Source organism: Pseudomonas sp. ICMP 561 (assembly GCF_002699985.1).
GTDB lineage: Bacteria > Pseudomonadota > Gammaproteobacteria > Pseudomonadales > Pseudomonadaceae > Aquipseudomonas > Aquipseudomonas quasicaspiana.
Window position 1 is genome coordinate 1 of record NZ_LKBT01000022.1, and the last position, 50,906, is coordinate 50,906.

A 50,906-nucleotide genomic window follows, 5' to 3' on the forward strand; every position below is an offset into this window, starting at 1 on the left:
CCTCGAATAGGCCTTATACATAGATGCAACCGGGTAGCAGTGTTCAAAAAGCGGGTTGAAAGTAGGGGCGAGTCCATACATAGGACCGGCTTCAGCCGGGAGAGGGCCCGCACTGCCGATGCAGGCGTGTCGGCGGGAATATCCCCTCGCGGCTGAAGCCGCTCCTACGACGGTGATCAGGCAACGTTTATCGTAGGACCGGCTTCAGCCGGGAGAGGGCCCGCACTGCCGATGCACGTGTGTCGGCATGAATATGCCCTCGCGGCTGAAGCCGCTCCTACGGAGATGTGTGGCGGTGCTGGTTAAGGTTTGACAGCCAATCATGTGATGATTAGCCTCAATTCGCGGAATGGCCGCGTAGTGAGGCGCATCACATGAGCAGTAATTTTCATGCGTCTACAGTCGATTGGCTGGGGGCGTGGATCGCGGCGGGTAATGTGCGGCCGGGTCAGGTGCTGAAAGTCGAAGCGGTGTTGGCTGAAGAATTGGGTGTAAGCCGTACGGTGATTCGTGAGGCGATCAAAACACTGGTTGCCAAGGGACTACTGGAAGTAGGGCCCAAGGTGGGCACACGGGTTTTGCCGTTGCGCAGCTGGAATCTGTTCGACCCACAAGTAGTGAGTTGGCTGGCGCGCAAAGGTCTGCCGGAAGATTTTGTGAAGGACCTGCTGGATTTGCGCAGGACTATCGAGCCCATGGCGGTGCGTTGGGCGTGCGAGCGGGCCAGCGCTGAGCAGATCAGCGAGATTCAATCGGCGTATGCGGCATTGGCAGTATCGGTAGCGGACATGGGCGATTACAACCTGGCTGACCGACGTTTCCATGAGGCGGTTCTGGCAGCCAGCCATAACCGCTTCATCGAGCAAATGCTGCCTGCGCTGGGGGCGTTGCTGGCCGTGTCGTTCGAAGTGTCGTCGGCGGTACCGGGTGAGCTGGGTAAAACCTTGCCACTGCATAAGGATCTTTCCGACGCGATTGCCAGTCGTGATGCAGCGCGCGGCGTGTGGGCCTGCATGACGTTGATCGAGCAGGCTGCCGGGGTGATTGCCGAATCGTTTGCCCGGCAGGCTTTGGCATCAAACAGCTTCACCGACTAACGTTGTACTGATGACCGAACACCCTGATGCATTTATAAGACGTACCAAGAAGCACCTATAAAAAACAAGAATAAAGGACACTTTCATATGCAATGGCTGCCTGTTTCAGCGCACCGTTTCATGCTGGGCGAAGGCTCGTTCTGGGACGCAGAAACCCAGACCCTGTATTGGGTCGACATCGCGGCCCGACTGGCCTGTCGCCTGTTCGAAGAGCAGTATCAGCAATGGCATCTGCCCGAACCTGTTTCGGCCTTTATCCCTACTCTTCGGGGCGATGCGCTGGTAACGCTGGCCAGCGGCGTCTACCGCCTTGACCTGGATTCTCCTGGCTATACGCCAAACCTCACCCTGTTTTGCAAGGCCGACCCGGTTGACGGTAATCGCGCCAATGAAGCCCGTTGCGATGACCATGGCCGCTTGTGGCTGGGGTCCATGCAGAACAATCTCGACGAGGAGGGCGGTGATCTGGCGATCACCCGGCGTTCTGGCGGTTTGTTCAGAATTGATACCGATGGCTCCGTCACGTCTTTGCTCGAAGGCCAAGGCATCGTCAACACCCTGTTATGGAGTGGGAAGGGCGATGAGCTTTACAGCGCCGACAGTCTTGATGGGGTGATCTATCGCTACCCGATCCTTGTCGATGGAAATCTTGGGGTGCGCTCGATCTGGGCTGCGGAGCATGCCCGCGGCGTTCCGGACGGCTCGGCGATGGACGTCGATGGCTACGTATGGAATGCACGCTGGGGCGGTAATTGCCTGATCCGCTTTGCGCCGGACGGCAGTGTTGACCGGATCGTAGAGTTGCCGGTCAGTCATCCCACCAGCTGCGTGTTTGGCGGTCCTGATATGACCACGCTGTATGTCACCAGCGCGGAGCCGGGCGATGCGCATGGTCAATTTGACGGTGCGCTATTGGCGACAAATGTCGGTATCAAGGGTTTGCCATCGACGCGTTTCGCTGGCTGACGGTTGTAAGCAAAAAGCTTGTTTTATTACCTGAAAAGGAGCGTTCCATGTCGGTGCTTTAGGAGGCGTGACACTAGGTTACATTCCGGTCATTGATAATATGATATGACTGTTTTGTTCTTGTTTTGATGTCGTTCCGGATTACCTTCGGGTGCGGATGACCTCAACACAACTCATTGCTGGACGCTGTAGCTATTCAATAAAAATAAGGAGTTAGCTATGTTGAGTCGTCATGGGATCCGTTCCCTTTGCTGTGCCGCTGTTGCCACTGCTGTGCTGGGTCTGTCGGGTGGTGTATCTGCCGCTGACAAAGTCAAAATCGGTTTCCTCGTGAAACAGGCCGAAGAGCCGTGGTTTCAGACCGAATGGGCCTTTGCTGAAAAAGCAGGCAAGGACCATGGTTTCGAAGTGATCAAAATTGCCGTGCCCGACGGTGAAAAAACCCTTTCCGCTATCGACAGCCTGGCCGCCAACGGTGCCAAAGGCTTCGTCATCTGCCCGCCCGATGTATCCCTTGGCCCTGCAATTGTTGCCAAAGCCAAAGCCAATGGCCTGAAAGTCATGGCCGTGGATGATCGATTTGTCGACGCCAGTGGCAAGTTCATGGAAGACGTCCCGTATCTGGGCATGGCCGCGTACGAGGTCGGCCAGAAACAGGGCGAAGCCATGGCCGCTGAAGCGAAGAATCGTAATTGGGACTGGAAAGAAACCTACGCGATTATCAACACCTACAACGAGCTGGATACCGGCAAGAAGCGTACCGAAGGCTCGGTGGATGCGCTGAAGAAAGCCGGCTTCCCGGAAGACCATATCCTCTTTACTGCGCAAAAGACCCTCGACGTACCTGGCAGTATGGATTCCACCGGATCGGCGTTGGCTAAACTGCCTGCAGCCGCGAAGAACCTGATCATTGGCGGCATGAACGATAACACCGTGCTAGGTGGTGTGCGTGCAACGGCTGGCGCGGGCTTCAAGCCTGCCAATGTGATTGGCATCGGCATCAATGGCACTGACGCTATCGATGAATTGAAGAAGAAAGAAAGCGGCTTCTTCGGCTCGATGCTGCCAAGCCCGGATAAAGAGGGCTACAACACCGCGCTGCAGATGTACAAGTGGGTAACCACCGGCGAGGAGCCTCCTAAATACACGGCAATGGATGACGTGACACTGATTACCCGGGCGAACTTCCAGGAAGTGCTGACCAAGATTGGTCTCTGGAAGTGAGAGTGTGCGAGGTGCGCACTCTCTAGCACCCGGAAACCCTGTAGGAGTGAGCTTGCTCGCGATAGCGGTGTATCAGCAAATGAAGTGTTGACTGACCCGGCGCCATCGCAAGCAAGCTAGCTCCTACAGGGAATCGCGGCTTGATCCGGACAGGAGGTTCCATGCAACCAGCAGCCATTGAGCAACAACTACCCGCAGGCAGCCTGCGCTTCAACGGCATCGGCAAGACCTTTCCCGGCGTGCGCGCACTGTCGGAGATTACCTTTGAAGCGCGTCCCGGCAGCGTTCATGCGCTGATGGGCGAGAACGGAGCGGGCAAGTCCACGCTTCTGAAAATACTGGGCGGCTCTTATCAGCCGAGTAGCGGCAATTTGTCGATAGGTGACCAGGCCTACAACTTTAAATCCACTGCCGACAGCATTGCCGCAGGTATTGCAGTCATTCACCAGGAGCTGCAACTGGTCCCCGAGATGTCCGTGGCCGAGAACCTGCTGCTCGGGCACATGCCGAGCCGCTGGGGCATGGTCAACCGCCGCGCCATGTTGCGTCAGGCGCGGGAGCTGCTCAAAGGGCTGGCCGACGAGATTGATCCGTCGACCCGGCTCGGTGACTTGTCCCTTGGCCAACGGCAACTGGTTGAAATCGCCAAGGCCATGTCGCGTAACGCCCATGTCATTGCATTCGACGAGCCCACCAGCAGTCTGTCGGCACGGGAAATCGATCGTTTGATGGCGATCATCGTCAAGCTGCGGGATGAAGGCCGGGTGATCCTTTATGTGTCCCATCGCATGGAAGAAATCTTCCGGGTCTGCGATGCGGTCACAGTGTTCAAGGACGGGCGCTTCGTGCGCACCTTCGAAGACATGGCTGAACTGGATCACGACCGGCTGGTGACCTGCATGGTCGGCCGGGATATTCAGGATATCTACAACTACCGGCCGCGACAGCATCAAGGGCCCGGCTTGCGGGTCACTGGATTGCTTGGCCCGGGTTTGCAGGAACCCGTCACTTTCGCCGTGCAAAAAGGTGAGGTGCTTGGCTTCTTTGGTTTGGTGGGTGCTGGTCGTACCGAGATGTTCCGCATGTTATCGGGCCTGACGCGCAGCAAGGCCGGCACGTTGCAGATTGACGGCAAGAACCTCGAACTGCGTTCCCCTCGTGATGCGATTGCCGCGGGAATCCTGCTATGCCCAGAAGACCGCAAGAAAGAAGGCATCGTGCCGCTCTCCAGCGTTGCCGAAAACATCAACATTGGTGCGCGTCCACGCCATGTGACGATGGGCTGCCTGATTCAGGGACGCTGGGAGAAGAGCAACGCCAAACATCAGATTCAGGCGATGAACGTCAAAACGCCTTCGCCGGATCAGCAGATGCTGTTTCTCTCCGGGGGCAACCAACAGAAGGCGATTCTCGGTCGCTGGCTGTCGATGCCCATGAAAGTCCTGCTGCTGGATGAGCCGACACGAGGCATCGATATCGGCGCCAAGTCCGAGATCTACCAGATCATTCATAACCTGGCAGCCGACGGTATCGCAGTGATTGTGGTGTCCAGCGATTTGATGGAAGTCATGGGTATTGCCGACCGGATTCTGGTCATGAGTGAAGGCGCTATCACCGGCGAGCTGAATCGCGACGAAGCGGATGAAGCGCGTCTGTTGCAACTGGCCTTGCCGCGAACCCGTGTCTGACATGGACCCGCTACGCGTAGCACAAGCAGAAAAACAAGAATGAAAAACAAGAAAGAGGTGCGTATGTCTACCGAATCCAGTCTGACGGCTCCACGTCAGGGCCTTAACGTGCGTCGTTTCATTGATGACTGGGCGATGCTGATGGCCGCCGTTGGCATCTTCGTGCTTTGCACGCTTCTCATCGATAACTTCATGTCCCCCCTGAACATGCGCGGCCTGGGGCTGGCGATCTCCACGGTGGGCATCGCTGCCTGCACGATGTTGTTCTGTCTGGCGTCAGGGCATTTCGATCTTTCGGTCGGCTCGGTGCTGGCCTGCTCAGGGGTGATCGCCGGGATTGTGATTCGCGATACCGACAGCCTGTTTCTCGGTATCTCCGCCGCCCTGGCCATGGGGCTGGTGGTGGGGCTGATCAACGGCATTGTGATTGCCAAGCTGCGCATCAACGCACTGATCGCGACCTTGGCGACGATGCAGATTGTTCGTGGCCTTGCGTATATCTTTTCCAACGGCAAGGCGGTGGGTGTTTCAAACGAAGACTTCTTCGTGTTCGGTAACGGCCAGCTGTACGGCGTGCCGGTGCCGATTCTGATCACCATCGTGTGTTTTGCGTTTTTCGGCTGGCTGTTGAATTACACGACTTACGGCCGTAATTCGCTGGCCATTGGTGGTAACCAGGAAGCAGCATTGCTGGCCGGTGTGCATGTTGATCGCACCAAGATCATTATCTTTGCGGTACATGGTCTGATCGGTGCGCTGGCGGGCGTCGTGCTGGCGTCGCGGATGACGTCCGGTCAGCCGATGATTGGCCAGGGTTTTGAGCTGACAGTGATTTCGGCGTGTGTGCTGGGCGGGGTGTCGCTGAGCGGCGGGATTGGCATGATTCGCCACGTGATTGCCGGCGTTTTGATCCTGGCGATCATCGAAAATGCGATGAACCTGAAGAATATCGATACGTTCTACCAGTACGTGATTCGCGGTTCGATTCTGTTGCTCGCGGTGATCATTGACCGGATGAAGCGGCGCTGAGGCGGTGATTGCAGATAGACCTTAGTGCCTGCATCGCTGGCAAGCCAGGCTCCAGCATGAGACCGCGTTCCTCCTGTGGGAAATTCCATGTTGGCCTGCAGGCTTGGTTTTGATCTCGTAGGACCGGCTTCAGCCGGGAGGGCGGCATTTCTGCCGAAGAATATCTGGCGAATGTCCCGACGTCCTCCCGGCTGAAGCCGGTCCTACGTGATTGCGCAGAACTTGTGAGCCTGGCTTGCCAGCGATTCAGGCTCCGCAAGTTCAGGCTCGCACTGCAAACTCCTTCTACAAACCCAACCCCCCTCAATAAATTAAAGTTGGCGCTCGCCTCTGAACTACTTAGAATGATTCTCATTTTAAGTAGTGACTCACAGTGAGCGGTTGACGATGAGGGAAGCAGCAGGGCCATTGGAGCCCACCCTGGAAAGTTTCTACCGCGATCACCGCAGCTGGCTGGAAAGCTGGCTGCGCGGTCGCCTTGGCAATGCATGGGATGCTGCCGATTTAAGTCAGGATACGTTCGTCAAGGTACTGGCCAGCCAGCACAGCGAACCTCTGGCTTCATTGCGTGAGCCGAGGGCCTACCTGTTGACGGTGGGCAAGCGCCTGTTGATCAACCATTACCAGCGTCGCAACGTCGAACAGGCCTATCTCCAGGCGCTGGCGACGTTGCCTGAACACGTGATTCCTTCACCTGAGCAACGCTGGGTCTTGCTGGAAACCCTGCAGGCACTGGATGAATTGCTCGATGCGCTGCCTTTGCCGGTACGCCGGGCGTTTCTCTGGGCGCAACTCGAGGGTCTCAGCTACGCACAGATTGCAGAACGCTTGCAGGTCTGCGAGCGAACGGTAAAACGTTACATGGCTCAGGCCTACACCCACTGTCTGATGGTCGAGCTATGAGCGGCGCGGTGCCGTCCCGGCAGATTGCTGAAGACGCAGCAGACTTTCTGGTCCTGCTGGAGTCCGGTAGCGCCAATGCCGACGACCGGGCGCGTTTACAGCGCTGGCGTGAGCAGTCCAGCCATCACGAGCAGACCTGGCAGAAAGCCCAGGGCTTGCGTCAGCGGTTTGCCGGGCTGCCACCTGAGTTGGCAATGGCCAGCCTTGACCGCCCTGACGCCGGACGCCGTGCCGTTCTCAAGCGCGCCTTGATTGTCGCCGCGCTGTTGCCTGCGGGCTGGTTGCTGGCTCAACAGACCCCGGTTGCCGCCTGGCGCGCTGATCTTCGCACTGCGTCGGGCGAGCGGCGGGATCTTCGTTTGCCGGATGGCAGCCTGCTGCAGCTGAGTACCGCATCAGCGTTGAACATGGATCTGGAGCAGGGCAGGCGGTTGCTGTCGCTGGTCGAGGGCGAGATGGCGCTTAACCTGGCCGATAATGTTCCGGCGATGACCATAAAGACGGCTCAAGGGCAGGTGTTCGCCACTGGTGCGGAGTTGTGTATTCGTCAATACGGGCAAAGCTGTCAGGTTTCCGTGTGGCGCGGCACGGTGGAACTCACGCCGCAACAGGGCCCGTCCATGCAACTACAGGCTGGCCAACGAGCCATCATGAGCGCCGAATCGATTACCTCTGTGCAGCCTTTTGATACCCGTCAGCCCGGCTGGCGTCAGGGCGTACTCAGCGTTGAAAATCAGCCACTGGGACGTTTTCTGGAGGAGCTCAGCCGCTACCGTCCGGGCGTTCTGCGTTGGGAGCCCGCGCTGGAGTCGCTAAAGGTCACCGGCACTTTCCGCCTTGATGACACCGACAAGATATTGTTCCTGCTTGCCGCCACCCTGCCATTGCGAGTGCAAACCCGGACGCGTTATTGGGTGACGCTGACCACCGGCAAGTCCACTGCGTGAATTGGAACGCTTTTCCTTTGGGCGTCGCGCTGTCGCGCATCTGACACTGGACCTGTAGGAGCGCGCTTGCCCGCGATAGCGTTGGCACAGCCGATACATTTATTGACTGACAGACCGAATCGCGGGCAAGCGCGCTCCTACAGTTAAAAAAGCATTCCAAATCATATGGTTGAATACTGTTTGATAGGCGTGTTTCAAGTCAGTATTGGGTATGCTCCTGACAACAACTACTATCCCGCACGATCAACACTGCCGGAAACCGATGCGACTGCACCGGTTCACCCGCTATGCGTTGCAGCAGGGTCTCAACCGCACGTACGCCTTGGGCATGCATGCTGGTGCTGATGCTTGTCAGTTGCAGGTGAGCAGCCAGTGGCGTGTCGTTGTAGCCGATCACGGCGATGTCCCGTCCGGCCACCAGGCCGCGGTTGCGCAGCGCACCGAACAGGCCGATGGCCAGAAAATCGTTGACGGCAAAAATCGCCGTTGGCGGTTGCGGCAGGTTCAGCAAATATTCTCCCGTACTGAACCCCACCTGGCTGTCGAACTGACCGGGGACAATGTATTTCGGCGCAATGTCGATGCCGCGCTCGCGGTAGTAGTCCACGAAGCTGGCGGTACGTTCGCTTGAGTTGCTGCTGTGCACTTCGCCGGCAATCACTGCGACGTTTGTATGGCCCTGTGCAAATAAATGCTCGGCCGCGAGGCGACCGCCCATTTCGTCGTCCGAGGTCACCGAGCAATGCTGACCGCGTCGGCGGCTAACCAGTACGAAGGGCACATGCCGCTCCGCCAGTTCCTCAAGAAACCCCGGCTCCGGGGTGCAGTGCACGTCACTGATGATCAAGCCCTCAACATTGCGCGCCAACGCGCGCTCTGCCAGTTCCCGCTGGCGTTCCGGACGGTCGAAGGTGTTGGCAACAAATGAGGTGTAGCGTCGCGCGCTGGCGGTTTCGTCGATGCCTTCATAGACCGTGGCCAGCACGAGGTCGGAAAGCCTCGGAACCAGAATCGCGATCTCGCGGCTGTGCCGCGTTTTCAGGGTGCGGGCGTGGGTGTTGGGTTGGTAATCAAGGCTGGCGGCGAGGGCGCGAATGCGTTCGATGGTGTCTTTGGACGCGGCCCTGCCTGCATGGTCAAGGGTGCCGTTGAGCACTCGCGAGACCGTTGAGACATGTACGTTGAGTTGCTGGGCAATACCGCGAAGTGTGGCGGGACGTCTGTTCATGGAGTAGGCCTCGTAACGCGTATTTCGCCGACGGGTATGCGCAGCATGACCTGTGCTTCCATGAGATCAGGACAGTTGCGCCAGCATGGAGCGCTGCGTACCAAAAGATTGCACGAACCGCTGCGCAACACTACCCAAACGTTTGGGTAATATTTTTCAGTGATTTTTAATGGTTTTTAACTTGCTGAAAGTAATCAGTTTTTTCTGCGCGATTGGTCTTTCACGATTTGCAGAGAAAAAAGTTGGTATGTCCATTGCGTTGCACCTGTCAGCTCTCCTTACCTGACTGATGGGAAACTCGCCATGACGCATGCTTCAGTAACCCGCGCACGTAGTTTTACCCGACTGGCACTGGCCTGTTCGGTAGCGATCGGTGCCTTGTCGCCACTGGCCGCGATGGCCGATAGCACCTTGCGGATCGCCATGACAGCAGCGGACATTCCGCTGACCCATGGCCAGCCGGATCAGGGGTATGAAGGCAACCGTTTTACCGGGATCACGATCTTTGACTCGCTGGTTGAGTGGGATCTGTCCCAGAGCGAGAAGCCCAGCGCGTTAGTGCCAGGGCTGGCTACCGAGTGGGCGGTCAATCCCGATGACCACACCAAGTGGATCTTCAAGCTGCGTCCGGGCGTGAAGTTCCACGACGGCTCGGCATTCAATGCTGATGCAGTGGTCTGGAACGTCAACAAGGTGCTCGACAAGCAGGCTCCGCAGTACGCCCCTGGGCAGATTGGCGTAACCGTTTCCCGTATGCCAACTCTGCGCAGCGCGAAGAAAATCGATGACCTGACCGTCGAGCTGACGACCAGCGAGCCGGATGCCGTGCTGCCGTACAACCTGACTAACTTGTTCATGGCTTCGCCCGTGGCCTGGCAGAAAGATTTCGCGGCCGTTCCAGCCGCCACGACTGACCCGGCCGAGCGCTCCAAGCAAGCCTGGACCGCGTTCGCCAGCCATTCTTCGGGTACCGGCCCGTTCAAGATGAACCGTATGGTGCCGCGTCAGGTACTGGTTCTGGACAAGAACCCGGACTATTGGGACCCCAAGCGTGTGCCCAAGGTTGATCGCGTCGAATTGATCCCGTTACCAGAAGCCAACGCCCGCACAGCGGCGCTGTTGTCCGGTCAGGTGGACTGGATTGAAGCACCGGCACCGGACGCCATGGACCAGATCAAGAGCAAGGACTTCAAGATTTATTCCAATGCTCAGCCGCATCTGTGGCCGTGGCAGTTCTCCTTTGCACCGGGTTCGCCGTGGCTGGACAAACGCGTGCGTCAGGCTGCCAACCTGTGCCTGGACCGCAGCGAACTGAAGGCTTATCTGGGCGGCTACATGCAGGAAGCCACGGGTACCTATGAGAAAGATTCGCCGTGGTACGGCAACCCGGCATTCAAGATCAAATACGATCAGGAAGCCGCGCAGAAACTCATGACCGAGGCGGGTTACAGCAAGGCTAAGCCGATCAAGGTCAAGGTCCTCACTTCGGCGTCCGGATCGGGGCAAATGCAGCCATTGCCCATGAACGAATACATTCAGCAGAGCCTCAAGGGTTGCTACTTCGATGTGGAAATCGCCGTCACTGAGTGGAACACCCTGTTCAGTGGCTGGCGTCTGGGCGCCAAGGATCCTGCGGCGCAGGGTGCTAACGCAATCAACGTCAGCGCAGCGGTCATGGACCCGTACTTCGGTATGGTGCGCTTCGCCAGCGAGAAGGCGTTCCCGCCGGTCTCCAATAACTGGGGCTACTTCGCCAACCCGGAAGTCGAGAAGTTGATCACCACCGTGCGCAACTCTTTCGATCCGAAAGCGCTGGATGAAGCGGCTGGCAAGCTCAATGCCGCCATCGTTGATGAGGCTCCGTTCCTCTACGTGGCGCACGACGTCGGGCCACGCGCCATTTCGCCAAAAATCAAAGGCGTTGTGCCTGCGCAGAGCTGGTTCATCGACCTGACGCTGGTCTCCAAACAGGACTGAGAAGCCTGAAGCAATACTTGTTGGAGCGAGGCTTGCCCGCGAATGGGTCGACGCGGTAAATCAGATACACCGCGTCATCGTTCTTCGCGGGCAAGCCACGCTCCAACAGGATTTTGTGTTTTACCTGTGTGAGGCGACCTTATGCTTTCCTATATCTTGCGGCGCATTTTGCTGGCGACGCCGATTTTGCTCGGCGTGGCGCTGGTGTGCTTCATGCTCGTGCAAATGGCACCCGGCGACCCGCTGGTTTCTGTGATGCCACCGGACGCGTCCGAAGCGCTGCGTATGCAGTTGATCCAGGCCTACGGGTTCGACAAACCTCTGCCGGTGCAGTTTGGCCTGTGGCTATGGCACGCCGTTCAGGGTGATCTGGGAATGTCGATTGCCAGCGGCCGTCCGGTCACTGCCGAAGTCATGGGCGCCGTGGGTTACTCCTTGCGGCTGGCGTTACTGGCAACGTTGATCGGCTTTGTCCTTGGCAGCCTGTTTGGTTTCGTAGGCGGCTACTTTCAGGACAGCTGGCTTGATCGTGTGGCATCGGCCATTTCCGCAGTGGGCGTCAGCGTGCCGCACTACTGGCTGGGCATGCTGATGGTGATCATCTTCTCATCACAACTGGGCTGGCTGCCGGCGACCGGTGGCGGACCGCTGGGGCAGGCCGCGTGGGCATGGGACTGGGCGCATCTGCAGTTCATGACTCTCCCTGCGATCACCTTGTCGGTCATCCCCACCGGGATCATTGCCCGTACCGTGCGGGCTCAAGTAGCGGAAACACTGTCGCAGGAGTTCATCATCGGTTTGCGTGCAAAAGGCCTCAGTGAGTGGGGCCTGTTTCGTCATGTGGTGAAAAACGCCGCGCCCACCGCGATGGCCGTCATGGGCTTGCAGATCGGCTATTTGATGGGCGGCTCGATTCTGGTGGAAACGGTATTCGCCTGGCCCGGTACCGGCTTGCTGCTCAACTCCGCGATCTTCCAGCGTGACTTGCCTTTGCTGCAGGGCACGATCTGGGTTTTGGCGCTGTTTTTCGTGGCACTCAATCTGCTGGTGGACATCCTGCAGACGTTGCTCGATCCACGTATCAAAAGGGGCTGAGCATGAACCTGTCGATATTGCGACCGGCCGCGCCGGTCATTGCACCCGTCGAGAGCTCGCCGGGTTACTGGAGTGAAGTGTTCGGCCGCGTGCGCCGGGATCCGGTGGCGTTATTCGTGGGCACGATCATTTTTGTGTTGCTGCTGCTGGCCGTGTTCGGGCCATGGATCGTTCCGGGGGACGCGTTTACCACCTCCATGTTCAAGCGCCTGAAGCCAATCGGCACCGAAAGCTTTCCGCTGGGCACCGATGAGTTGGGCCGTGATCTGCTGTCGCGGCTGATGCTGGGCGCGCGCTTGTCGCTGTTCATGGGCATCACACCGGTGATTTTCGCTTTTTTCATCGGTGGCGCGATCGGGGTGATTGCCGGTTACTTCGGTGGCTGGCTGAACAGCCTGATCATGCGCACGGTGGATGTGTTCTACGCATTTCCCTCGGTGTTGCTGGCGATCGCTTTTTCGGGCGCCTTGGGGGCCGGGGTCAACAATGCCTTGCTGTCACTGACACTGGTGTTCGTGCCGCAAGTGGCGCGGATTGCCGAAAGTGTCACTACTCAGGTGCGCAATCGGGACTACATCGAAGCGGCACGTGCCTCGGGGGCGGGTTCATTCACGATTATTCGCACCCAGGTGCTGGGCAACGTGCTGGGACCGATTTTCGTGTTCACCACCGGACTGATTTCCGTGTCGATGATCCTTGCTTCGGGCCTGTCGTTTCTCGGGCTGGGCGTCACGCCACCGGAGCCTGAGTGGGGCCTGATGCTGAACACCCTGCGTACTGCGATCTACACCCAGCCACTGGTTTCGGCGTTGCCGGGCGCGATGATTTTCATCACTTCGATCTCTTTCAACGTGCTCGCCGACCGTTTGCGGGCAGCCATGGCAATCAGGAGCTGACGATGACCAAGCGCGATATTGGCGGTCCAGCGCAGCCACTGCTGAAAGTGGAAAATCTGGTCAAGCATTTCCCGGTCAAAGGTGCGTTGGGTAAACGCAGCGTGGTTCGTGCCGTGGATGGCATCAACTTTGTGGTCCATAAGGGCGAAACCCTTGGTGTGGTCGGTGAGTCCGGCTGCGGCAAGTCCACCACGGCTCGGCTGTTGATGCAGTTGATTGAGCACGATAGCGGCGAACTGGTCTTCGACGCCATGAGCGTCGGTGGGCTCCAATTGCCGTTGCGAGACTACCGGCGTCAGGTGCAAATGGTTTTTCAGGACAGCTATTCCTCCCTGAACCCGCGCCTGACCATGGAGCAATCCGTAGCGTTCGGCCCGTCCGTACACGGCGTTAGCCAGAAGGATTCCTTGCTTCGCGCCCGCGACCTGCTGGGCCGGGTGGGACTGGAGCCGACGCGCTTTGCCGGTCGCTATGCCCACGAGCTTTCCGGCGGGCAGCGTCAGCGGGTAAACATCGCCCGGGCACTGGCGGTGGACCCGCGTCTGGTGATCCTCGATGAAGCCGTTTCGGCGCTGGACAAGTCCGTTGAGGCGCAGGTTCTGAACCTGTTGCTGGACCTCAAGGACAGCCTGCAACTGACCTACGTGTTCATCAGTCATGATTTGCACGTGGTGCGCTATTTATCCGACCGGATCATGGTCATGTACCTGGGCGAGATCGTTGAGATCGGCCCCGCAGAAGCGTTGTTCTCGGATGCCCAGCACCCGTACACCCAGGCGCTGCTGACGTCCATGCCATCCATGGATCCGGCCAGTCGAACGCTGGTATCGCCGTTGTCCGGCGATCCGCCCAGCCCGATCAATCCGCCGTCAGGCTGTCGTTTCCACACCCGCTGCCCACACGCGGAAGCGATTTGTGCGCAGACCGCTCCGGTGCTGACTGACACGGGGGACGAGCATCAGGCGGCATGCCTGATGGTCCAGCCGGGAGCAGGGCACAGCCGCAGTCCATCGGCGCAGTTGATTCACAGAGGAGCACTGGCATGAGCGAACAACCCATGGTTGCCGTGCGTGACCTCAAGGTCCGTTTCAAACGTGGAGGGCAGACGTTATCAGCGGTCAATGGCGTCAGCCTGGAAGTGGCCAAGGGTGAAGTCCTGGCGCTGATCGGTGAATCCGGTTCGGGCAAGAGCGTCACGTTGAGAGCCTTGATGCGCCTGCATTCCGAGCGCTCGACCACCATCGAGGGACAGATTGATATCGCCGGGCAGAACCTGATGAAACTGTCCCGCAGCCAGTTGCAGGCGCTGCGCGGCCCTGTGGCGTCAATGATTTTTCAGGAACCGTTGCTGGCGCTTGATCCGGTTTACACCATTGGCCAGCAGATCGTCGAAGCGCTGCGCCGTCATCGGCCGATGTCCAAAGCCGAAGCCCGCGCGGCGGCACTTGAGGCCTTGCGCAATGTGCGCATTCCCAGCCCCGAGCAGCGTCTGGATGCCTACCCCCACGAGATGTCGGGGGGGATGCGCCAGCGGGCGATGATTGCTTTGGCGCTGGCCTGCAAACCGCAGATTTTGCTCGCGGACGAACCGACCACAGCGCTGGACGCCACCGTGCAGATCCAGATTCTGATCCTGCTGCGCGAATTGCAGCAGGAACTGGGCCTTTCGATCATCTTCGTGACCCACGACATTGGTGCTGCCGTTGAGGTCGCGGACCGTGTGGCAGTGATGTATGGCGGGCGCATCGTCGAGCAGGCGCCTCTGGCCGAATTGCTTGAGAACCCCCGGCACCCTTATACCCAGGTCTTGCTCGGTACCCGTCCCAAAGATGGCCTGCGTAAAGGCGAACGCTTGATCAGCATTCCCGGCGCGCCTCCTGATCTGGCTAATCTGCCGACAGGCTGTGCCTTCGCCCCGCGTTGCCCGCGCGCCAGTGAAATTTGCCGCAACGAAGTTCCGGCTATCGAGGACATTTTTGCTGAGCACTCCGTGAGCTGCCATCACTGGAGTCAGGCCCCCGTTCATTCCGTTTGTGAGTCCATGACATGACCGATTCTGCGTTTGCTTTCATGCCCTATCCCCACGTTGATGTACCCCGTGCGGCCAGCGGCCCGTTGGCGGGTTACACCTTTGCCGCCAAAGACCTGTTTGACGTAGCGGGTTATCCAACCGGAGGTGGCAACCCCCATGTGTTGGCCATGTCCGGGATCAAGACGCTGACTGCGCCGACCATCCAGCGCTTGCTGGACGCTGGTGCCGAACTGGTGGGCAAGGCGCACACCAATGAAATGGCTTATTCAATGAGCGGCAAAAACGCTCACTACGGCACCCCACGCAACGGCGCTGCCCACGACCGGATTCCGGGAGGCTCGTCGTCGGGTTCGGCGTCGGCAGTCTCGAACAAGTTGTGTGATTTCGCCATGGGCAGCGACACCGGCGGTTCGGTGCGAACCCCGGCCAGCTACTGCGGGTTGTTCGGATTGCGCCCGAGCCATGGCCGGGTGTCGCTGGCAAATACTCAGGCGCTGTGCGAAAGCATGGACACCGCCGGGTATTTTGCCCGCGACGCCAAGGTGTTCGGCCTGGTAGGAGAGTGCTTGCTGGGTGAGGATTCGGCGCGATTGCCGGAGGCACCGAAACTGGTGATCAGCGAGGCGTTATTCGACCTGTTGCCCAAGGCATCGCTGGATGCACTGGCACCGGCCATTGCGCAAATTACTGCCAGTTGCGGGTCCCTGGAAAAGCTCGAAGGTGAGCTGCCCTCATTGACCGAAGCTTATTGGGCGTTCCGTTACATTCAGGGGCGTGAGGCCTGGCAGGCGCAGGGTGAGTTGATCGAGCGTGAAGGCCTGGCATTAGGCCCGGATGTCGCGGCACGTTTCGCCTGGTCAAAGGCGGTCACTGACGAGCAGTACAACGACGCCTGTGCGTTGCGCGAACGGTTTGCGGCGCACTGGCAATCGTTGCTGGGTAATCGCGTATTGGTGATGCCCACCGTCCCGGATATCGCGCCGTTGCTCAGTGCCAGGGATGAAGAGATCGAAGAGACCCGGCGCATTTCCCATCACTTGCTGGCGATATCTGTGCTGTGCCGTACGCCGCAATTGAGCATGCCGCTAACGATGAAAGACGGGGCACCGCTGGGCATTTCACTCATGGGCCCGGTAGGCAGTGATCTGAGCCTGGTGAAGCTGGCGGTGAAGATTGCCGGTTACACATCCTGAATCGCTGATGCGCTCGCGGCTAAAGCCGCTCCTACGAATTAATTAAATGTAACCGTAGGAGCGGCTTTAGCCGCGAGGAGGCCAGCCCATATCGACACGTTTATCACACATCCCGTCCTCCGGCAGAAGCCGGTCCTGCCAGGGTGTTGCTTCCCACTGGAGAAACCATCATGACCACCCCGTTCACCTCGACAACATTGCTTACTTCCAATGCTCCGCTGATCAACAGTCAGCGCCTCTGGCAATCATTGATGGACCTCGCGCAAATAGGCGCTACGGTCAAGGGCGGCGTGTGTCGGCTTGCGCTGACTGACCTTGATCGTCAGGCCCGGGATCTGTTCGTCAAATGGTGCGAGGAGGCGGGTTGTTCGGTGAGCGTCGATGCCATCGGAAATATCTTCGCCCGGCGTCCCGGACGCAATCCGGATCGCGCACCGGTGATGACTGGCAGCCATATCGACACTCAGCCTACGGGCGGCAAGTTCGACGGCTGTTTCGGTGTGATGGCCGGGCTGGAAGTGATCCGCACCCTAAACGATCTGGGGCTGGAAACCGATGCACCGGTGGAAGTCGTAGTCTGGACCAACGAGGAAGGCTCGCGCTTCCCCCCGTGCATGATGGGCTCGGGGGTGTTCGTAGGCCAATTGGATCTGGCCGAGACGCTGGCCAAGCAGGACGAGCAAGGTCTGGTAGTCGGTGAAGAGCTGCAGCGTATTGGTTACGCTGGGAGCAGGGCGGTGCTCGGTCATCCGGTGGGTGCCTACTTCGAAGCACATATCGAACAAGGCCCTATTCTTGAGGATCAGGCAAAAACCATCGGCGTGGTAATGGGCTGTCTCGGACAGAAATGGTTTGATCTGACCCTGACCGGCGTCGAGGCCCATGCGGGGCCGACGCCCATGTCCCTGCGCAAGGATGCACTGGTCGGGGCCGCGCAGGTCGTGAGTGCGGTCAACCGCATTGCGTTGCAGAGTCAGCCTCATGCCTGTGGCACCGTCGGGTGTCTGAATATCCATCCGGGATCACGTAACGTAATCCCTGGCGAAGTGAAGATGACCATTGATTTTCGGCACCTTCAGGCTGACAAGCTGCAGGCAATGGTTGATGAGCTGCGGCAAGTGATCGAAAGCACCTGCGCCCAGCATGGCCTGAGCCATGAGCTGACACCCACGGCAGACTTTCCGCCACTGGACTTCAACAGCCTGTGTGTCGACGCTGTTCGCCAGGGAGCTGCGCAACTGGGGCTTAGCCATATGGATATCGTCAGTGGTGCGGGGCACGATGCTATTTTTATCGCCGAACTGGGACCAGCGGGGATGATCTTTGTGCCGTGCGAAGGCGGTATCAGTCACAACGAAATCGAAAACGCGACACCCGAAGATCTGGCGGCTGGCTGCGCAGTGCTGCTGCGAGCGATGGTAAGTGCTGCTCAATAATGCCGGGATGTCCATCCATCAGTGGGGCTTGCCGGACTTATGAACCGCTGACAACGCCCCGTTAACTACTGCAGTAACTTAATTAATAGACGGATATATCTATTTGCGATAATCGTTACAACAATAACTTCAAATGAGGGTATCTGATCAATTCAAACGTGAGGTAACGAAGATCAGGCGTAGAGTCGCCAGTGCGATGGCTTCAGCCTCGCCCTTGATGTTTTCGAGTTGGGTATTCCTGCTATCGGCCTTGCCTGATTCACTGCTGGCGTCAGCCAGCCGACTGATTTGATACAAGTCGGTGGTGATGCCGTGCAGGTTGTTTTGCAGGCGTTCGATCAGGCTGTCCAGACGATCACTGCCGTACAAGCCATCGCGAGCAGGCAGACTTGAGGACAGTGCGTTGACGCCTGAATCGCCGTTGAAGGGGGGCAAACGAAGGCCTGTCACCACATAGGCCACATCAATGCCACCGTTGGCGATTCGGGATAGATAATCGGCTCTGGGGTATCGCAAGCCATTTTCGTAATTGCCTTGCGCATTTGTTTCAACACCGCCAATCGAGCCCAGCGCACTTTGTGACAGTTTGAGGCGCAGGCGTTCTTCTTTCAAACGTTGACCGATTTTAGTCATGGCGGTTTTCCGAGCAGTTATTCATGAGGATTGCCACGCCTGAGGGCGGCAACTTGTCAGGGTTGAATATGACTGATCCAGATTTACAGCAAAGATAATGAAATCAATCGGATACGACAGTCCGGTGGTTTTACTCCACCTGAAGAATGTTAACAATACAGCGAAATGCAACTCAAGTGGATCCAAAGACGTTAATTAGTTGAAGGATAGTATCAATCAGAGGTGTTAACGATAAATGTGCATCGTAATGGATGCCATGACAGCGGCCCACTGAGGGGCCGCGAAAGGACGTTCAATGTATCAAGGGCAGCGTGTGCTGGTTTGTTGCGACCAGGTTGCTGCGGTTCTGGCGATGCTGTCTGCCAGTCGTGAAACTGCTCGTTGATGAGCGATCACCAGATTTTCCATGCCCTGGCCTGCAGGCTCGCGGATGATGCTGCTGCATGTCAGGCTCTGTCGTTTTGCGTCGTTGTTGCGCAAACCCAGCGTCCAGACAACATCAATCAGTGCGTATTGGCTTAACACTGACTCAAAACGGCGGATATCCGTACGCAGTGACAAGACGGGTTTTGAAGCATCCTTCGGCAAACCCGCCATGTCGCGACTGCCAAAGCGACGCTCCAGCTGTCCGGTCAGCGCATCGTGGAATTCGTCACCCAATGGCGATCCCCAACGCTCGGCGTCCAGAATCGCCAGGCTGCCATTGCCCTGACGCACCACCAGCGGCGGTTGATCGACCTGAACGGCCATCAGCACCGGGAGCATTTCGAACTGAAATGGGGCCGGGCTCGCAATCGGCTGTGGATTCGAAGCCATGGGTGCAATCAGCGTGTAGTAGTGGGTAGGCGTCGAGGAGCAAGCGCTGAGCCCCAGCGCGGCTGCCAAGGCCATGAATTTCAAACGCAAACTCATTGTTGTGGCTCCAGGTCGATGGCACGGGATGATGAAGGGGCTTTGTAAGAGCCCGGCGCGGCGTCGCCAGTACGGCCACGAAGCAATGCTTCAGGATGACGACTGAGGAAGTCGGTCAGTACCCGGACCGAGCGCGCGGTGCGCTGCACCTCGTCCATGGCCTGGCCTAGTTGCTGACGTGCCGGAGAGTCTTCGGACAGCGTGTCATTCGCCGTGCCCAGTGTTTTCTTCGCCTGTTGCAGCGTGCCACGCATCTCCGGCAAGACTGTGCCGTTTACGGTTTTCAGGGTTTTTTGCAATTCACTCAAACTACCGTTGAGATTCTTCGCCAGGTCATCGAGAGGCAGTCTGCCGAGTTTCTCGACGAAGGCCTGCAACTGTTCCTGCAACTTGTCGAAGCTGCCCGGCACGGTAGGTATTTCCAGTGGGCGGTTTTTAGGATTGAACACAACCTTGGGCGCTTTCGGATCGAAATCCATCGCAATGTACAACTGCCCCGTCAGCAGGTTGCCCGTCCGGATCTGCGCACGCAGGCCCCGGGCAACAAATGCTCCGAGGATACGTGCCGATTGTTCGTCAACGTCACCACTACCGCCCATTTGCTGAAGTTTCTCTTGTGCAGCGCCAAGGCGTTTGGGGTAGATCACTGCACCGACCACGCCCGGAAACGTCTGGGACTCGGGGTCATAATCGAGGTCGACAGATACTACGCGGCCAATGTTAACCCCCAGAAAATCCACTGGCGCATTGACGGCGAGGCCTCTGAGAGACTGGTTGAAACGCAAACGAATATAGTTCGGCTCACCATCGGGTGGGGCGAGGGCAGAAGCCTGGTCGTCGAATATCTTGAACTCGGCATTTTCGTCCGCGGGTTTGGCATCCGGGCTCCAGTTCGGTTCGCGGAACGCGATCCCGCCTGACAATATCGAAGCCATGGACTGAGTGTCGATTTTCAGGCCCGCAGTGCCCACAGTGACATCCACGCCACTGGCGTTCCAGAAACGGGTATCGGTGGATATGTACTGATCATTGGGCGCGTTGATAAAGATCTGAATGTCGACGCCCTTGCCGTCCTTGGACAGCTCGTAAGAGACGACTTGTCCGACCTGAATGCGGCGGTAGTAAACCGGCGAGCCGATGTCCAGTGAGCCAAGGTCGTCGGTATGCAGTTTGAAACGCTTGCCTCTTTCCCCGAAGGCCACAGGCGGGGGCGTTTCCAGCCCGGTGAAGTCAGTCTTGGTTTTCTCCGACCTGCCAGCGTCAGCACCGATGAAGGCACCGGACAATAGCGTATCGACGCCCGATACGCCTTGTGCACCGATCCGTGGACGTACGACCCAGAAGTTAGTGTCTTCTCGTGTGAACGGCCCCGCAGAGTTGTTCAGCTCGATCGTTGCCAGAACATGAGTCCGGTCTTCACTGAGCTTGATATCCGTGACCATACCGATGACCACATTCTTGTACTTGACTTGGGTCTTGTTGGCATCCAGCCCCTCGGCGGTCAGGAAGCTCACAGTGATTTTGGGGCCGAGTGACATCCAGTTATTGACCGCCATGGAGATCCCGATAAGCGCGGCAACGATCGGCACCAGCCAGACCAGCGAAACACGCAGGCGCCGCCGTTTTATATCCGGGCGGCTCGGGGCCGATGAAGAAGGGGGGAGGGTATTGTCAGACATCTTCAACCTCTGCGTCCCAGATAAGCCGGGGATCGAAACTCATGGCGGCGAACATCGTCATCACCACTACCAGACCAAAAAACAGAATGCCGATTCTGGGCTCAATGGTGCTGAGCTCATTAAACTGCACAAGGGCGGCCACTAACGCCACCACCAACACGTCAAGCATCGACCAGTAGCCGATCAATTCGATAAACCGATACAGCTTTGCCCGCTCCCGCATGGCCCAGGTACTGCGACGCTGGCAAGTAATGAGCAGCAAGCCGAGGACAAAGAATTTGATGCTGGGCACCACCACGCTGGCGATGAAGATAAGCAGCGCAATATCCCACGAGCCACTTTTAAAAAATTCGATGACCCCACTCATGATGGTGTTCTGGCTGCTGTTGCCAAACATCGTGGTGTACATCACGGGCAGGGCATTGGCCGGAATATAGAAAATCAGTCCGGCAATCAAAAACGCCCAGGTACGAGCAATACTATTGGGTTTGCGGGTATGAACCGGGGATTCACAACGCGGACATTCGTGGCTGTTCTCCGGGCAAGCGTAGCCGCAGATGTGACAAAGCGTCAGGCCGTGTTCGTGGGCGAAGGGTATGCCGTTCACTAACGTGGCACTCCCGGTTCGGTCCAAAGGCGACGCGTGTGCTTACCGGCGATCAGAATGATCAGCACCATCAGCATGGCCATGGCCCACAAGCCGACGCCTGCATGCACGTCGAGCATGCCCGACAGTTTCACGATCGCGACCAGAATGCCCAGCATGCAGACTTCCAGCATGCTCCACGGCCTTAGATGTTCCAGCGCACGCATGCACCTCTTGAAGCCCGGAGCTATCTGGCCCTTTTGCGCATGGAGCAACACCCAGAACAGCAGAATGATCTGCAGCATGGGGGCAAAGATGATCGAGAGGCCGGCAACCAGTGCAATCAATGTGATGCGTCCCTGGGCAAGAGCCTCCACGGACGACCACAGAGTGACCTCATTACTCAGGCCCTTCATGCTGATGCTGATTACCGGGAACAGGTTGGCAAAGACGAACAGCACTGCGGCGGCGATGGTCAATGCCAGTAATTGTTCAAGACTCAGGCGATGAGCGCGTGCCAGAACTGCACCGCAACGCGCGCAAAATGACGTCTCGCCCTTTTGCAGGGGAACAGCCTCGTACAGCGAATCGCAATGTTCGCAGATGATCAGATCGTTAGAGGGTGTGGTGTCAGCCAAGGTGGTGCTCATCTACGCCGCGGGCCGGGGAGAATAACGCAAGAGAACGAAGGGCGAGAAGATACCTTTTTGACGCGCATATGGCTCCATTTTTCAGCCGTTCCTTTTAATGGCATGAAAGATGGACCGCGGGCGCTGACTGACGTTCACATGCCAATAAGCCATTATTGCTGGCTGACTCTTCCTGATGCTGGTCAAGCCGACGTCTGATGTTCTTCAGGACAAGGTTTGAAGTTCAGATTGCGATGGAAGGCGCGTAGGAGATGCTCTCCAGACGTTTGAGCTCGGCTGCAAGAAAGTCACTGGTAGACTCGACACTGAGCGGTCTGGCAAAAAAGTAGCCTTGCAAAAGGTGGCAGCCAAGGGCGCGCAATTGCTCGATCTGCTCTTGGGTTTCAACGCCCTCGGCAACAATTTCGAGACCCAGGTTGATCGCCAGCCCAATAGCGGTAGCGCAAATCTCCAGATCCTTGCCGCCTTTGCCAATGTCGCGGACAAAGCTGCGATCAAGTTTGAAGGCATGCACCGGCAAGACTCGCAGGTAACCCAGCGATGAATAGCCCGTACCAAAATCGTCGATTGATAAGCGCACGCCCAGTCGACGCAGATCGGCAAGCCGCTCGATGGAACGCTCGGGATCCTGCATGAGCACCGACTCGGTAATCTCCAGTTCCAGATGATGGCCCTGCAGATTGTGCCGCACCAGCGCACTGGTGACCGTCGCCTCAAGTTCGCTGACCAGCAACTGCTGAACTGACAGATTGACCGCCACTTTAAGGTCGGTGAAACCCATGGCGTGCCAGCGGGCGAGCTGCTCGCAGGCGGTTTCGATAACCCATGCACCCATGTCGGCAATGATGCCCATGGATTCTGCAACCTGGATGAATCGATCCGGCATGACCAGGCCGTAGTCCGGATGCTGCCAGCGGATGAGTGCTTCAAGGCATACAGTCCGGCCATCCGAAGCCAGCACCTGGGGTTGATAGCACAGGAAAAACTGTCTTTTCTCAAGGGCCAGGCCAAGCGCTGCCTCGAAATCAACCCGTTCTTGAATGTTTTCTTTCATGGCAGGGTGATAGACCCGCAAGTTGCCTGGGCCAAAGCTCTTGGCCTCGTGCAGTGCCAGTTCGGCAGCGCCGAGGATATCCTCGGGCTGGCAGGCATCATCCGGGAATACTGCGACCCCGGCACTGGACGTTATTTTCAGCTGGCTGCCTGCAATGTCGAAAGATGACGCCAGGGCCTTGGACAGTTTTTCCTGCAAACGAGCAACGCCATTTTCGTTTTTGACTCCGCTGGCGCCCACTAACAATTGATCAGTGCCGACCCGCGCAATGAGGTCGCTGTCGCGCGTGGTGAGTTGCAGGCGTTGTGCAATCTTGACCAGCAACTGGTCCCCTGCCTTGTGTCCACGCGTGCCATTGATGATTCCCATCTGATCAAGCTCTAGCAGGAACACCACGAGCCTTGTTTGATTCTGTTTATTGACGGCTATCAAGCTTTGCAGCCTGACCAGTGCTCCGGCACGATTGGGCAACTCAGTCTGGGCATCGTTGTGAAGGGCATGCTCGAAGCGCTTGTTAGCGATCCGGTGGCTGTAGATCTCCTGTTCAAGCGCCCGATCAGTACGTGCTTTTTCTCGTCGGCTTCTGGAAACCCTCGCCTTGACCATCACAGAAAACCAGACCGCCAGAAACAGGAAGCCAAAGGCGCCTAGATAGGGCACCTGGACGACTCCGGCATCGGCCAGGCTGGTCAGGACGGTAGAGGTCAGCAACAGGACAATGGACGTCCAGATCACAATATTCGAGAGCGGCCCCGCCTTCTTTCTGATTCTGAGTGAAAACAGAGTGATCCAGATCAGCAGAGTGAACGACAACAGGCGTATGACCTGATAAATCGCCGACGGCTCGCCAGCCAGGATGAACAGCCGTTCCCCCCAGGCAGTCGTGCTCAAGCCATTGGAGTACAAGTGTTCAAATCGGTAACCCAAGGGGTTGTAGGCGTTGTAGGCAATTGCAAAAGCGGCCACGCCAGCGATCAGCCAGGAGGCCCTGTAAGCGCTGGGTCTGTTTTCCAGCGCGGCAATCAGGTAGCTGCTCAGCGGGACCAGTAACAGCGAGAAAAAGTTGACCCATTTGTGGGCTGACAGTGCCGCCTGAACTGTGTGTGCTGAGTACTGGACGGCACAGGCAACCTGAAACAGAGCGAAGACCAGGCAGGTCGCGGAAAACATGACGCAGGCTCGGGTGTAACCACTGTTGCGGGCCAGCAACGCGGCATTGAACGCGCCCATGACCAATATTCCCGTGGAAATGAAATACAGAGCAAGGATGGGTGCGATCATTTCGTCCTCTGAACTGGATCGGCACACCAGCAACGACAAGGTCGGAATGGAAGGCTGCGGGATGGGATCCGATCCCTAGGATAGCATCAAATAGCCATTACTTTGTTTTGCGTATTAAACATAGTGTGCATTCAGATTTGCACAGAACCCTGTGGGAGATTCTATGTTGGCCAGCAATCCCGTAGTACCGGCCGGGACCGCGGGCCAGGATAGAATCTCCAGCAGTTATTTAAAACCAGTCCAGGCCAGCTCAGAGCTTCCCCGGTTTCGCACGTTTCTGAAGGTAACTCAGCAACGTTTTCGCCTCTTCAGGAATGTTGTGCTCATCGAAAGAAATGCAAACCGCGTTCGTGTCGTCCTCAATCGTGATCTCATACTGCTTCTGGTCACGGGCGTGCTCCGAGCCCGCATCGGTGGATTTTTGCAGGCCGCGTTCCTCCATCAGACGCTTCACTTGGTCAACCAATGGCTGTTCAAGGTCAGCCATGTTCACCTCGCAGCTTTTGACCGCGCCGACAAATCCCCCGGACTGCACGTAACAGACTCTCATGATGGTGTTCCTCAGTATCAAACGTTGATGCCGACCTTTTTCCAGGCTGCCTTGACGGCCTTTTTCGCGGCTGTGCCGTATTGCTTGCCGCCCGCGACCTGTACGCTGATCCTCGCACAGTCAGCGAACTGACTGTTGCTCTGCAACTGCAGCAAGGTTTCATACCAGATCCTGCCAGTCACTTCCCAGGCATTCCCGCCCAGCGCCTTGGACGCCAGCACAAACGCCCGATTGGCGATGCCCGAATTGATGTGTACGCCGCCGTTATCCTTGGGACCGGTGTAAAGGCCCGCCATGCTGGCGGGTTGCGGGTCATCGCCCAAGTCCGGATCGTTCACGTACGCTGTACCCGGGTTCTCCATATCGCGGATGCCGCGGCGGGTAGGGGCGGGGACCAATAGCTCCTTACCGATCACCCAACTCGATTCTTCAGCGCTGGTGCCTTCTTTCCACTGACGGACCAGAATCCCGAACACATCGGCAAAATGTTCGTTGAGTGCGCCTGACTGTCCCTGATAACTCAGGTTGCTGGTAAAAGACTGTACGCCGTGGGTCAGCTCATGGCCGATGACTTCCAGACTGCCGGTAAAACGCTTGAAGACCTCTCCGTCGCCATCACCGTAGGCCATTTGCTCGCCATTCCAGAACGCGTTGTTCATGGGCACGAAGCCGCCCTCAAAATCCACCTCGGCGACATGGACGGTGGAAACCAGCGTCATCCCGTTGTCATCCAGCGAATTGCGGCCGAACAGCTCGTTATAAAAGTCATAAACATCGCCTGAACCATTGAAGGCTTCGTCCAGGGCGGGGTCGGCTGTGTCCGGTTGGCCTTCCGAGCGGCCAAGCGTACCGGGCAGTTTATTGGTGCCCTTGGCGTCGTAAACCAGCCGACTCTTCTTACCGTCTGGCGATTTGCTTGCAAGCAAGGTCGGCATGGCGCGTGCTGAGCTGCGGAAAGCGACAAAGGCCGAACTGCTGGCCAGATTGGTAATCGCCAGGGCTCTGACCCGTGCGTGAGGCGACTGAGCCAGATGCTCGAGAATGTAAGGGGGGACGATGCAATGCAGCGGATTTCGATGGCACATGCGTGAAACTCCCTGAGCAGTGTTACAAAACCGTAACGGACTCTTTTTGGGCAGCGCCCGTGCCCACGATGTTCCGCCCGTTCGCCGGAGAGCGCTGTTGAACCTCGATTGCCGCTGAAAAACGGCAGGTCCAATCGTTAGAATTTGTAACTGCGGTATCAGTCTTTGAGAGATGCGCGCCACCCAGGCCTGACTGACGGGGTGATCTATGGCATTCGTTGCTGCCAGAGAGCGACGAAGTGTCGCCAGCGTGAATGGACCGTTGTCGATGGCAGCAATGCTAAACTTGCGCCCACTTTTGAGAGGAGCAAGCAGACGTGCGCAATTTGGCAATGATGATAGCGGTGCTGGCACTGGCTGGCTGCGATGCCGACAAGTCCACCCCGCCCGCGCCCAAGGTGCAGGCGACGACTGCGGTACAAGCCCCGCGGGCTGCCCCGCAATGGGAAATCCAGATCAATGCCAATGAGGCGTTGAGCGATATCAGCGCCTGGTTGCTTGAGCGCAGCTATCCGCCTTATCTGGTGACGATCGATGGCAAGCAGCAATTGCTGATCGGACCTTACCCAAGCCAGGAACGCGCCGAAGAAATTCGCACTGAGCTGCTGGCTAAAATCGCCAAATCCCACCGCAAAGCCGCCCCGGTGGTCATTCAGCGGGTGCCGTCCTGACGGCTATTCAGCTGTCGCCGTGAATGTAGCAAGACACTGGATGATCGCTGTGACACCCTCGGTTCACGTGCTTCGAATCATTCGATGCGTGAACCGGGAAGCGCTGTTATGGACGAAATTCAAAGATTGGGCGAGTTACTGAGCGCCAATCAACGCAATGAAGAACATAAGCACCAGCAATTCCACACCGGCCTGGCGCAATGGCAGGCCAGCATTCTGAAACTTTACGAGCAGATCGAAGCGTGGCTCAAGCCGCTGACCGACAGTGGCCAGATCACCGTGGAGTTCGAGCCGCATCTTGCACAAAGCAAAGGTTATCCCGACGAAAACTCTCCGTTTCGCACTCAGCGCATGACGCTGTCGATTGCGGGGCGGCAGGTAGCCTTGATTCCTGACGCGATGGGGGCGAAAGGGCTGGTGTCGATTTCGGCCACAGGGTTGAGCCCGCATGCGCAGGAGCAGGTGTCGCTGATCTGTGTGGATGCTACTCAAGGTGTGCAGTGGATGGAGAAGAAGCGCATTGGCGTGAAGGAGTCTGAAGCGGTGCCTTTTACGGCGGACCATTTTGCCAGGCAGTTGCAGGCGTTGGTGCCGGGGAGTTCGGTTTAGGTCTTGTGTGTATATCCGGGGTTGGGTGATGGCTCATATTGGTTGCGCTTTTACAGCGCCTCACTTTTGATAGATCCGGAAGCCGGCCCAGACAAAAGTAAGCAAAACGCTCTTGCCCCACCACTCGGCACCTCGCTGTCGCTCGGTGTACCCGCCCGCAGATTCTGAACCGTGGGCCGCCGCAATGGGCCATCCATGGCCCGGTGCGGCTAACCCGGCGTCCTGCCCCTCTTCAACTCAAGGGCGTCCCACGCTTCAGAATCTGCGTTCGGCCAGCGTGGTTTAACGGGGCGCCTCAGATCAAAATCAAAAGCGCGGCGGCCTGACAGCCGACCTGTTTTGTTGGGTTTGCCGACATTCTGTAGGAGCTGCCGAAGGCTGCGAAGCGGTGTGTCAGATCAAGAATGCGTTGGTTGTTGGGACGTCTCGCGAACAAGTTCGCTCCTACCGGGCTGAGGCGATCCCGCCGTCTTCGCTTTGCTTTTGATCTGCTTTTGATTTTGATTTTGATCTTAGGCGCCCCGTTAAACCACGCCGGCCGGAATTCGATATTGCTGCGTGGGGCAAACCGGCAGGGATGCCGGTTTAGCCGCCTCAGGCCATGGATGGCCGGTGGCGGCGGCCCCACGCTGCAATGTCGGATTACGGGCATGCCGAGCGACAGCGAGGCACCCAGTGGTGGGGCAAGAGCCTTTTGCTTAATTTTGGGCTCCTTTCAAAAGTGAGGCGCCGTAAGGGCGCAACCAATCCAAGCCCAAACGCAACATTGGATATGCACACAAAAAAGCTGCATACATACCCAAACCACGGTAGATCAATAAATGTACAGGGTTAGTCGCGACGACCCAGCAACAAACCTACTACGAGACCAAAGCCCGCGGAAATGGCAACGGTCTGCCATGGATGGCCACCGATATAGGTTTCGGTCGCTTCAACCACCGGCTTGGTGCGCTCACGCACACTGGCAACAGACTCAGAGGCCTGCTTGAGTTTCAGGCCAAGCTGCGCGCGCAGGGTTTCTGCGTCTTCACCGACCAGAGCAGCGCTGTCTTTGAGCAGCTTGTCGGACTCTTCGATCAGGGCCTGCAGTTCGCTGAAAGCCTGGTCCTTGATCTGTTCTGCGGTAGTTTGAGCGGCAGTTTTACGAGCCATGATGTTTTCCTTTCGTTGATGATGGCAGTAAGCAATGGAGTCTTGCGGTTGACGAAAAGTTGCAGAAGTCTGCGCGTCACCACTCATTTCGCTTGTGGGATTTGCCGGAAACAGTCTCTTAAAGGTGCCCTTACGGGTGTAAGATACTTCCGGTTTTTAGTCACAGGTGACCGTTATGAGTTTCAATCTGGCCAATCGGCCGCTTCCTGAGCGTGCTGCGCTCGAAGACGAAAAATCCCGCCTCTTTGACCTATGGCAGAGCAATCTGGGTAAAGCCAAGGGCGACGCCGCGCGATTGTTCGGCGAGCGCTCCAAGCGCAAAGGCAAATGGTCCGAATGGGTTCGTTCCGAACTCGACACCATGAGCCCGCCCGAGTACGCGAACATGGTCCGCAGTGAAGTCAACCGGCTCATGGCCGCCAGCAAGTAAGTAACGCTTCGCCAGACACCTCTCTTGATGCAGAGCCTTTACCAGCTCCCGTCAACCGATTGCGGCAGGCTGAGGACGCCACTGTCCTTGAAGCGCATGGTGCCAAACAGTCCACCCGCAAGCTTGCCGCGCAAGGTGTAAGGCAGGTTGTCGAGGCTTTGGATTTGCGTCAGGCCCACCGCCTGGCGCAGGGCCGCGAACGCGGAAACGCTGACCGGCACCACCAGCACTGTTTCGGAAAAGCGCCCGATGGAGCCTTGCTGATCACTGACGCCGGACGCCAGCAGCCTGCCATTTACATCCAGGTCCAGCGCAACGCCGTTGTATTCGATCGCGGTCTCATTCGGGTTCTGCAATCGCAACTTGACCGCCAGCCTTACTTCCAGTCCTTGTCCGGGCAATGACTCAATACCCACCACGTTGATGTTCAGTGGATCGCGATTGGGCAACAGGGCGCAAGCACCTAGGGTTAAAAGCAGAAAGCTGACCAGCAGCGTACGAATCAGGCGTGAGGGCATTCGGTATGTTCCTTTGGGCATGTGACAGGGCGCTGCTATCCGCTCAGACCCCATGTGCGCGCAGAGATTCGTTTTCATCCGGCGCTGGCTTATGCTGCAGGACCTGCATGCTGATGAGTCACGGATGCCCAGACATCAGAAAACTACGCCGCCGATTGCGACGTTGACGGAAAAACACACCATTTCCGTTGAAATGGTGCGCGAGGCATTCCTGCAAAGCGGTCTCTCCAGGCCCATTCAGCAAATGCTGCTGACAGAGGCAGGCATTGCCATTGATGTGCTTGATGATCGGGATGCACGGGTGCCGGTCAGTGCTTACGCGGACTTGTGGCGAAGCATTGAACGGCGCACCGATGACCTGTTCTTCGGTATGGATCCGCGTGCGCTGCGCCAGGGCAGTCTTGAGTTCCTATGCCGCTCGTCCATGGCTCAGCCCACATTGGTGGCAGGCCTTGAGTCGGGACTCGACTTTCTCGGGCTGATGCTTGAGCGCTTCGGTGCCCGCTTGATCCGTCAGCAGAGTGTGGCGGAGGTGGTCATTGGTCATGAGCAGGACCCGGTGTCCCGGGCATTTGCGGACTTCACTTTCTGGATGATTGTGCACGGTGTGGCCTGCTGGCTTTGCGGGCGGCGAGTGCCGATTATGGGCATTGAGTTGCGTTGCGCGCAGCCGGATTACATCGACGACTACAAGGTCATGTTCTCGGAGAATCTGCGTTTTCAGCGGCCGCGTTCAAGAATGATTTTTGCCGCTGATTGCCTGGATCTCCCCATTCGGCGTAGCGCTGCCGAACTTGACGCATTCCTCGCAGCTTTGCCGGGTAATCTGCTGGTCAAGTATCGGGATCCGCAAAGTCTGGGCAGTCGCATTCGCCAGCATCTGCGCAGCCTGCCTGCCGAACAATGGCCACACAGTGCTGACCTGGCGAGCAGCCTGTGCATCTCCGCTTCGACCCTGCGCCGTCATCTTGCCGAAGAAGCTCAAAGCTACCAGGCCCTCAAGAATTCCGTACGCAAGGATCTGGCCATTGGTTGGCTGGCTGACGAGCATCTGGACATGGCGACCATCGCCAGTCGTCTTGGCTTTGCCGACACCAGTTCGTTTTACAAGGCTTTTCGTAAATGGTCAGGGATCAATCCCGGCCACTATCGAGACGTGGTGCAGAGCGGCGTTGGTCAAACCGGTCATCGACGCTGAGCGTTTTGACCATTGCCCGAACCGGCACGCAGGGCGACTATTTCGGTTAACAACAATAAAGAACCGAATAGAGGTTACGCATGGATATTCGCGACAAGGTTTTCCTGGTCAGTGGTGGCGCCTCAGGTCTGGGCGCTGCGACGGCGCACATGCTGGTCAACGCCGGGGCCAGAGTGGTACTCGCCGATCTGAATGCCAAGGCATTGTCGATACAGCTGGACAAGCTGGGCAAAAATGCTCGCGCAATGGTCACTGATGTCAGTCAGGAAGCGTCTGCACAGGCCGCCGTGGACGCCAGTGTCGACGCATTTGGCGCGCTCCACGGGCTGATCAATTGCGCCGGTGTCGTTGGCGCGCAAAAGATCCTCGGTAAGGAAGGTCCTCACAATCTGCCTGACTTTCGCCAGGTGATCGACGTCAATCTTATCGGCAGTTTCAACCTGTTACGGCTCGCCAGTGCAGCCATGTCTGTTGGCGCGGCGGATGAGGGCGGTGAGCGGGGCATCATCATCAATACCGCGTCTGTCGCCGCTTACGACGGTCAGATCGGTCAGGCCGCTTATGCTGCCTCCAAGGGCGCCATTGTCAGCATGACTCTGCCCGCGGCGAGAGAACTGGCGCGCTTCGGTATCCGGGTCATGACCATCGCCCCCGGTATTTTCGAGACGCCAATGATGGCGGGCATGACCCCGCAGGTGCGTGAATCCCTGTCGGCTGGCGTGCCATTTCCGCCGCGTCTGGGCAAGCCGGACGAGTACGCCGCGCTGGTCCGGCACATCATCGAAAACCCGATGCTCAATGGCGAAGTGATCCGCCTCGATGGTGCCTTGCGCATGGCGGCGCGTTAGACGTTAGCTCTGGGTTATGACCGTAGGACCGGCTTTAGCCGGGAGTGCATTTCACCTGACGATAAATTTGCCGTGTATGTGCTGGCCCTCTCCCGGCTGAAGCCGGTCCTACACAGACTGTGTGAAAACTACTGCAGGCTGGGCACCTTCGGTGCTACGCGCACAATACTGCGTTAAAAACAGGCGAAAAATGCTCATTTAGAACACAAAGACTCCGCTTTTTCGCCTGTTTTTGCCTTGTCTTGCCGTCGCTCGCTACGTTTTCACACAGTCTGTACAGGTCATTTATTGCAGCTCAAATCAAAGCTTTGACTTGATAAGGGATTAATCATGACTTCAGAACATTCATCCATAAATGATGACCCCGTGGTGATCGTCAGCGCTGTGCGCACGCCCATGGGTGGGTTTCAGGGCGATCTGCAGAGTCTGACCGCGCCGCAGTTGGGGGCGGCAGTCATTCGCGCAGCGGTAGAGCGGGCGGGTATCGCGGCTGAAGAGGTTGAGCAGGTGTTATTTGGCTGCGTGTTGTCTGCGGGGCTCGGGCAGGCACCTGCGCGGCAAGCCGCGTTGGGCGCGGGGCTGGCCAGGTCAACGTTGTGCACCACGCTGAACAAAATGTGCGGCTCAGGCATGCAGGCGGCGATGCTAGGCCATGACGTGTTGCTGGCGGGCAGTGCAAAAGTGGTAGTGGCGGGCGGCATGGAAAGCATGTCCAACGCACCTTATCTGTTGGACAGGGCGCGCAGCGGTTACCGCATGGGGCACGGGCGTGCGCTTGATCACATGTTCCTGGACGGTCTGGAGGACGCCTATGAACCGGGCCGGCTGATGGGCACTTATGCCGAACAGTGCGCGGAGAGCCACGGTTTTACCCGTGAAGTGCAGGATGCGTTTGCAGTGGAGTCCTTGAGCCGCGCACAAGAGGCGATCAGCAAAGGCTGGTTCAACGGCGAAATCGTCCCACTGGAAGTCATTGTGGGTAAAGAGCAGCGGCAGGTGACTCATGATGAGCAACCGCCCAAGGCCCGGCTGGACAAGATACAGACGCTCAAGCCCGCTTTCCGTCAAGGCGGCACCGTGACCGCGGCCAATTCCAGCTCCATCTCCGACGGAGCCGCTGCGCTGCTGTTGATGCGTCGCTCCGAAGCGACACAGCGAGGCCTGAAACCGTTGGCGGTGATCCATGGGCATGCGGCGTTCGCGGATGAGCCAGGGCTATTCCCGGTTGCGCCCATCGGGGCAATTCACAATCTGATGACGCGCACCGGATGGACCCTGGATCAGGTCGATTTGTTCGAGATCAACGAAGCGTTTGCCGTCGTGACTTTGGCCGCCATGAGTCAGCTGAACCTGCCTCACGACAAAGTCAATATTCATGGCGGAGCCTGTGCGCTTGGCCATCCTATTGGTGCGTCGGGCGCACGTATTCTCGTGACCCTGCTGGGGGCTCTCCGACGTAAGGGGCTGCGGCGCGGCGTTGGGGCCATTTGCATTGGCGGCGGTGAAGCAACCGCTATAGCCGTAGAAATCATTCAATAGTCCAATGAGATAAGGGCTTAAGTTAAAGTTGATTCTAGAATAATGGTTATCAGAAAAAGGAGCATTATCAATGAGTTATGAATCTATCTTGATAGAAATTCGAGAAAGGGTTGCGCTGATCACCCTCAACCGGCCTGAGGCTTTGAACGCGTTGAACGCGCAATTGATCAGCGAATTGAATCACGCTCTGGATGACCTTGACGCTAACCGTGACATTGGCTGCATCGTGCTGACCGGCTCCAGCAAAGCGTTTGCGGCGGGGGCGGATATCAAGGAAATGGCTGAGCTGAAGTATCCCCAGATCTACCTGGACGACCTGTTCAGCGACAGTGATCGCGTCGCCGCCCGGCGTACGCCGATCATCGCAGCCGTGGCAGGTTTTGCCTTGGGCGGAGGCTGCGAACTGGCATTGATGTGCGACTTCATCCTCGCTGCGGACAATGCCAGGTTCGGTCAGCCGGAAATCAAACTCGGCGTATTACCCGGGATGGGGGGCACGCAACGCTTGACCCACGCCGTCGGTAAGGCCAAAGCGATGGAAATGTGCCTGACCGGACGTTTGATCGACGCCCAGGAAGCAGAACGCGCCGGGCTGGTAGCGCGAGTATTGCCGTTGAGCGAACTGCTGGATGAAGCGCTGAAGGTCGCTGCATCCATCGCTGCAAAGTCGCTACCGGTGACGATGATGGTCAAGGAGAGCGTGAACCGAGCGTTCGAGGTCAGTCTTGCCGAAGGGATTCGCTTTGAACGCCGGGTTTTTCACGCTGCTTTTGCCACCGAGGACCAGAAAGAAGGCATGGCTGCGTTTATCGAGAAGCGAGAGCCGCGTTTCAAGGGGCGTTGAGTGGTCCTTGCGACTTGGAGCGCTCAGCCATGCTGGATGAATGCCTGATGCAATCTCCGCGGCCAGTTTTGCTCGAACCACGTCTTTAGCATGATGCAGTGTCCCGGATGGACCAGGCAGAGCTCGTTCGGGGTCTTGCGATACGCTGCAGCAAGCTCGCGCAGCTCTTCAGAACTGAGCCCGCAATAACCGTGTCGGTCGGTTTTGCCCTCGAACAGAAAATGTTCTGGTTGCAGGCGTGCGAGAAACTGCAGTCCGGGCTCGCGCATTCGCACGATATACCACAGGCGATTTGCCAGCGGTGCGCCCTTGAGCCCAGGGTGCTCGGTCAGGCGCAGGTCGGCGTCGAAGAAAGACAGAGCCGGATGCTGCGCAGGTTGATTCAGCCCGCAGGAACGGTCCTGCGCTGTGACTATTGGCGGCGTGCCGGTCATCTCAATGCAACTGGCTGTGAGGTCGAATCTGCCATCTGCAGTGCTGAGCTGCAAAACCCCATCCGTCGTCAGGTGCAGGGTTTGTGGCAGGTTCAGATGTACTGCGTCAGCGGTGGGCAGATCCTGTGCAAAGTGATCGTTGAACGGCACCCGATGTTCGTCTGGTACGCCATAGATAATCGGCCGTTCAGGGTCGGCGTCAAAGTGGCCGACAATCAATGCAGCGCCAATACGCAGCGCCTTCATTTGCGCCAGCGAAATACCGATGGGGGCACACAGCTCGGCAGGCTCGCATCCCGCCGGATGTGGGGTGAAACCAATAGGCAGTCGTCCGTGCATCAACTGTTCTTTCGTCTGGTTGCAGCGACTCAGCAAGGTCGCGGGCTGAAAACCTGTCATGACAGGTTTTCGGTGCTTCAGCCTTGGCCGGAACGGCATTTCCCAAGGCAGCACGCGGAAGCTGCTGTGATAGCCATGACTGAGGATTTCCATTTCTTCATGCCCTGCCTCTGGCCCGTCGCCGCGCCCAGGGGTTGCGGCAATGGGCCCTATGGCATCGAGAATCCGTGCAACATCCTCTGGCGCATGGTCTCTCAGCACCTCCGGCTGTTTGGCTGTGTGATTGATTTCCACTACCAGCCACTGATCGTTGAACCGGGCCTCGGGATGTCCCAGGACTTGCACGATCTGTCCCGGTGTCATCGGCAGGTCAATGCTCAGCCCACGAATGATGCGCCGCTCGCAACGCTGGCGCTCCAGCCTCCGGGCGCTTGCCTGTCGCTCATGCGCCTGGTGTTCAGTGGGCAGTCGCGACAGCAGGCTAGCCTCGAAACGCTGGTTACTGGCATTTTTTTTCCCGGCAAGAGCCTCCTTGTCAGACGCGTTTTTCGATGGCTTCAACAGCGGATCATGGAGGAGCGTTACGTGGTCCGTCGGTGCCAGTTGTAATGCCCACTGTTCAGCCAGGTACAAAATGGCCGGTACGTGCCTGGTTCTCAGGGCTGGCTGCTGAAATTGAGCAGGTTTTGACCGATGGGGGAAGCGGGCAGGATCGTCAGCGAAGACCAGCAAGTGTCGGGTTCGCTGATGTTCGAAGCGCATGGAGATACCTTCTTCTTCACATAATCGCAGCAGCAGATGCAGATCGGTTTCGTCTTGCTGTACGCACTGTTCTCGCGAAGGATAGATTCCCACCAGCTTCTCGAAACGATAGGTGGCAGGAGCAATGCTGTGCTCTTCGAGCAGTCGTGCGATTATCTGCGGCACGCTAAGGTCCTGGAATACCCGACGCTGCCGACGCTGCTCCATATCGAGCAGCGTCGGGCCCAAAGTGATGCGATAGAGGCTCAATCCGGTCCCGGCGTGCAGTAGTGTGGCGCTACTGATCTTGCCATGAACACCTTGATCGGGGCCTAACGCAAGCCAGGCCGCTTTTTGCTCGAATACCTCGAATTTCAGGTGTGGATCACTGCTGACAACGTCAATGATGAAACGATAGGGTGCGTTCAGGGCTTCCCGCCCGCTGATGCTGATGACGGGCAGATTCATCTTGTGATCGACAATCGCCAGAGTGATCGGCATTCGTTTGCCTTCGGACATCCACATCGCTCCCACCTTGAATTTAAGGGGGCAGAGGGTACGAAATGCCACGGTCCATGGGCATCGCTTCAGCATTTTTCGGAAAGGGACTACAAGTTAAAGAGGAATGTCGCTAGTTGCCATGCAGTGCATTAACCCTGATGCAATCGACCTTCGACCTGAAATCGAGAGACGGCAGGGGTTTCATCCGACGTTATCGGGTATAAAATGCGCGGCGTCGCGTGTTGATAGCGACGCACCTCATTTTTAACGTTTTGCCGGTTTTGCAGTCGGCCCCTTTGACAGGGACTGGCGCATCGGGCAGGACGCAATCGGATCAAGAGAGCAAGCATGGGCGCACAGTGGAAGGTCAAGCATAAAGAAGCAGCATCCAATGCCAAGGGACGTATCTTCGGCAAGCTGTCCAAGGAAATCATGATCGCAGCGCGTGCTGGCGCAGATCCGGACATGAACCCGCGTCTGCGGCTGGTTGTGGAACAAGCGAAAAAAGCCTCGATGCCGAGGGAGACCCTGGAGCGAGCGATCAAGAAGGGAGCCGGTTTGCTGGGCGAAAACGTTACCTTTGAACGTCTTACCTACGAGGGTTTTGCGCCACATCGCGTGCCGGTGATCGTTGAGTGCCTGACCGACAACATTAATCGCACTGTGTCTGAAATCCGCGTGTTGTTTCGTAAAGGACAATTGGGCGCAGCAGGCTCGGTTTCCTGGGATTTCAACTATCAGGGCATGATCGAAGCAATGCCGATCAACCCGGACGCCGATCCAGACGAAGCGGCCATCGAAGCGGGGGCTCAGGATTGCGAGCCAGGCGAAGAGGGCGCAACCCTGTTCCTGACCGAGCCAACCGACATGGACGCCGTATGCAAGAAACTGCCGGAGTTCGGTTTTACCGTGCAGTCGGCCCAGTTGGGCTACCGTCCGAAAAGCACCGTTGATGGCCTTGATGACGAGCAGATGGCCGAAGTTGAAGCCTTCCTGGCTGCCATCGATAACAACGATGACGTGCAGAACGTTTACGTGGGGTTGGCGGGCTGACGGCATTCTGATTTGAAATGCATTCTCCTGTGGGAGCCGGGCAAGCCCGGCTCCTATCAAAAAAATATAACTATCTGATTTGGAATGCTTTTTACTGTAGGAGTGAGCTTGCTCGCGATAGCTCCAGTACAGGCAATATATTAATCGACTGATAGGCCGAATCGCGAGCAAGCTCACTTCTACAGGGTCCGTGTTTGCTGCGCGACAGCGTGGTGTCAGGGACACCGGGGCGACTCCCACACGTACACCGTTTCAACTCAAAATTTGCAGAGCCTGATCTCGCGCAGCATTTTCTACGGGCCTTTAGTCAAAGCCTGCTCAACCTCTCGCAACGTCGGTCGCTGGCTGACATTCGGCTGAATACAGCGAGCCTGCAGTGCCCACAGAGCATCTTCTACGGGCTCGGCACAACGCTCCAGCAACTCCCCCAGCAAAATCCCGAAGGCCCGCGTTTCTATACGTTGCAGAGCCACGCCCTGTGCGGAAGTGGAATAAAACGAAGCAGCGCCGAAATCTCCCAACAGGCAATCGCCGTCGTCGTGCCAGAGAATGTTGTGGCCGTATAGATCGCCATGGGTCATGCCGTTCTGATGCAGGTGTGCGGTGGCTGATGCGATGCCACGGGCCATGCGTAACGCGATTGCCCTGCTCGGATGGAAACCGTTCGGGTAGATATCCCGGGAGCACGAATCCAGACTTGGCGGACCCGCAAGGTTGACGAAGTTAGGCTCAATCAATTGCATGACCAGCCCTGCGCATGACTGAGGGTGATCGAGGATCTGGCCTTCAACGGCAATGAGATTCTGGTGAGTGCCCGCCGCGATACACGCCGCCATTTCGTTGAGCGGCGAGCCGTCGCTGGTCACGGCACCTTTGTACAGTTTGACGGCCACTGTCCTGGCTGCTTGCCGGGATGGTTGCCAGAGCGCTTGCTGGATGACCCCGGAGGCACCTTCACCCAGGTGCTGCTGAATACTCAGCTCAGTCCACGGGATCTGCCGTACAGACTTTGCTTCAGGCTCGCTGCACAGCGGATTACCGGCAAAGGCCAGCCACGCCAGTGAGGGCAGTTGCAGCAGCCAGTCAGGCAATTCGGTCAATTGGTTGGCTGCGATGCGCAGCAGTTCAAGCTGTTCACACTGGGCCAGACTCGCGGGGAGGCGGGTCAGACGATTGCCGGCCAGCATCAGCTTTTGCAGCGAGCGGCATTCGCCCAGCGTCTCTGGCAGTTGCTCGATCTGGTTGTCGGTGAGGATCAGCCAGCGCAGTCGGGGTGGCAACGCCGCGGCCGGGACGTGTGAAATCTGGTTCGCCTTGAAGCCGACGATCTGCAGATTCTGACAACGGCCAATGCAGGCCGGCAGCTCTGTAAAAGGGTTGTCGGAACAAAACAGCACTTTCAAGTGCGATAACCGGTACAAGTCGTCCGGCAAGACGCTCAGGTTGTTGCCACTCAGATTGAGGATTTCCAGCGAGTCGGCCAGATCGAAGATTTCCACTGGAAATTCGTTCAGCCCGCAGGACAGGTCCAAACGTTTTATACCCGCCAGCTTGCCCGCGCGCAGGTCTTCGAGTGTATGCATGGATCAGCCACGACCCATGGTTTCAGGGGGCAGGTTCAGGCAACGATCAACCCACAGGTGGACGCGCTCCAGGCTGGGGGGCGCTTCTGCGTACAAAATGCGATAGATCATCGGCGCAACCACTGTGTCAATCAGCTCATTGGCGTCCGGTGCGTTCTCGCCGCGGGCCAGAGCCCGGTCGATGATGATCTGCAACTGATCGCGAGTGATGCCGGCACATTTGCCCGAACACGTCGCTGCGCTGCTGGCGACGACATCGCGCATCATCTCCCGGCCGGGGGCCGAGTTCATTTCATCAAGGTACATTTCGGTCCACGTGCGCAAATCGTCGCGCAGGTTGCCGCAGTCAATAGGCTCATCCGGGCGCAGGCGCTCAACGGCGGCATCAGCCAGCAACGTGGTCAGGTCACCCCAACGGCGATAGATGGTGGACGGTGTCACGCCCGCACGTGCAGCAATCATGGGCACGCTCAAGGCCGCGCGGTCGTTTTCGACCAGTAAATCGCGCACTGCGCTGTGAATTGACTCTTGCACGCGAGCGCTGCGACCGCCGGTGCGAATTCCTTCTTTTATAGCCATGAGGCGGACCTTAACACAAAGTATTTGCTTTAAGCTGCATCAGCTCGCACAATCCAGAACGCTAAATCTTAGCTTTAATGATGTGCCTGATCGGAGAGTGTACCCATGTCCCGTCTTTTGCAGAACCCTGGCCGGGGAAACAGCGCCTTGGGATTCCTGGCATTCACGACCCTGTGCTTTTTTGCAGCGTCCAGCGCGCCGACGCCGCTCTACCATTTGTATCAGCAGGGCTGGGGCTTCTCTGCAGCGATGTTGACGCTGATTTTCGCGGTGTATGCGTTCACGTTGCTGATAGCGCTGTTGATGGTGGGGTCGCTGTCGGATTATCTGGGGCGGCGCCCAGTGATCTTTGCGGCGCTGCTACTGGAAATTGTTTCCATGCTGCTGTTTATATTTGCGGTTGATGTCGGCTGGCTGCTGGCAGCGAGGATGATTCAAGGGCTGGCGACAGGTATGGCGGGCAGCGCGCTTGGGGCTGCCTTGCTGGACAACGACGAAAAACAGGGGCCTTTGGTCAACAGCATCGCGCCGATGTTCGGCATGGCGATTGGGGCCTTAGGCACAGGTCTTCTGGTGGAGCTGGCGCCGCTGCCCCTGCTATTGACCTACTGCCTGTTGTTGGCGGCGTTTGTCGGACAAGCGATTTATCTTTGGCTGATTCCGGAAACCGTCAGCCGCCAACCGGGTGCCTGGGCCTCGCTGAAACCCTCGCTGCACGTTCCTGTTCAGGCCCGGCGTACGCTGTGGCTGGTGTTGCCGGTAGATATTGCAGCCTGGTCATTGGGTGGTTTCTTCCTGTCACTGTCGCCATCGTTGCTTGCTGCAGCCACCGGGACTACTTCTGCAATCAACGGCGGGCTGGCCGTTGCCACGCTGACCATCAGCGGTGCGCTGGCTATTTTCAACTTGCGCACGCGGCCTGCGGTGTTGGGGCTTTGGGTCGGTGCGAGCGGTTTGCCGGTCGGCGTTGCGGTTATTCTGACGGCGGTCAATGCTGGCTGGCTGTGGCTGTTTTTCGTAGGCTCGGTCATTGCGGGCATCGGCTTCGGCTCAGGCTTTCTTGGGGCATTGCGCCTGTTATTGCCGTTGGCTCAGGCCCATGAGCGGGCGGGGCTGATGTCGGCTTTCTATGTGCTCAGCTACCTGGCGTTCTGTATCCCGGCGTTGATCGCCGGCCTGAGCGCCCACAGCTTCGGCCTGATTGCCACGACCAATGTCTATGGGGGTGTGGTGATCGTGCTGGCGCTGTTGGCGTTGGCAGGGTTGATTGTGAGGCGTGTGGCGGGAAGGGAAGCGGTCAACTCGGTTTGAACGTGTGTCTATAACGGAAACCCCTTGTTTTAGCGGCTGAATACAGACCCTGTTGGAGCGAGGCTTGCCCGCGAAGAGCGATAACGCAGTTTTACTGAGCCACCGCATCGACTCATTCGCGGGCAAGCCTCGCTCCAACAGCGAAATCCTCTTCACTCAAATCGCCCCAGGCAGCGCCTGTCGGGCCAGTTGGGCGGCAGGGTCTTTAGTCGGGGTGACCATGGCGTAGTTGTAGCCTTCGCCGGACCAGTAATCGGCTTGCAGATCACCGTCCAGTCGCGTGCCTCGCGGCAGCAAGCGGTTTTTTGCACCCGGCGGGCGGATGTAGAAACTCAGGGTGCGGCCTTCAGTGTCCTTGTACACCACCAGGGCAGCGGCACCCTGTTCAGTGGTGGTCATGCGTCCGCTGACCGGTTTGAAACCCGCCGCTTCCAGATTGGGCAGCCGGTTGGCCCGGGTGAAATGACGGTCAAGCCAGCCCTGCGCATCGCTGGTTTTTTCCGCGCTCCAGTCGCTGGCCATGTTGTCGTCCAGAGCAAACATCCGGTAGGCCTGCAACGCATCAGCCATCGGCGGCGTTGCACTGGCCAGGGTTATTTCCCTGGCCTGCCAGCCGCTGAATCCGCCAACTCCGACAGCTAACAGCAACATGGCCGCCGTAGCCAGGTGACGATAACGATTACGCCGCATGCGCTGACGGATAAACACCGGGTCCAGTTCCGGGTTCGGCGGGCGTTGCAGTTCGCCACTCATTGCAGTGCGCAACCGTTTCGCGTCGTCCTGCCAGGCTTTGACCTGCGACGCGACCTGCGGATGGGCTGCCAGCCAGGTTTCCAGGCGCAGGCGGTCGGCCTCGCTCAGTTGATGATCCACATAAGCGTGAAGGTCTAGTTCGCTGGGGGGCAGGGTGATCATTTCAGTATCCGCAGAGAAGGGGTCGTGATTTCGCCATCGCTGAATTGGCGAAGGGCCTGACGAGCGCGGGACAAGCGCGACATGACCGTGCCGATGGGCACGTCGAGAATCGTGGCGACTTCCTTGTAACTCAAGCCTTCCACCGAGATCCATAACAGCAGCGCACGCTGCTCGGTGTTCAGTCGCTCAAACGCACCAAGAGTTGATTGAGCAATCACGGTGCGTTCAACGCTGGGTTGGTAATCCTCATCTGCGCCACCGGTAAAAAGCGCCAGCATGCGGCTGTACCGACGTGAGCGGCGATGGGCGTCGAGAAACTGGCGATAGAGTATCGAGAACAGCCAGGCGCGCAAATCGCCTTCGATTCGCTTGTCTTTCCAGGCCGACAAGGCTTTTTCCAGGCTTGCCTGAACCAGGTCATCAGCGCCGCTGGAGTTGCGGGTCAGCGACAGGGCAAACCTGCGCATTCGCGGTATCAACTCTCTGAGTTGGTCGTCGAGCTCGTTCATGGACCGCAGATTCCCTGGGCAGCAACTATGATCGTGTTAAGCGTCTGAGCAGCAAGACGACGCCCGGCATTGGTTATTCCACCCTTCGTGCAATTTTTTTTCGGCGGATGGAATAAACACTTTCCGGCTCCGTCCTACTGCCCATAAAGCGTGATAGCCGATGACCTGGAGTTGTATATGACCGACCGTGATCCGTTACCCGAGGGGCAAAGACCTCCATTAAGTCCAACTGCAACGGGCCTGCGTCTGGTGGGCATTGGCGTAGTGGTGCTGGTTGCCGCTACCGCATTTGCCTATGTGGGAGGCTACCTCGATCCGCAGCGTCTGACCCCTGACAAGCTGGTCAATACCCTTGAGCACAATAACGGTACATTCCCCGGATATCGCCGCAATCACCCAAAAGGGGTATGCGTTGCAGGTTACTTCGAAAGCAACGGCGCTGCTGCCGATCTTTCCAGTGCTCAGCTGTTTACCGCCACCCGCACGCCAGTGGAAGGACGATTCGCGCTGCCCACCGGCAACCCTTATTCGCCAGACAGTGCCGCTCCGATACGCAGTCTGGCCCTGCGCTTTACTCAGGCAGACGGCCAGCAGTGGCGTACCGGAATGAATGCCATGCCGGTATTCCCTGTCGGCACGCCGGAAGCGTTCTTTGGGTTGTTGCAGGCCAATGCGCCAGACCCTAAAACCGGCAAGCCTGACCCGACCAAGGCCCCTGCATTTTTCGCCAGTCACCCGGAAGCCGCGCCATTTCTGGCGTGGGTCAAGACCGCCAAGCCGTCGGCCAGCTACGCGACCGTCAGTTACAACAGTGTCAATGCGTTCTATCTGGTCAGTGCCGATGGCAAACGCCAGGCCGTGCGCTGGAACATGGTGCCTGTGGATGCCGCGCAACCCGCGGCACCGGCGCCGGACGCCAAGGATTATCTGGAGCAGGACCTGAATGACCGACTGGCCGCAGGCCCCGTTCGTTTCAACCTGATCCTGACCCTCGCGGGTGCCAGTGATCCAGTCAACGATGCCAGCAAACAATGGCCTGCTGATCGCCAGACGTTGAACGCCGGTACGCTGGTGCTGGAAAGCGAACAACCGCAGTTGAGCGGCGCTTGCCGTGACATCAACTTTGACCCGCTGGTGCTGCCATCCGGCATCAGTGGCTCGGATGACCCACTGCTGGCCGCGCGTTCTGCTGCTTACGCGACGTCTTACAAACGGCGCACTGCAGAAGTCGAGCAATTGCCCAAAGCCGCCCCCGTCCCGGAGAAAAAATCATGAGTGGCTCCAATAAGCATTTCTCTCCTCTGGCGCGCCTGCTGCACTGGTCGATGGCAGTGATGATCATCGCAATGCTGTTTATTGGCGCGGGCATGGTGGCCTCGGTGTCGGAACGACATGAATGGTTGCTCAATCTGCACAAACCGTTGGGCATAGCGATCCTGGTGCTGGTGATTCTGCGCATCATCGTCCGGGTGTCCAGCCAGACACCGCCATTGCCGGCTGACTTGCCGGGCTGGCAGGTTTTGGCGGCAAAGCTGTCCCATTACGTGTTGTACGCATTGATGCTGGCAATGCCGTTGATTGGTTGGGCGATGATTTCTGCCGCCGGTGATCCGGTCATGCTCAGCAGTTCGGTGCGTTTGCCTTCCATCGTTGCAGCGGACGCAGGGACCTTCGCCTTTTTACGTCAGGCCCATACCTGGCTGGCGTATACGCTGTTTCTGACCGTGCTGACGCACATCGCAGCCGCGCTGTTTCATGCGTGGGTGAGGCGCGATGAGGTATTGGGGAGCATGTTGCGGGGGCGTAGCTAAAGGTTTTTCCCCTTTAGGAGCCAACCAGTTGGCTCTCATTCAGCATAAATTAACCAACTGAATTTAAACGCTTTTTCTGTAGGAGTGAGCTTGCTCGCGATAGCGTCAGGCCAGACGGTAATTTTTCAACAGGTCTACCGTTATCGCGAGCAAGCTCACTCCTACAGGGTCCGTGTTTGCTGCGTGACAGCGCGGCGTCTGGACGACGGGAGTGCTCCTACAGGTCCTCCGACACCGCTACCGAGGTGGGTACTAGCGCAGAACTGTTGCCATCTCCGAAAGGGTGGTCAACACATCCTTGGCCAGTTGTTTTGAGCGTTTGCCATCCCAACCAGTGATCAGGTCCGGGCCATCGTCGTTGTCCTTGAACGGCATCTCCAGAGTCAGCGCCAGGCACTTGTATTTTTCCCCGACGCTATTGCACGCCAGGTTCATGTTGGCCTTGCCCGGCTGTGAACGGGGATAGCCATAGCGGGTCTGGAAATCCCGGGTGATTTCACTTAAACGGCTGCGGAACTGAGCTTCGAGTTGTTGCTGCTTGGGCGTGTAACCCGGATTGCCTTCGCAGGCAGCAGTGAACACATAGGGAATTTCTTCGTCGCCATGGACGTCGAGGAACATGTCCACGCCATACTTCTCCATCTGTTCCTTGACGAAGAATACTTCCGGGCTGGTTTCCGGGGTGGAGTCCTGCCAGGCACGGTTGAGGTCCTTGCCGTTGGCATTCGTTCGCAAATGCCCGTGGAAAGAACCGTCAGGGTTCATGTGCGGGACGAGGTACAGGTCGGCGACTTCCAGCAGGGCATTCAGCACCGGATCATCTTGCTGTTGCAGGCGCTCGATCACACCTTCCATGAACCATTCAGCCATGTGCTCGCCGGGATGTTGCTGAGCAATGATCCAGATTTTGCGCTTGCCCTCGGCGCCATTGCCGCGACGTAGCAGGGGAATATCACGGCCTTCAACGCTCTTGCCTGTGGCCAGCAGTTCAGTGCCAGCTTTTTCGAGGGCCTGACCAATGAGCCAGTCATGGCGCTCGCGGCTGTAGGGTTCGAAGTAGGCAAACCAGACATGCTCTCCAGTGGGCGTCAGGTTGAAATTCAGCGCACTCCCGTCGAATGTGGAGGGCACCCGAAACCAGGTCTGATGATCGTAAGAGGCCACTGCGTTGTAGCCAGTCCAGGCATTGTTGTAGCTGGACTGACTGGCATTGGTCAGACTGAACCTATGGACCTGGCCCGTCTGCAGGCCTTCGACCTTGAAGTGAAACCACTGAAAATGCGGGCTGCGGGTGTCCGGGCGGATGGCCAACTGGATCTGTGCAGGGTTGCTCGCGTCTATCACTTTGATATTGCCGCTATCGAAGTCTGCGCTGATTCTGAGAGAGGTCACGGTCAGTTCCTGTGTACGTTAGTGCCAGTTATGGCGCTACTTTACACGGAACCTGCGCGAAGCAATGCGCGTCGCTGCGACGTGAAGGTGTGTGAATCGGTCACTCAGTGCTTCAGGTCTGACCGAGCAAGGCAAAAGCTTCCGCCGTCATGAGCAGGCTGCACAAAAACGCAGTCGCCATACACCAGAACAGATAACTGCGACGTTTGCGGCGATGCCAGCCGCTGGCGCCTATGACGGCAGCCGGTGCTTGAAGTTGACGCCACAGACGCTCGGTACTTTCGAAGGCGGCGAGATGCGCAAGGTCAGCATCTAGCCAATGGCGGAATTCGATACGTTGACTGGCGGTAGCCTGTGGACTTTGCAGGTGTACATACCAGCGACTGGCCTGTTCGCATACCGGATCAACAGCGGTTGCTTCATCCGCAGCGACTTGCCGACGACTGTGTTGCAGGACTCGCACCATGGCCTGCTCGACCAGTGCGACATCGATGCTCAGCAAGTCAGCGATGTGGGCGTAGGAAGCCCCGTCCAGTCGACTGAGCAGAAAGACCTGCTGTGTTCGGCGAGAAAGCTTCACCAGACCGCGCCGCAGGCTCTCGCCGTGCAGACTCAGTGGAACATCTGTCCGTCGTGCAGGCAGGGCGGGGAAGGACGAGAGTTGAATACTCATGATCGATTGCCTCGCTTGATGTTGATGAAGACTTCTCTGGTAAAAGTGCTGCTTTATATGATCTCTCTGGCCCTGTAGGAGCTGCCGAAGGCTGCGAAGCGTTCTTCCTGACATACCGCCATCGCAGCCTTCGGCAGCTCCTACCTACAGGGTCGTGTGTTTGCTGCACCAAGGTTCGCCGTCAGGACAGCGGACTTCTTTTCTGGATGTGGCATATGAGAGTCTTTCTCAAGTGCTAAACCAGCTCAATTACCGATTATCTTCGGTGCAGCGCCTTCGAAAGCCAACTTCAGAGGCCCTTTCTGCAATCTTTTTGCTATGATCCGCGCCATCGTAGAAACGACACCCTCTTCATTAGCCTGAAGAACGCAGCACCCGAACCTTGCATCACCAGTGACACCAAAAAAATAGAAACGAACCGCAAAACTAAAAAAAAGACCCGGAAAAAATCCGGGTCAAAAACCGTGATTAGCCTGATGAGGAGATAATCCAGAAGCCGACCTAAGACTTCTGAGTTATCCAACTGACCTTGCGGCCAGTTGCTTGCAATAATAATCATTATCATTTGCAAGTCAAACCTTTTTATCGTCCCCATAGAAAATCATTCGGATTCCGCCTGACGCCCGTCAGTCCAGCGGCAGTTCTGTCGTGCGTTTTACTTCGCTCATGGCGATGTTCGAGTGGGCTTCCTGCACGTGTGGCTGCTGCAGCAGATGATCCCGCAGGAAGCGCTCGTAGCTGGCGATGTCCTGCGCCACCACCTTGAGCATGAAATCCATATCGCCCGCCATCGTGTAGCACTCCAGCACCTCGGGGTAGCCGGTGATTGCTTCTTCGAATTCCGCAAGAAAACGCCGGCCGTGCCCGGATAACTTCACATCGACGAACACCGTCATGGTCAGGCCAAGCTTGCGTGGGTTGAGCAGGGCGACTTTGCGTTCGATATAGCCTTCTTCCTGAAGGCGGTTGATGCGCCGCCAGCAAGGGGATTGGGACAGCTCGACGCGTTCGGCAATTTCGGCTGCCGAGAGATCGGCATCGTGTTGCAGCAGGCGCAGGATCCTGCGGTCGATGGGGCTTAATTTGTTCTGCATGAATTGACCTCTTTTTTTATTTTTATAGAACTGAACATGCAGAAGTTCAGCAGATAAACGGCAAATTAGAAAGAAAAAGCCTCATTGCTACAGGCAGTATTTTGCTTGTGACCGCCCGGGTAGAACCTGCCCCGCGGATTAGCCGCCATAACACTGCTCATAAAAATAAAAGGAGCGCCTGAATGTCTTTGGCTGATATTCGTCTTGACGATAAGTACCGGCTCGCGACCGGCAACCTGTACCTGACTGGCACCCAGGCCCTGACCCGCTTGCCGATGCTGCAAAAGCAGCGTGACGAGGCGCGGGGGCTGAATACCGCCGGTTTCATCTCCGGTTATCGCGGCTCGCCTCTGGGCAATCTCGACAAGAGCCTGTGGGACGCCAAGGACTACCTCAAGCAGAACGCAATCCACTTTCAGCCGGGCGTCAACGAAGAGTTGGCGGCGACGGCGGTGTGGGGAAGCCAGCAGGTCAATCTGTTTCCTGAAGGCAAATACGACGGCGTATTTGCACTTTGGTACGGTAAAGGGCCGGGTGTGGACCGTTGTGGCGACGTGTTCAAACATGCCAACTCGGCGGGCGTAGCAGCCAATGGCGGGGTATTGGTGCTGGCGGGGGACGACCATGGCTGCAAGTCGTCGACCATCGCCCACCAGAGCGAACATGCGTTCATCGCGTCAATGATTCCTGTGCTCAACCCCAGTAACGTTCAGGAAATCCTTGATTACGGGATCATCGGCTGGGAGCTGTCCCGCTACAGCGGTTGCTGGGTGGCGATGAAAACCATCGCCGAGAACGTCGATTCGTCGGCCGTGGTCGAGGTCGATCCACTGCGCATCACCACTCAGATTCCTGAAGACTTCAACATTCCTGAAGGTGGCTTGCACATTCGCTGGCCGGATCCGCCACTGGCTCAGGAGGCACGGCTCAATACCTATAAAATTTACGCTGCTCGCGCTTTCGCCCGTGCCAACCAGCTCAACAAGGTTGTAATTGATTCGCCGCAGCCAAGACTGGGCATCGTCACTACCGGCAAATCCTATCTGGATGTGCGTCAGGCTCTGGAAGAACTGGGCATCAATGAAGCGCTGTGTGCTCAAGTCGGTATTCGGGTGCTCAAGGTCGGCATGAGCTGGCCGCTGGAGCCGGTTTCGGTCCATGGTTTTGCTGAAGGGCTGGACGAGATTCTGGTAGTCGAAGAGAAGCGCAGCGTGATCGAGGATCAACTCACCGGTCAGCTCTACAACTGGCCAGTAGATCGCCGTCCGGTGGTGGTCGGCGAATTTGACGAGCAAGGCCTTTCGCTGCTGCCGAACCTGAGCGAGCTGACTCCCGCAATGATTGCCAGGGTGATTGCCAAACGCCTTGCGCCATTTTACAGCAGCGACAAAATCGACGCGCGTCTGCAGTTTCTGGCTGACAAAGAGAAAGCCTTGCAAGCGCCGCTGTTCAACACCCAACGTACTCCGCATTTCTGCTCTGGCTGCCCGCACAACACTTCGACCCGGGTTCCGGAAGGCAGTCGTGCACTGGCCGGGATTGGCTGCCATTACATGACCATCTGGATGGATCGGGCCACCGAGACCTTCACGCAAATGGGCGGGGAGGGCGTGACCTGGATTGGTCAGGCACCGTTTACCAACACGCCCCACGTGTTTCAGAACCTCGGCGACGGTACCTATTTCCACTCTGGTCATCTGGCCTTGCGTGCTGCGGTGGCCTCGGGCGTCAACATCACTTACAAAATCCTCTACAACGACGCCGTCGCCATGACCGGCGGACAGCCCATCGATGGCGTGCTGCGTGTCGATCAGCTCAGTCGTCAGGTATTCAACGAGGGCGTGCAGCGCATCGCGCTGGTGTCCGATGAGCCGGACAAATACCCGAGCCGTGAAGGCTTTGCACCGATCACCAGTTTTCACCATCGCCGCGATCTGGACAGCGTGCAGCGCGAACTGCGTGAATTCCAGGGCGTTTCAGTGATCATTTATGACCAGACCTGCGCCACGGAGAAACGTCGTCGGCGCAAACGCGGCACGATGAAAGACCTGGAAAAGCGTGCTCTGATCAATACCGCAGTCTGTGAAGGCTGTGGCGATTGTGGCGTCAAGTCCGGCTGCCTTTCAGTGCTGCCCAAAGAAACCGCCCAAGGCCGTAAACGCGAGATCGACCAGAATGCCTGTAACAAGGATTTCAGTTGTGTCGAAGGCTTCTGCCCAAGCTTCGTCACCGTACATGGCGGCAAGCTGCGCAAACCAGCGCTGCCGAATCAGGTGCAGAGCTTCGTGACATTACCTGAGCCTCACCCGCAGAGTCTGGATAGACCGTTCAATATCCTGCTGTCCGGTGTGGGCGGTACGGGCGTGACCACTGTGGGTGCCATGCTGGGCTATGCGGCCAACATTGAAGGCAAAGGCTGTAGCGTGCTGGATCAGGCCGGTCTGGCGCAGAAGTTTGGTCCGGTTGTCAGTCACATCCGCATCGCTGCACGTCAGCAAGATCTGTTTGCGGTGCGCATACCGGCCGGGGAAGCCAACCTGCTGCTGGGCTGCGACTTGCTGGTAGCGGCGGGGCCGGATGCCATCGCCAAGCTCAACTCGACCTTTTCTCATGCCGTGGTCAACAGCCAGCAAACACCCACTGCGGAGTTCACCCGTAATCCGGATGCGGTTTTTCCCGTCGAAGCGATGAAACAAACGATTCGGGACGCTGTGGGGGCTGAAAAAACTCACTTTATCGAAGCGACTGATCTGGCGATTCGTTTGCTCGGCGATACCATTGCCAGCAACCTGTTCATGCTGGGCTACGCCTTCCAGTTGGGCTTCATTCCGCTCAGTTCTGCAGCCATCGAAAAAGCCATCGCACTCAACGGCGTGGCGGTCGAGCTGAATCAACAGGCTTTCCTTTGGGGACGGCGTGCAGCCCATGATCTGGCGGCAGTGCAAGCCATCGCTCATCCTCAGGAGCAAATTGTCGAAGCGCCGCAGCCCGTTGATCTGGCGCAACGCATCAAGGCCAACGTCGCTGCGCTGACCGATTACCAGAACGCCGCCTACGCTGAACGCTATACGCGTCTGGTTGAAAATGTGCGGCAGACCGAGATGCGCTTGTTCCCGGGGCAGTTGGCGGTACTGACTGAAGCGGTGGCGTTCAATCTGTTCAAGGTGCTGGCGTACAAGGACGAGTACGAAGTCGCGCGTCTCTACAGCAACGGCGATTTTACCCGTCAATTACAGACGCAGTTTGAAGGTGATTACCGGCTGGAGTTTCACTTGGCGCCGTCATGGTTGGCCAAGCGTGACAAGCTGACGGGAGAACCTCGTAAACGCAGTTTCGGACCCTGGATGCTCAAGGCGTTTGGCGGGCTGGCGAAGTTTAAATTCTTGCGGGGTACGGCGTTCGATCCATTCGGGCGCAGCCTTGAGCGTCAGCAGGAGCGAGAGTTGATCGAGGCGTATATCAGCGACGTCGAGCTGATCCTGCTCAACCTCAATGCCATGAATCGCCACACTGCGCTGGAATTGGCGCGTTTGCCGGAGAAGATTCGCGGCTACGGGCACATTAAGGAGCGCGCCATGAAGGCATCAGGGCTGCATGCCGAGCGGGTGCGGCATAGCCTTGTGACGGGAGAAGTGGCTGCGCCGAAGTTGTTTGAGGTGGTGGCTTGAGATTTTAATTAAGTCTGGCTACAGGATTATTGTGGCGGGCAGCACTGCTTCGACAGGAAATTGCTTTCTCCTGTGGGAGCCGGGCTTGCCCGCGATGCAGACGCCGCGGTGTTGCAGGTGAATCGAGTTGTCCTTATCGCGGGCAAGCCCAGCTCCCACAGAGTTATGGGCTGGCTGCGCGATAGCGTCCTCTGAAGTAAGCCGTCGCGGGCTAGCGTTGCTTTGCCAGGCGATCACTTTCTCCTGTGGGAGCCGGGCTGTTCTGGTCAAGTTTTTCCGGACACCGATTACGGTGATCAAGCCGCCTGCTGCTCCATAGCTATTGGCGACAAGTAGTTGTTGTAGCTGTGGAG

General features: G+C 57.7%; 46 protein-coding genes. 26 read left to right on the forward strand and 20 right to left on the reverse strand.

The window, feature by feature from the left end:
* Positions 1-374: 374 nt before the first annotated feature.
* The 7 genes from AO242_RS16075 (at position 375) to AO242_RS16105 (ending at position 7,854) form a co-directional block, all read left to right on the forward strand.
* Entirely contained in the window at positions 375-1,097 is a 723-nt protein-coding gene (locus AO242_RS16075; protein ID WP_099269514.1) for a FadR/GntR family transcriptional regulator, read from the forward strand.
* An 87-nt stretch (positions 1,098-1,184) separates the two neighbouring features.
* Positions 1,185-2,063 (forward strand): SMP-30/gluconolactonase/LRE family protein, encoded by an 879-nt coding sequence (locus AO242_RS16080; RefSeq protein ID WP_099269515.1) that lies wholly within the window; start codon positions 1,185-1,187, stop codon positions 2,061-2,063.
* 219 nt (positions 2,064-2,282) lie between these two features.
* A complete protein-coding gene (locus AO242_RS16085) occupies positions 2,283-3,287 on the forward strand; it encodes a substrate-binding domain-containing protein (RefSeq protein WP_099269516.1) in 1,005 nt (334 codons plus the stop codon).
* Between the two features lie 161 nt (positions 3,288-3,448).
* The gene (gene araG / locus AO242_RS16090) at positions 3,449-4,975 is read left to right on the forward strand and encodes an L-arabinose ABC transporter ATP-binding protein AraG (protein ID WP_099269517.1); all 1,527 of its coding nucleotides are present in this window, start codon (positions 3,449-3,451) and stop codon (positions 4,973-4,975) included.
* Between the two features lie 63 nt (positions 4,976-5,038).
* Positions 5,039-6,004, forward strand: a complete 966-nt coding sequence (araH, locus tag AO242_RS16095) for an L-arabinose ABC transporter permease AraH (RefSeq protein WP_027902022.1) — start codon at positions 5,039-5,041, stop codon at positions 6,002-6,004.
* Positions 6,005-6,391: 387 nt separating this feature from the next.
* Entirely contained in the window at positions 6,392-6,907 is a 516-nt protein-coding gene (locus tag AO242_RS16100) for a sigma-70 family RNA polymerase sigma factor (RefSeq protein WP_099269518.1), read from the forward strand.
* Positions 6,904-7,854 (forward strand): FecR domain-containing protein, encoded by a 951-nt coding sequence (locus tag AO242_RS16105; protein ID WP_099269519.1) that lies wholly within the window; start codon positions 6,904-6,906, stop codon positions 7,852-7,854. The genes AO242_RS16100 and AO242_RS16105 overlap by 4 nt, the downstream gene beginning before the upstream one ends.
* 199 nt (positions 7,855-8,053) lie before the next feature.
* Here the strand turns inward: AO242_RS16105 and AO242_RS16110 are convergent, their stop codons facing one another.
* Positions 8,054-9,082: a LacI family DNA-binding transcriptional regulator gene (locus AO242_RS16110; protein ID WP_099269520.1), complete on the reverse strand. Its 1,029-nt coding sequence runs from the start codon at positions 9,080-9,082 to the stop codon at positions 8,054-8,056.
* Positions 9,083-9,385: 303 nt separating this feature from the next.
* On the opposite strand from AO242_RS16110, the gene AO242_RS16115 reads away from it, so the two are divergent.
* The 7 genes from AO242_RS16115 to AO242_RS16145 all read left to right on the forward strand — a co-directional run bounded on the left by AO242_RS16115 (position 9,386) and on the right by AO242_RS16145 (position 17,711).
* Positions 9,386-11,059 carry an ABC transporter substrate-binding protein gene (locus AO242_RS16115; protein WP_099269521.1) on the forward strand — a complete coding sequence of 558 codons (1,674 nt, stop codon included), beginning with the start codon at positions 9,386-9,388 and terminating at the stop codon, positions 11,057-11,059.
* Between the two features lie 141 nt (positions 11,060-11,200).
* Positions 11,201-12,154: an ABC transporter permease gene (locus tag AO242_RS16120; RefSeq protein WP_099269522.1), complete on the forward strand. Its 954-nt coding sequence runs from the start codon at positions 11,201-11,203 to the stop codon at positions 12,152-12,154.
* Between the two features lie 2 nt (positions 12,155-12,156).
* Complete coding sequence (locus AO242_RS16125; protein WP_099269523.1) at positions 12,157-13,050, forward strand: ABC transporter permease; 894 nt, start codon at positions 12,157-12,159, stop codon at positions 13,048-13,050.
* Positions 13,051-13,052: 2 nt separating this feature from the next.
* The gene (locus tag AO242_RS16130) at positions 13,053-14,096 is read left to right on the forward strand and encodes an ABC transporter ATP-binding protein (RefSeq protein ID WP_099269524.1); all 1,044 of its coding nucleotides are present in this window, start codon (positions 13,053-13,055) and stop codon (positions 14,094-14,096) included.
* On the forward strand, positions 14,093-15,100 hold the full coding sequence (locus AO242_RS16135; protein ID WP_099269525.1) for an ABC transporter ATP-binding protein: 1,008 nt from the start codon (positions 14,093-14,095) through the stop codon (positions 15,098-15,100). Before AO242_RS16130 ends, AO242_RS16135 begins: the two co-directional genes overlap by 4 nt.
* The gene (locus AO242_RS16140) at positions 15,097-16,275 is read left to right on the forward strand and encodes an amidase (protein WP_099269526.1); all 1,179 of its coding nucleotides are present in this window, start codon (positions 15,097-15,099) and stop codon (positions 16,273-16,275) included. Before AO242_RS16135 ends, AO242_RS16140 begins: the two co-directional genes overlap by 4 nt.
* A gap of 170 nt (positions 16,276-16,445) precedes the next feature.
* A complete protein-coding gene (locus tag AO242_RS16145; protein WP_099269527.1) occupies positions 16,446-17,711 on the forward strand; it encodes a Zn-dependent hydrolase in 1,266 nt (421 codons plus the stop codon).
* Between the two features lie 147 nt (positions 17,712-17,858).
* On the opposite strand, the gene AO242_RS16150 is transcribed toward AO242_RS16145, so the two are convergent.
* The 8 genes from AO242_RS16150 to AO242_RS16185 all read right to left on the reverse strand — a co-directional run bounded on the left by AO242_RS16150 (position 17,859) and on the right by AO242_RS16185 (position 26,141).
* Complete coding sequence (locus AO242_RS16150) at positions 17,859-18,344, reverse strand: helix-turn-helix domain-containing protein (RefSeq protein ID WP_099269528.1); 486 nt, start codon at positions 18,342-18,344, stop codon at positions 17,859-17,861.
* A 300-nt stretch (positions 18,345-18,644) separates the two neighbouring features.
* Positions 18,645-19,256 (reverse strand): PqiC family protein, encoded by a 612-nt coding sequence (locus tag AO242_RS16155; protein ID WP_099269529.1) that lies wholly within the window; start codon positions 19,254-19,256, stop codon positions 18,645-18,647.
* Positions 19,253-20,935: a PqiB family protein gene (locus tag AO242_RS16160; protein ID WP_099269530.1), complete on the reverse strand. Its 1,683-nt coding sequence runs from the start codon at positions 20,933-20,935 to the stop codon at positions 19,253-19,255. The genes AO242_RS16155 and AO242_RS16160 overlap by 4 nt, the downstream gene beginning before the upstream one ends.
* Positions 20,928-21,542, reverse strand: a complete 615-nt coding sequence (locus AO242_RS16165; RefSeq protein ID WP_027900796.1) for a paraquat-inducible protein A — start codon at positions 21,540-21,542, stop codon at positions 20,928-20,930. Before AO242_RS16165 ends, AO242_RS16160 begins: the two co-directional genes overlap by 8 nt.
* On the reverse strand, positions 21,542-22,171 hold the full coding sequence (locus tag AO242_RS16170) for a paraquat-inducible protein A (RefSeq protein WP_099269531.1): 630 nt from the start codon (positions 22,169-22,171) through the stop codon (positions 21,542-21,544). The genes AO242_RS16165 and AO242_RS16170 overlap by 1 nt, the downstream gene beginning before the upstream one ends.
* Before the next feature lie 223 nt (positions 22,172-22,394).
* Positions 22,395-24,506 (reverse strand): putative bifunctional diguanylate cyclase/phosphodiesterase, encoded by a 2,112-nt coding sequence (locus AO242_RS16175; protein WP_099269532.1) that lies wholly within the window; start codon positions 24,504-24,506, stop codon positions 22,395-22,397.
* A 250-nt stretch (positions 24,507-24,756) separates the two neighbouring features.
* A complete protein-coding gene (locus AO242_RS16180) occupies positions 24,757-25,056 on the reverse strand; it encodes a protealysin inhibitor emfourin (RefSeq protein WP_099269533.1) in 300 nt (99 codons plus the stop codon).
* 17 nt (positions 25,057-25,073) lie between these two features.
* Positions 25,074-26,141, reverse strand: coding sequence for a M4 family metallopeptidase (locus AO242_RS16185; RefSeq protein ID WP_099269534.1), 1,068 nt, complete (start codon positions 26,139-26,141; stop codon positions 25,074-25,076).
* 317 nt (positions 26,142-26,458) lie between these two features.
* Between AO242_RS16185 and AO242_RS16190 the strand changes: the two genes are divergently transcribed.
* Both AO242_RS16190 and AO242_RS16195 read left to right on the forward strand, forming a co-directional pair.
* Positions 26,459-26,812 carry an SPOR domain-containing protein gene (locus AO242_RS16190; protein WP_099269535.1) on the forward strand — a complete coding sequence of 118 codons (354 nt, stop codon included), beginning with the start codon at positions 26,459-26,461 and terminating at the stop codon, positions 26,810-26,812.
* 108 nt (positions 26,813-26,920) lie between these two features.
* A complete protein-coding gene (locus AO242_RS16195; RefSeq protein WP_027900801.1) occupies positions 26,921-27,421 on the forward strand; it encodes a hypothetical protein in 501 nt (166 codons plus the stop codon).
* 831 nt (positions 27,422-28,252) lie between these two features.
* Here AO242_RS16195 and AO242_RS16205 read toward each other — a convergent pair.
* Positions 28,253-28,573 carry a DUF883 family protein gene (locus tag AO242_RS16205; protein ID WP_027898212.1) on the reverse strand — a complete coding sequence of 107 codons (321 nt, stop codon included), beginning with the start codon at positions 28,571-28,573 and terminating at the stop codon, positions 28,253-28,255.
* Positions 28,574-28,748: 175 nt separating this feature from the next.
* Here AO242_RS16205 and AO242_RS16210 point away from each other — a divergent pair, with 175 nt between their 5' ends.
* On the forward strand, positions 28,749-29,003 hold the full coding sequence (locus AO242_RS16210) for a hypothetical protein (protein ID WP_027898211.1): 255 nt from the start codon (positions 28,749-28,751) through the stop codon (positions 29,001-29,003).
* 38 nt (positions 29,004-29,041) lie between these two features.
* On the opposite strand, the gene AO242_RS16215 is transcribed toward AO242_RS16210, so the two are convergent.
* Positions 29,042-29,521: an LEA type 2 family protein gene (locus tag AO242_RS16215; protein WP_099269537.1), complete on the reverse strand. Its 480-nt coding sequence runs from the start codon at positions 29,519-29,521 to the stop codon at positions 29,042-29,044.
* Positions 29,522-29,684: 163 nt separating this feature from the next.
* On the opposite strand from AO242_RS16215, the gene AO242_RS16220 reads away from it, so the two are divergent.
* The 4 genes from AO242_RS16220 to AO242_RS16235 all read left to right on the forward strand — a co-directional run bounded on the left by AO242_RS16220 (position 29,685) and on the right by AO242_RS16235 (position 33,950).
* Positions 29,685-30,719, forward strand: coding sequence for an AraC family transcriptional regulator (locus tag AO242_RS16220; RefSeq protein WP_099269553.1), 1,035 nt, complete (start codon positions 29,685-29,687; stop codon positions 30,717-30,719).
* A gap of 80 nt (positions 30,720-30,799) precedes the next feature.
* Positions 30,800-31,567 (forward strand): 3-hydroxyacyl-CoA dehydrogenase, encoded by a 768-nt coding sequence (locus AO242_RS16225; RefSeq protein WP_099269538.1) that lies wholly within the window; start codon positions 30,800-30,802, stop codon positions 31,565-31,567.
* 330 nt (positions 31,568-31,897) lie between these two features.
* On the forward strand, positions 31,898-33,106 hold the full coding sequence (locus AO242_RS16230) for an acetyl-CoA C-acyltransferase (RefSeq protein WP_099269539.1): 1,209 nt from the start codon (positions 31,898-31,900) through the stop codon (positions 33,104-33,106).
* Between the two features lie 70 nt (positions 33,107-33,176).
* Entirely contained in the window at positions 33,177-33,950 is a 774-nt protein-coding gene (locus AO242_RS16235; protein ID WP_099269540.1) for an enoyl-CoA hydratase, read from the forward strand.
* A gap of 23 nt (positions 33,951-33,973) precedes the next feature.
* On the opposite strand, the gene AO242_RS16240 is transcribed toward AO242_RS16235, so the two are convergent.
* Positions 33,974-35,983: a type VI secretion system Vgr family protein gene (locus AO242_RS16240; protein WP_176560643.1), complete on the reverse strand. Its 2,010-nt coding sequence runs from the start codon at positions 35,981-35,983 to the stop codon at positions 33,974-33,976.
* Positions 35,984-36,313: 330 nt separating this feature from the next.
* Here AO242_RS16240 and AO242_RS16245 point away from each other — a divergent pair, with 330 nt between their 5' ends.
* Complete coding sequence (locus AO242_RS16245) at positions 36,314-37,018, forward strand: YebC/PmpR family DNA-binding transcriptional regulator (RefSeq protein WP_099269542.1); 705 nt, start codon at positions 36,314-36,316, stop codon at positions 37,016-37,018.
* Positions 37,019-37,311: 293 nt separating this feature from the next.
* Here AO242_RS16245 and AO242_RS16250 read toward each other — a convergent pair whose 3' ends face one another.
* Positions 37,312-38,601 (reverse strand): leucine-rich repeat-containing protein kinase family protein, encoded by a 1,290-nt coding sequence (locus AO242_RS16250; RefSeq protein WP_099269543.1) that lies wholly within the window; start codon positions 38,599-38,601, stop codon positions 37,312-37,314.
* A 3-nt stretch (positions 38,602-38,604) separates the two neighbouring features.
* Entirely contained in the window at positions 38,605-39,180 is a 576-nt protein-coding gene (locus AO242_RS16255; RefSeq protein WP_099269544.1) for a TetR/AcrR family transcriptional regulator, read from the reverse strand.
* A 105-nt stretch (positions 39,181-39,285) separates the two neighbouring features.
* Between AO242_RS16255 and AO242_RS16260 the strand changes: the two genes are divergently transcribed.
* Entirely contained in the window at positions 39,286-40,491 is a 1,206-nt protein-coding gene (locus AO242_RS16260) for an MFS transporter (RefSeq protein WP_099269545.1), read from the forward strand.
* A 156-nt stretch (positions 40,492-40,647) separates the two neighbouring features.
* Here the strand turns inward: AO242_RS16260 and AO242_RS16265 are convergent, their stop codons facing one another.
* Both AO242_RS16265 and AO242_RS16270 read right to left on the reverse strand, forming a co-directional pair.
* Positions 40,648-41,406: an anti-sigma factor family protein gene (locus tag AO242_RS16265; RefSeq protein WP_099269546.1), complete on the reverse strand. Its 759-nt coding sequence runs from the start codon at positions 41,404-41,406 to the stop codon at positions 40,648-40,650.
* Positions 41,403-41,915 (reverse strand): sigma-70 family RNA polymerase sigma factor, encoded by a 513-nt coding sequence (locus tag AO242_RS16270; protein ID WP_099269547.1) that lies wholly within the window; start codon positions 41,913-41,915, stop codon positions 41,403-41,405. Before AO242_RS16270 ends, AO242_RS16265 begins: the two co-directional genes overlap by 4 nt.
* Positions 41,916-42,092: 177 nt before the next feature.
* Here AO242_RS16270 and AO242_RS16275 point away from each other — a divergent pair, with 177 nt between their 5' ends.
* Positions 42,093-43,190 carry a catalase family peroxidase gene (locus tag AO242_RS16275; RefSeq protein WP_027900832.1) on the forward strand — a complete coding sequence of 366 codons (1,098 nt, stop codon included), beginning with the start codon at positions 42,093-42,095 and terminating at the stop codon, positions 43,188-43,190.
* Positions 43,187-43,726 (forward strand): cytochrome b, encoded by a 540-nt coding sequence (locus tag AO242_RS16280; protein ID WP_099269548.1) that lies wholly within the window; start codon positions 43,187-43,189, stop codon positions 43,724-43,726. Before AO242_RS16275 ends, AO242_RS16280 begins: the two co-directional genes overlap by 4 nt.
* 252 nt (positions 43,727-43,978) lie before the next feature.
* Here the strand turns inward: AO242_RS16280 and AO242_RS16285 are convergent, their stop codons facing one another.
* From AO242_RS16285 to AO242_RS16300, 3 genes are all read right to left on the reverse strand, one after another.
* Entirely contained in the window at positions 43,979-45,124 is a 1,146-nt protein-coding gene (locus AO242_RS16285) for a M14 family metallopeptidase (RefSeq protein WP_176560644.1), read from the reverse strand.
* A gap of 106 nt (positions 45,125-45,230) precedes the next feature.
* Positions 45,231-45,791: a DUF4880 domain-containing protein gene (locus AO242_RS16290; protein WP_099269550.1), complete on the reverse strand. Its 561-nt coding sequence runs from the start codon at positions 45,789-45,791 to the stop codon at positions 45,231-45,233.
* 626 nt (positions 45,792-46,417) lie between these two features.
* Positions 46,418-46,885, reverse strand: coding sequence for an Lrp/AsnC family transcriptional regulator (locus AO242_RS16300; protein ID WP_027899705.1), 468 nt, complete (start codon positions 46,883-46,885; stop codon positions 46,418-46,420).
* 182 nt (positions 46,886-47,067) lie between these two features.
* Here AO242_RS16300 and AO242_RS16305 point away from each other — a divergent pair, with 182 nt between their 5' ends.
* Positions 47,068-50,553, forward strand: coding sequence for an indolepyruvate ferredoxin oxidoreductase family protein (locus tag AO242_RS16305; protein ID WP_099269551.1), 3,486 nt, complete (start codon positions 47,068-47,070; stop codon positions 50,551-50,553).
* A gap of 18 nt (positions 50,554-50,571) precedes the next feature.
* Here AO242_RS16305 and AO242_RS29555 read toward each other — a convergent pair.
* The coding region (locus AO242_RS29555) for a hypothetical protein (protein WP_218927843.1) at positions 50,572-50,906 on the reverse strand (335 nt) is incomplete at its 5' end.

What these genes read in the sequence shown, in the direction of transcription:
- AO242_RS16305 (WP_099269551.1), top strand. Translation starts at nt 47,068, where the DNA reads ATGTCTTTGGCTGATATTCGTCTTGACGATAAGTACCGGCTCGCGACC.
- AO242_RS16120 (WP_099269522.1), top strand. Translation starts at nt 11,201, where the DNA reads ATGCTTTCCTATATCTTGCGGCGCATTTTGCTGGCGACGCCGATTTTG.
- AO242_RS16110 (WP_099269520.1), bottom strand. Translation starts at nt 9,082, where the DNA reads ATGAACAGACGTCCCGCCACACTTCGCGGTATTGCCCAGCAACTCAAC.
- AO242_RS16130 (WP_099269524.1), top strand. Translation starts at nt 13,053, where the DNA reads ATGACCAAGCGCGATATTGGCGGTCCAGCGCAGCCACTGCTGAAAGTG.
- AO242_RS16270 (WP_099269547.1), bottom strand. Translation starts at nt 41,915, where the DNA reads ATGAACGAGCTCGACGACCAACTCAGAGAGTTGATACCGCGAATGCGC.
- AO242_RS16265 (WP_099269546.1), bottom strand. Translation starts at nt 41,406, where the DNA reads ATGATCACCCTGCCCCCCAGCGAACTAGACCTTCACGCTTATGTGGAT.
- araG (WP_099269517.1), top strand. Translation starts at nt 3,449, where the DNA reads ATGCAACCAGCAGCCATTGAGCAACAACTACCCGCAGGCAGCCTGCGC.
- AO242_RS16150 (WP_099269528.1), bottom strand. Translation starts at nt 18,344, where the DNA reads ATGACTAAAATCGGTCAACGTTTGAAAGAAGAACGCCTGCGCCTCAAA.
- AO242_RS16080 (WP_099269515.1), top strand. Translation starts at nt 1,185, where the DNA reads ATGCAATGGCTGCCTGTTTCAGCGCACCGTTTCATGCTGGGCGAAGGC.
- AO242_RS16280 (WP_099269548.1), top strand. Translation starts at nt 43,187, where the DNA reads ATGAGTGGCTCCAATAAGCATTTCTCTCCTCTGGCGCGCCTGCTGCAC.
- AO242_RS16250 (WP_099269543.1), bottom strand. Translation starts at nt 38,601, where the DNA reads ATGCATACACTCGAAGACCTGCGCGCGGGCAAGCTGGCGGGTATAAAA.
- AO242_RS16210 (WP_027898211.1), top strand. Translation starts at nt 28,749, where the DNA reads ATGAGTTTCAATCTGGCCAATCGGCCGCTTCCTGAGCGTGCTGCGCTC.
- AO242_RS16195 (WP_027900801.1), top strand. Translation starts at nt 26,921, where the DNA reads ATGGACGAAATTCAAAGATTGGGCGAGTTACTGAGCGCCAATCAACGC.
- AO242_RS16290 (WP_099269550.1), bottom strand. Translation starts at nt 45,791, where the DNA reads ATGAGTATTCAACTCTCGTCCTTCCCCGCCCTGCCTGCACGACGGACA.
- AO242_RS16245 (WP_099269542.1), top strand. Translation starts at nt 36,314, where the DNA reads ATGGGCGCACAGTGGAAGGTCAAGCATAAAGAAGCAGCATCCAATGCC.
- AO242_RS16215 (WP_099269537.1), bottom strand. Translation starts at nt 29,521, where the DNA reads ATGCCCTCACGCCTGATTCGTACGCTGCTGGTCAGCTTTCTGCTTTTA.
- AO242_RS16145 (WP_099269527.1), top strand. Translation starts at nt 16,446, where the DNA reads ATGACCACCCCGTTCACCTCGACAACATTGCTTACTTCCAATGCTCCG.
- AO242_RS16140 (WP_099269526.1), top strand. Translation starts at nt 15,097, where the DNA reads ATGACCGATTCTGCGTTTGCTTTCATGCCCTATCCCCACGTTGATGTA.
- AO242_RS16115 (WP_099269521.1), top strand. Translation starts at nt 9,386, where the DNA reads ATGACGCATGCTTCAGTAACCCGCGCACGTAGTTTTACCCGACTGGCA.
- AO242_RS16180 (WP_099269533.1), bottom strand. Translation starts at nt 25,056, where the DNA reads ATGAGAGTCTGTTACGTGCAGTCCGGGGGATTTGTCGGCGCGGTCAAA.
- AO242_RS16260 (WP_099269545.1), top strand. Translation starts at nt 39,286, where the DNA reads ATGTCCCGTCTTTTGCAGAACCCTGGCCGGGGAAACAGCGCCTTGGGA.
- araH (WP_027902022.1), top strand. Translation starts at nt 5,039, where the DNA reads ATGTCTACCGAATCCAGTCTGACGGCTCCACGTCAGGGCCTTAACGTG.
- AO242_RS16075 (WP_099269514.1), top strand. Translation starts at nt 375, where the DNA reads ATGAGCAGTAATTTTCATGCGTCTACAGTCGATTGGCTGGGGGCGTGG.
- AO242_RS16205 (WP_027898212.1), bottom strand. Translation starts at nt 28,573, where the DNA reads ATGGCTCGTAAAACTGCCGCTCAAACTACCGCAGAACAGATCAAGGAC.
- AO242_RS16225 (WP_099269538.1), top strand. Translation starts at nt 30,800, where the DNA reads ATGGATATTCGCGACAAGGTTTTCCTGGTCAGTGGTGGCGCCTCAGGT.
- AO242_RS16255 (WP_099269544.1), bottom strand. Translation starts at nt 39,180, where the DNA reads ATGGCTATAAAAGAAGGAATTCGCACCGGCGGTCGCAGCGCTCGCGTG.
- AO242_RS16300 (WP_027899705.1), bottom strand. Translation starts at nt 46,885, where the DNA reads ATGCAGAACAAATTAAGCCCCATCGACCGCAGGATCCTGCGCCTGCTG.
- AO242_RS16105 (WP_099269519.1), top strand. Translation starts at nt 6,904, where the DNA reads ATGAGCGGCGCGGTGCCGTCCCGGCAGATTGCTGAAGACGCAGCAGAC.
- AO242_RS16100 (WP_099269518.1), top strand. Translation starts at nt 6,392, where the DNA reads ATGAGGGAAGCAGCAGGGCCATTGGAGCCCACCCTGGAAAGTTTCTAC.
- AO242_RS16135 (WP_099269525.1), top strand. Translation starts at nt 14,093, where the DNA reads ATGAGCGAACAACCCATGGTTGCCGTGCGTGACCTCAAGGTCCGTTTC.
- AO242_RS16125 (WP_099269523.1), top strand. Translation starts at nt 12,157, where the DNA reads ATGAACCTGTCGATATTGCGACCGGCCGCGCCGGTCATTGCACCCGTC.
- AO242_RS16170 (WP_099269531.1), bottom strand. Translation starts at nt 22,171, where the DNA reads ATGAGCACCACCTTGGCTGACACCACACCCTCTAACGATCTGATCATC.
- AO242_RS16085 (WP_099269516.1), top strand. Translation starts at nt 2,283, where the DNA reads ATGTTGAGTCGTCATGGGATCCGTTCCCTTTGCTGTGCCGCTGTTGCC.
- AO242_RS16275 (WP_027900832.1), top strand. Translation starts at nt 42,093, where the DNA reads ATGACCGACCGTGATCCGTTACCCGAGGGGCAAAGACCTCCATTAAGT.
- AO242_RS16230 (WP_099269539.1), top strand. Translation starts at nt 31,898, where the DNA reads ATGACTTCAGAACATTCATCCATAAATGATGACCCCGTGGTGATCGTC.
- AO242_RS16240 (WP_176560643.1), bottom strand. Translation starts at nt 35,983, where the DNA reads ATGTCCGAAGGCAAACGAATGCCGATCACTCTGGCGATTGTCGATCAC.
- AO242_RS16185 (WP_099269534.1), bottom strand. Translation starts at nt 26,141, where the DNA reads ATGTGCCATCGAAATCCGCTGCATTGCATCGTCCCCCCTTACATTCTC.
- AO242_RS16235 (WP_099269540.1), top strand. Translation starts at nt 33,177, where the DNA reads ATGAGTTATGAATCTATCTTGATAGAAATTCGAGAAAGGGTTGCGCTG.
- AO242_RS16160 (WP_099269530.1), bottom strand. Translation starts at nt 20,935, where the DNA reads ATGTCTGACAATACCCTCCCCCCTTCTTCATCGGCCCCGAGCCGCCCG.
- AO242_RS16155 (WP_099269529.1), bottom strand. Translation starts at nt 19,256, where the DNA reads ATGAGTTTGCGTTTGAAATTCATGGCCTTGGCAGCCGCGCTGGGGCTC.
- AO242_RS16175 (WP_099269532.1), bottom strand. Translation starts at nt 24,506, where the DNA reads ATGATCGCACCCATCCTTGCTCTGTATTTCATTTCCACGGGAATATTG.